The following is a 56,664-nucleotide window of genomic DNA, read 5'->3' on the forward strand; positions in this document are numbered from 1 at the left end:
GCAGGATGCAAAAGGTAAAGGGATGACCGGGCCTTCGGGCATCAGGAAAAGTTGTCACGGATGAGCAGGGAGCACGTATTGTAGCTGGAATGCTGCGAAACGAACCGGGAGCACTGTTTTTACAGTGCTCCCTTTTTTTATTTCTGTCTTCCGCAATGCTATGCTTCGCGCCATTCCGTTTTTCAGTTGAGGTATATATGTCGCATCACGATAGCGTTCGTGCGCAGTTGCACGCCATCGAAGCCCTTATGCGCCAGCATCAGCTGTGGCAGGATAACGCGCCGCAGCCAGAAGCGTTCGCCAGCACCCAACCGTTTTGTCTGGATACGCTGGCCCCGTTCGAGTGGCTCCAGTGGGTCTTAATTCCGCGTATGCACGCGCTGCTGGAAGGTGGCCACGCGTTGCCCGCGTCTTTTGCCGTCTCTCCCTATTACGAAATGGCGCTGGAAGCGACCCATCCGGCGCGCGCGATGATGCTGGTGGAGCTGGAAAAGCTGGATGCGCTTTTCGCCGGTGACGATGCATGACGCTTGAGATCCTTTATCAGGATGAGTGGTTAGTGGCGGTGAATAAACCGTCCGGCTGGCTGGTGCACCGAAGCTGGCTCGATCGCGATGAGAAAGTGGTGGTCATGCAGACCGTGCGCGATCAAATCGGTCAGCACGTCTTTACCGCCCACCGTCTGGATCGGCCCACCTCCGGCGTTCTGCTGATGGGGCTTTCCAGTGAGGCCGGGCGCCTGCTGGCGCAGCAGTTTGAACAGCACCAGATCCAGAAACGCTATCACGCCATTGTGCGTGGATGGCTGACAGACGCCGCCACGCTTGATTATCCCCTGGTGGAGGAGCTGGATAAAATTGCCGATAAATTTGCCCGCGAAGATAAAGGCCCGCAGCCTGCGGTAACCGACTATCGCGGTATGGCGACCACAGAACTGCCGGTGGCGACCAGCAAATTCCCGACCACGCGATACAGTCTGGTTGAGCTTTTGCCCAAAACCGGACGCAAGCACCAGCTTCGCCGTCACCTTGCGCACCTGCGCCACCCGATTATCGGCGACAGTAAGCATGGCGATTTGCGCCAGAACCGCAGCGCGGCAGCGCATTTTGGCTGCAACCGGCTGATGCTGCACGCCAGCGAGCTGACCCTGACGCACCCGTTTACCGGCGAACCGCTGATGATCCGCGCGGGGCTGGATGAGGTCTGGATGCAGGCGCTGTCACAGTTTGGCTGGCTGGGACAACTCCCCGAAAATGAAAGGGTTGAGTTTGCCGCAGGCAACGTTCAGGATGAACAGCAAACGCAATAATGACGGGAGCAAAGCATGGCTGAAGTAGGCATTTTTGTCGGCACGATGTACGGCAACTCGCTGCTGGTGGCGGAGGAGGCGGAAGCAATCCTCGTAAATCAGGGCCATAAAGCAACGGTGTATGAAGACCCGGAGCTGGCAGACTGGGAAAAATATAAAGATAAATACATTCTGGTGGTGACCTCCACCACCGGGCAGGGCGATCTTCCGGACAGCATTGCCCCGCTTTTCCAGGGCATTAAAGACCAGCTTGGCTATCAGCCAGATGTTCACTACGGCATCATTGCCCTCGGTGATAGCTCTTACGCTAACTTCTGCGGCGGCGGTAAGCAGTTCGACGCGCTGTTGCAGGAGCAGAGCGCCCAGCGCGTCGGGGAGATGTTGCTGATTGATGCGGGCGAGCACCCGGAGCCAGAAAGCGAGTCGAACCCGTGGGTGGAGAACTGGGCCACACTTCTCAAATAACATTCTGCCCGGCGGCGCTTCGCTTGCGCGGGCCTACGGGTCTTTCAGGCCGGGTAAGGCGAAGCCGCCACCCGGCATCGAAACCGCACTAAATCCTCAATTCCGTGAAGTATCTTCCACCACTTTGGGCTTATGCCCCAAACCACGTTCCCCACACCCTTCAATGTTGTGTTCCTGCACGGTGAGAGAACCTGTCACTCCTTCATATACTTTTCCCGTCACTATAAAACGGCTTCTGGCCGTACCAAAACCAAACACAAATCTCTCATTCTGATTACCCTACAGGTGCTGTACAGAATGAACCAGGCGAAAGCTATGTTTCAGGAGTGCCACAATGAGTACATTAAGCCACGCGGCGAGCAGCGCTGAGAAGCGCACCAACGCTCGCTACTGGATAGTGGTGATGCTGTTTATCGTCACCTCTTTCAACTACGGCGACCGCGCCACGTTGTCCATTGCCGGCTCTGAGATGGCAAAGGACATCGGACTTGACCCGGTGGGTATGGGTTATGTTTTCTCCGCATTTTCATGGGCCTACGTAATCGGCCAAATCCCTGGCGGCTGGCTGCTGGACCGCTTTGGTTCAAAACGGGTCTATTTCTGGTCCATTTTTATCTGGTCGATGTTTACCCTCTTACAGGGCTTCGTGGATATCTTCAGCGGCTTCGGCATCATCATTGCTCTCTTTACCCTCCGCTTCCTGGTGGGCTTAGCGGAAGCGCCATCCTTCCCTGGCAACAGCCGCATTGTGGCCGCCTGGTTCCCGGCGCAGGAGAGGGGAACGGCGGTCGCGATCTTTAACTCGGCGCAGTACTTTGCGACGGTGATTTTCGCACCCATCATGGGCTGGCTGACGCACGAAGTGGGCTGGTCACACGTCTTCTTCTTCATGGGTGGGCTGGGGATCGTCATCAGCTTCATCTGGCTGAAAGTGATCCACGAACCAAACCAGCATCCGGGCGTGAACAAGAAAGAGCTGGACTACATTGCTGAAGGTGGGGCGCTGATCAACATGGATCAGAAAACCCAGAAAGTAAAAGTCCCGTTCAGCCAGAAATGGGCGCAGATCAAACAGCTCGTTGGCACACGGATGATGATCGGTATCTATCTCGGCCAGTACTGCATCAACGCCTTAACCTACTTCTTCATCACCTGGTTCCCGGTTTACCTAGTGCAGGCGCGTGGGATGTCGATTCTGAAGGCGGGGTTTGTCGCCTCCGTGCCGGCCATCTGCGGCTTCGTGGGCGGGGTGCTTGGCGGGGTCATCTCCGACTGGCTGATGCGTCGTACCGGTTCGCTGAATATCGCGCGTAAAACGCCAATCGTGCTCGGCATGCTGCTCTCCATGACCATGGTGTTCTGTAACTACGTCAACGCGGAGTGGATGATTATCGGTTTCATGGCGATGGCCTTCTTCGGTAAAGGCATTGGCGCGCTGGGCTGGGCAGTCATGGCGGATACCGCGCCGAAAGAGATCAGCGGTCTGAGCGGCGGTCTGTTCAACATGTTTGGCAACATTTCCGGCATTGTCACGCCAATCGCTATCGGTTACATCGTCGGCACCACCGGCTCCTTCAATGGTGCGCTGATTTATGTAGGCGTCCATGCGCTGGTGGCGGTACTCAGTTACCTGGTGCTGGTGGGTGACATCAAACGTATCGAACTGAAACCTGTTGTGGAGCGCGGATGATGACGACGCAATCAAGCCCGATCGTGACGGAGATGAAGGTCATCCCGGTTGCGGGGCAGGATAGCATGCTGCTCAACATTGGTGGCGCGCATAATGCCTGGTTTACCCGCAACATCGTGGTACTGACCGACAGCGCAGGGAATACAGGCGTCGGGGAAGCGCCTGGCGGAGAGGTGATTTACCAGACGCTGGTCGACGCCATCCCGCAGGTGGTTGGGCAGGAAGTGGCCCGCCTGAACAAAGTGGTTCAGCGAGTACATAAGGGCAACCAGTCGGCGGATTTTGATACCTTCGGAAAAGGCGCCTGGACCTTTGAACTGCGCGTTAACGCGGTGGCAGCGCTGGAGGCGGCTCTCCTCGATTTACTCGGCAAGGCGCTGAACGTGCCGGTCTGCGAACTGCTGGGGCCGGGCAAACAGCGTGATGCGGTAACGGTGCTGGGCTATCTGTTCTATGTTGGCGACCGGACTAAAACCGATCTGCCGTATCTGGAACGTTCACCGGGCAGCCATGAGTGGTATCACCTGCGTCATCAGGAGGCGCTCTCTGGCGAGGCGGTGGTGCGTCTGGCAGAGGCGGCGCAGGATCGCTACGGCTTTAAAGACTTCAAGCTGAAAGGCGGCGTTCTGCCAGGCGAGCAGGAGATTGACAGCGTGCGCGCGTTGAAAAAACGCTTCCCGGAGGCGCGCATCACCGTCGATCCGAACGGCGCATGGCTGCTGGATGAAGCTATCACGCTGTGCAAAGGGCTGGGCGATGTGCTGACCTACGCGGAAGATCCGTGCGGCGCAGAGCAGGGCTTCTCGGGCCGGGAGGTGATGGCGGAGTTCCGCCGCGCCACCGGGCTGCCGGTCGCAACCAACATGATCGCCACCAACTGGCGTGAAATGGGCCATGCGGTAATGCTGAATGCGGTGGACATTCCGCTGGCGGACCCGCACTTCTGGACCCTTTCCGGCGCGGTGCGCGTGGCGCAGCTGTGCGATGAGTTTGGCCTGACCTGGGGCTGCCACTCCAATAACCATTTTGACATTTCGCTGGCGATGTTTACCCACGTTGGCGCAGCGGCGCCGGGCAACCCGACCGCCATCGATACGCACTGGATCTGGCAGGAAGGCGAAGCGCGCCTGACCAAAAATCCACTTGAAATCAAAAACGGCAAAATTGCCGTACCGGATGCGCCGGGGCTGGGCGTGGAGCTTGACTGGGATCAGATCCACAAGGCGCATGAAGCGTATAAAAAACTGCCGGGCGGCGCGCGCAACGACGCAGGCCCGATGCAGTACCTTATCCCCGGCTGGACATTTGACCGTAAGCGCCCTGTATTTGGACGTCACTGATAAAAGGATCGAACGATGAGCACATTTTCTACCCCTGTAGTCACCTCCATGCAGATCATTCCTGTCGCGGGGCATGACAGCATGCTGATGAACCTGAGCGGCGCCCATGCGCCGTTCTTCACCCGTAATATCGTGGTGATCAAGGACAACTCAGGGCATACCGGTGTCGGTGAAATCCCGGGTGGGGAGAAGATCCGTAAAACGCTGGAGGACGCCATTCCGCTGGTGGTGGGTAAAACGCTGGGCGAGTACAAAAATGTGCTGACAAGCGTGCGTACTACCTTTGCCGATCGTGATGCGGGCGGTCGTGGCCTGCAAACGTTTGATCTGCGCACCACTATCCACGTGGTCACGGGCATTGAAGCCGCGATGCTGGATCTGTTAGGCCAGCATCTGGGCGTCAATGTCGCCTCCCTGCTGGGAGACGGTCAACAGCGCAGCGAAGTGGAAATGCTCGGCTACCTGTTCTTTATCGGCAACCGCAAACTCACCCCGCTGCCGTACCAGAGCCAGCCGGACGAAAAATGCGACTGGTATCGTGTGCGTCACGATGAAGCGATGACCCCGGACGCGGTGGTGCGCCTGGCGGAAGCCGCGTATGAAAAATATGGCTTTAATGACTTCAAGCTGAAAGGCGGTGTGCTGGCGGGTGAAGAAGAGGCAGAGGCGATCGCCGCGCTGGCGAAGCGCTTCCCGCAGGCGCGCGTCACGCTGGATCCGAACGGTGCCTGGTCGCTTGATGAGGCGATCAAAATCGGTAAGCAGCTTAAAGGCGTGCTGGCCTACGCGGAAGATCCGTGCGGTGCAGAGCAGGGCTTCTCCGGCCGGGAAGTGATGGCGGAGTTCCGTCGCGCCACCGGTCTGCCGACCGCCACGAACATGATCGCGACCGACTGGCGTCAGATGGGGCATACGCTCTCGCTGCAATCGGTGGATATCCCGCTGGCAGACCCGCACTTCTGGACGATGCAAGGCTCGGTTCGCGTGGCGCAGATGTGTCATGAGTTTGGCCTGACCTGGGGCTCGCACTCCAATAACCACTTCGATATCTCGCTGGCGATGTTCACCCATGTGGCGGCTGCTGCGCCGGGCAACATTACCGCCATCGACACCCACTGGATCTGGCAGGAGGGCAACCAGCGCCTGACCAAACAGCCGTTTGAAATCAAAGGCGGCATGGTGCAGGTGCCTGCCACGCCGGGTCTGGGTGTTGAGCTGGATATGGATCAGGTCATGAAAGCGCACGAGCTGTATCAGAAACACGGTCTGGGTGCGCGTGATGACGCCCTGGCGATGCAATACCTGATCCCAGAGTGGACATTCGACAATAAACGTCCGTGCATGGTACGATAAGCGCATTGGGACCGCTCCCACGAGTGGTCCCTTACGTGGTGTATGCTTAACGTAACTAACATGCGTAAGGATGGCTTATGAAAATTGTTATCGCTCCGGACTCGTATAAGGAAAGCTTGAGCGCGCTGGAGGTAGCGACAGCGATAGAGGTCGGTTTTCGCGACATTTTCCCGTCAGCGGACTATGTTAAATTACCGGTTGCCGATGGTGGCGAAGGGACGGTGGAAGCAATGGTAGCCGCCACGCATGGGCGTCTTGTCCATGTTCCCGTTACCGGGCCTTTGGGTGAACGCGTGGAAGGGTTTTTCGGGTTATCCGGAGACGGGAAAAGCGCCTTTATCGAGATGGCGGCAGCGAGCGGTCTGGAGCTTGTTGCTCCCGCAAAGCGTAATCCGTTAATCACCACCTCGTGGGGGACCGGAGAACTCATCCGTCATGCGCTGGATGCAGGCGTTAAGCATATCATTATTGGTATTGGAGGCAGCGCGACCAATGACGGTGGCGCAGGCATGGTGCAGGCGCTGGGCGTAAAACTGCTTGATGCGAAAGCGCAGCCCGTTGGGCCGGGCGGCGGCGAACTAGCAGGTCTTGCGCATATCGATCTTAGCGGGCTGGATAAGCGACTGGCAGACTGTCGAATTGAAGTGGCCTGCGATGTGACCAATCCCCTGATCGGTGAGACTGGCGCTTCTGCGGTATTCGGTCCGCAGAAAGGGGCGACGCCGGAGATGGTCAGAACGCTGGACGACGCGCTTGCGCATTATGCAAAAATTATCGCCCGGGATCTGGATATTAACGTCTTAAACCTGGCGGGCGGCGGTGCGGCTGGCGGCATGGGGGCGGCGCTGTATGCATTTTGCGGCGCACAGCTCCGTCAGGGAATTGAAATTGTCACCGATGCCCTGCATCTCGATGAACAGGTCGCAGACGCCGATCTGGTGATCACGGGCGAAGGGCGTATTGACAGCCAGACGATCCACGGCAAGGTGCCCGTTGGCGTAGCGAGAGTCGCGAAACGCTATAACAAACCGGTTATCGGCATTGCCGGCAGCCTGACGGCGGATGTTGGCGTGGTGCATGAGCACGGACTGGATGCCGTATTCAGTGTGATTTACACCATCTGCTCGCTGGAAGATGCGCTGGAAAATGCGCAACAGAATGTGCAGATGGCTGCAAGGAATATTGCGGCGGTGATAAAGATGGGGCAGGGGATGTCCCGTTAACGTTCGTGCTCCTGTAGGCCCGGTAAGCGAAGCGCCACCGGGCTTTGTCTTAGCTCCCCAGCACCTTCATTGCTTCCCGCGTCACGTTGTCCATCTCGTCCAGTAGCTCCAGGAACTCCGGTTCGAGATCGGATTCTGGCGTACCCGCACGGAGCTGCTGTTCAAGCAGCTGGCAGAGGTTTTTCAGCCGCGGTACGCCGCTGTAGCCGCAGCTGCCGTGCAGTTTATGAATGGCTTCCAGCAGTCCTTCAGGGTTTTCACCCACCAGCTGTTCTTCAACCTTGTTACGAATCTCAGGCAGGAAGTCCACCAGCATTTGCAGCATATCGCGGGCCAGATCGGGTTTGCCCGCCGCCTGCCGCAGCGCCAGTTGCCAGTCAAACGTGGCATTCTGGTTTACGCTAATTTCCGGCGCTTCAGCTGTAATGGTGTATGTCCCGCCAATGTGACCCGGCTTGTAGCGCAGCAGCAGGCTGTGCAGCTTCTCTTCGTCGATCGGTTTCGCCAGATAATCGTTCATGCCCGCACCCAGCAGTTTCTCTTTTTGTCCCGCCATCGCGTGCGCCGTCACGGCAATCACCGGCGTCTGCTGCTGGTGCGGAAGCTGACGAATCAATTCACAGGCGCGGATGCCATCCATCCCCGGCATCTGAATATCCATCAGGATCAGGTCGAACTGCATCTGTTTGGCTTGCTCGACGGCTTCGGCACCGCTGGTACACAGCTCCACGTGTTGAACCTGATCCTCAAGCAGCACGCCAATCAGCTTCAGGTTCGCCGGGTTATCGTCCACGGCCATCACCGTCATCGGCAGCTTATGTTCGTCGTTCTCCAGCGGCAGGGACTGATGCGTCAGACGGCAATATTCGGTCAACGCAGGTAACAGCCGTGTGGCGGTGAGCGGTTTCAGCAGACACGCCGCCGCCCCGTCGTTTTTCAGCTCTTCGGCGTTGATTTGGGCGTGGCACGGCAGCGCCAGCAGCAGGTAGTCCGTCATTGAGGCCGCTTTTGCCAGGCGTTCCTGCTGCATGGTCAGTTCTCCGGTAAACGTCACCGGAATACCCAACAACAGGATATCGTAATGGTCGTTCGCCAGCGCGGAGAAGGTCGGGCTGTAGACGACCTCCAGCGGCGTACTGCTTAATACATCCAGCGTACACTGTGCCGCAGCAGCGTTCGGTTCCACATAGGCCAGACGCATCCCTTTCAGGCAGCCGGTGACCGGACCGTCGGTCTGCACGTTCGGGTTAAGATCAAGATTGATATGGAACCAGAAGGTTGAGCCTCGGTTAGGCTGGCTGTGGAAGGAGATATCGCCGCCCATCTCTTTCACCAGCTTTTGGGTGATCACCAGCCCCAGGCCCGTTCCGCCGTGACGACGGGAAATGCTCGCATCGGCCTGGCGGAAAGCCTGGAACAGACGCGTCTGATCGCGCTCCGGAATACCAATGCCGGTATCCCGGATCTGCACTTCAATCTGGACTTTGTTATTACTTAGCGACCTTTTTTCGACCAGAATGTCAATGTTGCCGCTTTCGGTGAACTTAATGGCGTTACCCACCAGATTGGTAATGACCTGTTGCAGGCGTAGCGGGTCGCCAATGACGTTATCCGGCACATCATTTTTAATATTGAGCGTCAGTTCCAGACCCTTATCATGCGATGAGTGGGCAAGAAGCGTGACCACGTCATCCAGCGTGCTGCGCAGCGGGAAGGGGATACTCTCCAGAATCAGCTTGCCCGCTTCCAGCTTCGAGAAGTCCAGTACGTCGTTAATAATGGTCAACAGGTTGTTGGCCGATCGTTCAATGGTATGCAGGTGGTCACGCTGGGTCGGGTTCAGCTCGCTTTTAAGCGTCAGGCGGGTAAAGCCAATCACGCCGTTCAGCGGCGTTCGCAGCTCGTGAGACATGTTCGCCAGGAACTCAGACTTAATACGTGCCGCCTCCTGCGCACGTTTTTTCGCCAGATCCAGCTCCACGTTCTGGATCTCCATCTGTTCCAGCGTTTCGCGCAGGTCAGAGGTGGCCTGATCAACGTTGTGCTGCATCTCTTCGTGATAAGCCGCCAGCGACATCGCCATTGAGTTGATGCCGTTTTTCAGCATATCCAGCTCGCCGAGCATAAAGCCTTCCACACGGCTGTCGAGCTGACCCCGGCGGATCCGGTCAACGGTATTCACCATGTTGCGGATAGGCCCCGTGACGTCGCGCATCAGACGCCAGCCGAAGATCAGCGCGATGCCGATACAGAACAGCATCATCACGCCGGAGATGAAAATTTCTTTGTACTGCTGGAGCCGCACCGACTTGAGATCCAGCTCCAGTGCCACATATCCCAGCATATTATTGCTGGACTTCGCATCAGACTGGGCGGATTCATCGGGTGAATAGCTTTCGGAGATAATCGGCGTGCGCAGGATCATGATATCGCCGCGCCGCAGCACCGTCAGATGGCGCGGGAAGGGGGTACCTTCCGGAATTTTCAGCGACGTGGGATCCAGATGGAAATTGGAGGTAACGAACAGGCGGTTATGCTCATCGTAAACGGAAATGGCGCGCACGATCTCAGAATGACGGCGGTGCAGCACGCTGATTAACTGACCAATGGATTCACGGTTTTGCAGGTTCATGCCGTACTCGCTGGAGACGGCCAGCGGTTCGATTATGCTGGCCCCGGCATCTTCAAGCTGTCTCTGCAAATCGTTATAGCGATGCACCACAAAGAAAATGCTCAGCAGCAAACCGATGAGAACGGTAGGAGCGAGGATCAAAATCATCATGCGCGCGCGCAGGCTGTAGTTGGTCATGGAGTTCCGTTATGGGACAATCAGGCTAATTATGTTTATTTGAGAACAATCTCGGCGATGGCGCAATTCTACTCTGCAAAACGACGCGTGACGACGCGTCAGATCATAACTGTTGAAGCCACTGACCTCGATCCCTTTGGACAGGGGGTGGCGCGTCACAAGGGTAAGACACTGTTTATCACAGGTTTGCTGCCAGGAGAACGTGCAGATATTACGCTGACGGAAGACAAACGTCAGTATGCGCGCGGCCAGGTCAAGCGCCGTCTTAATGATAGCCCGGAGCGCGTGACGCCTCGCTGTCCCCATTTTGGCGTCTGTGGGGGCTGTCAGCAACAGCATGCCAGCACAGAATTACAGCAAAAAAGTAAAAGCAGCGCGCTGGCCCGCCTGGTCGGTCACGACGTTAATGACATTATTGCCGATCGGCCCTGGGGCTACCGTCGCCGCGCTCGCCTGAGCCTCAGCTACCAGCCAAAAACCGAGCGGCTGGAGATGGGTTTTCGCAAAGCTGGCGCCAGCGATATCGTCTCCATTACGCAGTGCCCTGTTTTGGTGCCCCATCTTGAGGCGTTACTCCCGGACGTGCACCACTGTCTTGCATCGCTGGATGGGGTGCGTTCGCTGGGCCATGTCGAACTGGTGCAGGCCAACAGTGGCCCGCTGATGGTGCTGCGCCACACCGCGCCGCTGTCAAAGGCAGATCGCGAAAAACTGGAACGCTTTTCGCATTCTCATGAGCTGGCGCTTTTCCTCGCGCCGCAAAGCGAGATACTTGAGCAGGTCACCGGAGAAGCGCCCTGGTATGCGTCAGACGGGCTACGCTTAACGTTCAGCCCGCGGGATTTTATCCAGGTTAACGACGGCGTGAACCAGCAAATGGTGGCGAACGCGCTGGCGTGGCTGGACGTACAGCCTGTCGATCGGGTGCTCGATCTGTTCTGCGGTATGGGGAACTTTACCCTGCCGCTGGCCCGTAAAGCAGCAAGCGTGGTCGGGGTGGAAGGCGTTGAGGCGCTGGTGGCGAAAGGCCAGGAGAACGCCCGGCAGAACGGCTTGCAAAATGTGACATTCTTTCATCAGAATCTTGAGGATGATGTTACGCAGCAACCGTGGGCTAAGCAGGGCTTTGATAAGATCCTGCTCGATCCGGCGCGCGCAGGTGCGCCGGGCGTGATGCAGCATATAATTAAACTCGCGCCTGAACGCGTGGTCTATGTTTCCTGTAACCCGGCGACGCTCGCCCGTGACAGCGAAGCATTATTGAGCGGGGGTTACCAGATTCGGCGTCTGGCAATGCTGGACATGTTCCCGCACACTGGACATCTGGAATCGATGGTGTTGTTCGAGCACATCTAATGAGTTTGGCTTGTCGACTTCGACAGGCCCTTGTCCCTAAAGGAGAGGACGATGGTTGCGGTAAGAAGTGCACATTTAAATAAAGCTGGTGAGTTTGACCCTCAAAAATGGATCGCAAGTCTGGGGATTTCCAGCCAGCAGTCGTGTGAACGCTTAACCGAAACCTGGGCCTATTGTTTACGCACAACGCAGGGGCATCCGGATGCGGAACTGCTGTTGTGGCGCGGCGTGGAGATGGTTGAAATTCTCTCCATGCTGAACATGGACATCGAAACGCTACAGGCCGCACTGTTGTTCCCGCTGGCGGACGCCGACGTGGTGACGGAAGACGTGCTGCGTGAAAGCGTCGGCCAGTCCGTTGTGGCGCTCATCCACGGCGTGCGTGACATGGCCGCCATCCGACAGCTCAAAGCCGCGCAAACGGATTCTGTCTCTTCCGAGCAGGTGGATAACGTCCGTCGTATGCTGCTGGCGATGGTGGATGATTTCCGCTGCGTGGTTATCAAGCTGGCCGAACGGGTTGCCCATCTGCGCGAAGTGAAGGATGCGCCGGAAGACGAGCGCGTCCTGGCCGCCAAAGAGTGTACGAATATCTATGCGCCGCTGGCGAACCGTCTCGGTATCGGGCAACTGAAGTGGGAGCTGGAAGATTACTGCTTCCGCTACCTGCATCCGGCGGAATACAAACGCATCGCAAAACTGCTGCACGAACGCCGCATTGACCGTGAGCACTATATCGAGGAATTCGTCAGCGGGCTGCGCCAGTCGATGAAAGAGGAGAATGTGCGCGCTGAGGTTTACGGGCGTCCGAAGCACATCTACAGCATCTGGCGCAAAATGCAGAAGAAACATCTCGCCTTTGACGAGCTGTTTGACGTGCGCGCCGTGCGTATCGTGGCGGAGCGTCTCCAGGACTGCTACGCCGCGCTGGGGATAGTACATACTCACTTCCGCCATCTGCCGGATGAGTTCGATGACTACGTCGCGAACCCGAAGCCGAATGGCTATCAGTCTATTCATACCGTGGTGCTCGGCCCTGGCGGCAAAACGGTGGAAATTCAGATCCGTACCAAACAGATGCACGAAGACGCCGAGCTGGGCGTGGCGGCGCACTGGAAATATAAAGAGGGGACCTCCGGCGGCGGTCGCTCGGGTCACGAGGATCGTATCGCCTGGCTGCGTAAGCTGATTGCGTGGCAGGAAGAGATGGCTGACTCTGGCGAAATGCTCGACGAAGTGCGCAGTCAGGTCTTTGACGATCGCGTCTACGTCTTTACCCCGAAAGGGGATGTGGTTGATCTGCCGGCAGGCTCCACGCCGCTCGATTTCGCTTACCACATCCACAGCGATGTGGGACACCGTTGCATCGGGGCGAAGATTGGCGGACGTATCGTACCGTTTACCTACCAGCTACAGATGGGCGACCAGATTGAAATCATCACCCAGAAGCAGCCAAACCCAAGCCGCGACTGGCTGAATCCGAACCTCGGTTACGTCACCACCAGCCGTGGGCGCTCAAAAATTCACGCCTGGTTCCGTAAGCAGGATCGTGACAAGAATATCCTTGCCGGTCGCCAGATCCTTGACGACGAGCTGGAGCATATCGGGATTAGCCTGAAAGAGGCGGAGAAATTCCTGCTGCCGCGCTACAACTTCAACGAGCTGGACGAACTGCTGGCGGCGATTGGCGGTGGCGATATCCGTCTGAATCAGATGGTGAATTTCCTGCAAGCGCAGTTTAATAAGCCAAGCGCGGCAGAGCAGGATGCGGCAGCGCTGAAGCAGCTACAGCAGAAAACCTACGCTCCGCAGCAGCGCAGCAAGGACAATGGCCGCGTGGTGGTCGAAGGGGTGGGTAACCTCATGCACCATATTGCCCGCTGCTGCCAGCCGATCCCGGGGGACGATATTGTCGGCTTTATTACCCAGGGGCGCGGGATCTCGATTCACCGCTCCGACTGTGATCAGCTTGCAGAGCTGCAATCGCATGCGCCGGAACGTATCGTGGAAGCCGTCTGGGGGGAGAGCTACTCGGCGGGTTACTCGCTGGTGGTGCGCGTCACTGCCAACGACCGCAGCGGCCTGCTGCGCGACATCACCACGATTCTCGCTAACGAGAAGGTCAACGTGCTGGGCGTTGCCAGCCGCAGCGATACCCGGGAGCAGCTTGCCACCATCGATATGACTATCGAAATCTATAACCTTCAGGTGCTGGGCCGCGTACTCGGCAAACTGAACCAGGTGCCGGATGTGATTGACGCGCGTCGTCTGCACGGCGGCTAAACATCCTCTTCTTTAGGCCGGGTAAGGCAATGCCGCCACCCGGCATTTTGACATCAGGACAGAACTATGACTCAAATCGAGCGCCTGCTCGGCATCATGAAACGCCTGCGCGACCCGGAAAACGGCTGCCCGTGGGACAAAGAGCAGACTTTCGCCACCATCGCGCCTTACACCCTTGAAGAGACCTACGAAGTGCTGGACGCGATTTCGCGCGAAGATTTCGACGACCTGCGCGGTGAATTGGGCGACCTGCTGTTCCAGGTGGTGTTCTACGCCCAGATGGCGCAGGAAGAGGGGCGCTTTAATTTTGACGATATCTGCGCCGCTATCAGCGACAAGCTGGAGCGTCGTCATCCGCATATCTTTGGCGATGCCAGCGCAGGCAACAGTGCGGAAGTGCTGGCACGCTGGGAGCAGATCAAAAGCGCCGAGCGCGCTGAAAAATCCCAGCACTCGGCGCTGGACGATATCCCCCTTAACCTTCCCGCGCTGATGCGTGCCCACAAAATTCAAAAGCGCTGCTCGGCGGTAGGGTTTGACTGGACCTCTCTCGGTCCGGTGCTGGAAAAAGTGCACGAAGAGATCGACGAAGTGATGCATGAAGCGCAGCAGGCCGTTGTGGATGAAGCAAAACTGGAAGAGGAGATGGGCGATCTGCTCTTTGCGACCGTCAACCTTTCGCGCCACCTCGGTGTAAAAGCGGAAACCGCTCTGCAAAAAGCGAACATCAAATTCGAACGTCGCTTCCGTGAAGTGGAGCGGATTGTGGCCTCGCGCGGCCTGGAAATGAGCGGGATTGACCTCGACGCGATGGAAGAAGTCTGGCAGGAAGTAAAACGCCAGGAACATGATCTCTAACGAAATTTTGCGATCAAGCGCAATTTGTGTGATTTTTTAAATGACAAGCGCTTGATTTGCGTCAAAAACATTTACCCAAAAGGGGCTATTTTCTCACTCCTTATGTTTGTCATGGCCTGGGAAGGAGACGGAGAATGAAAGTTTGTGGCGCTCGTCGTGTTCGGGTATACTACTTTCCCGTCCTGGTTATTCCATCGTTTCACCCTAACTTCTCAGGTTCAGCATGACAACGAACTATATTTTTGTGACCGGCGGGGTCGTATCCTCTCTGGGTAAAGGCATTGCCGCAGCCTCCCTCGCAGCCATTCTTGAAGCCCGTGGCCTCAATGTGACCATGATGAAACTGGATCCGTACATCAACGTCGATCCTGGCACCATGAGCCCAACCCAACACGGGGAAGTGTTCGTTACTGAAGACGGCGCTGAAACCGATCTGGATCTTGGCCACTACGAGCGTTTCATTCGTACCAAAATGACCCGTCGTAACAACTTTACGACTGGCCGCATCTACTCTGACGTTCTGCGTAAAGAGCGCCGCGGTGACTATCTGGGCGCGACCGTGCAGGTTATCCCACACATCACTAACGCTATCAAAGAGCGTGTCCTTGCCGGTGGCGAAGGGCATGACGTTGTGCTGGTTGAAATCGGCGGTACCGTAGGGGATATCGAATCCCTGCCGTTCCTCGAAGCGATTCGTCAGCTGGCGGTAGATATTGGTCGTGAGCACGCGCTGTTCATGCACCTGACGCTGGTGCCTTACATGGCAGCCGCGGGTGAAGTGAAAACCAAACCGACTCAGCACTCTGTTAAAGAGCTGCTCTCTATCGGTATTCAGCCAGACATCCTGGTTTGCCGTTCCGATCGCGCCATTCCGGCGAACGAACGTGCGAAAATTGCATTGTTCTGTAACGTGCCTGAAAAAGCCGTTATTTCAATGAAAGATGTCGATTCCATTTATAAAATCCCGGGCCTGTTGAAATCACAGGGTCTGGACGATTATATTTGTAAACGATTCAGCTTGAACTGTCCGGAAGCTAACCTGTCTGAATGGGAACAGGTGATCTACGAAGAAGCCAATCCGGGCGGCGAGGTGACTATCGGTATGGTCGGCAAGTACATCGAACTGCCGGATGCCTATAAGTCAGTTATCGAAGCGCTGAAACACGGTGGTCTGAAGAATCGCGTCTCCGTCAACATCAAGCTGATTGATTCGCAGGATGTTGAAACGCGCGGCGTCGAAATTCTCAAAGATCTGGATGCGATTCTCATTCCTGGCGGCTTCGGCTACCGTGGTGTTGAAGGCAAGATCGCCACTGCACGCTATGCGCGTGAAAACAATATTCCATACCTCGGCATCTGCCTGGGTATGCAGGTTGCGCTGATTGAATTTGCGCGCAACGTAGCGGGAATGGAAAACGCGAACTCTACGGAATTTGTGCCAGACTGTAAGTACCCTGTCGTGGCGCTGATTACGGAATGGCGCGACGAAGACGGTAACGTCGAAGTCCGTACCGAGAAGAGCGATCTGGGTGGCACCATGCGTCTTGGCGCACAGGCCTGCCAGCTGTCCGACGATAGCGTGGTTCGCAAGCTGTACGGCGAGCCGGTCATTACCGAGCGCCATCGTCACCGCTATGAAGTCAACAACATGTTGTTGAAACAAATTGAAGCTGCGGGTCTGCGTGTTGCGGGCCGTTCTGGGGATGATCAGTTAGTCGAGATCATCGAAGTGCCTAACCATCCGTGGTTCGTGGCCTGCCAATTCCACCCGGAATTTACTTCAACGCCGCGTGACGGACATCCGCTGTTTGCAGGCTTCGTGAAAGCCGCCAGCGAGTACCAGAAGCGTCAGGCGAAGTAAAAAAAGTTAGAACGGCAACGCGTACCTTTGGTACGCGTTGTTTGTCTGGAGTTTTAGTTTAACTTGTACTGAGGAAAATCTAATGTCCAAAATCGTTAAAGTCATCGGTCGTGAAATCATCGACTCCCGTGGTAACCCGACCGTTGAAGCTGAAGTTCATCTGGAAGGTGGTTTCGTCGGTATGGCAGCGGCTCCATCAGGTGCTTCTACGGGTTCCCGCGAAGCGCTGGAACTGCGTGATGGCGACAAATCCCGTTTCATGGGCAAAGGCGTACTGAAAGCGGTTGGCGCTGTGAACGGTCCTATTGCTCAGGCTATCGTTGGCAAAGATGCTAAAGATCAGGCTGGCATCGACAAGATCATGATCGATCTGGACGGTACTGAAAACAAATCTAACTTCGGTGCGAACGCAATCCTGGCGGTTTCCCTGGCGAACGCCAAAGCAGCAGCGGCTGCTAAAGGTATGCCACTGTTCGAGCACATCGCTGAACTGAACGGCACCCCAGGCAAATACTCCATGCCTGTACCAATGATGAACATCATCAACGGTGGTGAGCACGCAGACAACAACGTTGATATTCAGGAATTCATGATTCAGCCAGTTGGCGCGAAAACCCTGAAAGAAGCGGTTCGTATGGGTTCTGAAGTGTTCCACAACCTGGCTAAAGTTCTGAAAGCTAAAGGTATGAACACCGCTGTTGGTGACGAAGGTGGCTACGCGCCAAACCTGGGTTCTAACGCAGAAGCACTGGCTGTTATCGCTGAAGCGGTTAAAGCAGCAGGCTACGAGCTGGGCAAAGACATCACCCTGGCGATGGACTGTGCAGCATCTGAATTCTACAAAGACGGTAAATACGTTCTGGCTGGCGAAGGCAACAAAGCGTTCACCTCTGAAGAGTTCACCCACTTCCTGGAAGACCTGACCAAACAGTACCCAATCGTTTCTATCGAAGACGGTCTGGACGAGTCTGACTGGGATGGTTTCGCATACCAGACCAAAGTACTGGGCGACAAAATCCAGCTGGTTGGTGACGATCTGTTCGTAACCAACACCAAGATCCTGAAAGAAGGCATCGAGAAAGGCATCGTTAACTCCATCCTGATCAAATTCAACCAGATCGGTTCTCTGACCGAAACGCTGGCTGCGATCAAAATGGCGAAAGACGCTGGCTACACCGCTGTTATCTCTCACCGTTCTGGCGAAACTGAAGACGCTACCATCGCTGACCTGGCGGTGGGTACTGCTGCTGGCCAGATCAAAACCGGTTCTATGAGCCGTTCTGACCGTGTTGCTAAATACAACCAGCTGATTCGTATCGAAGAAGCGCTGGGTGAAAAAGCACCATACAATGGTCGTAAAGAGATCAAAGGCCAGGCATAAGCCTGAACCTTCGTTCTGATGAAAAAACCCGCTTCGGCGGGTTTTTTATTTTCTAAAGCAGAAGCGGCAGCGTGGCGCTTGCCGTTTGCTGGCTGACGTCACCGTAATGGCTGTCTATTGCAATAAGGGAAGTGGTTAGCAGTTCAACCAGCAGCATCACGCCAACCTTGGCATTGAGCGCACCCGCGCTCAGCGGTCCCTCGGGCTTGGCTGCAACCAGCTGTAAATCGCTCAGGGAGGCCAGCGGGCTGCGTGGCGTATTGCTGAGCGCCAGTACCTTAACGCCGCGCTTGCGGGCGAGTTTCACCACGTGAAGCAGATCCCGTGTCGAGCCAGAGCTTGAGATAGCCACGACCAGCGTCTCTTTCGAGAGCGTCGTCGCATTCATGGCGGCACGATGCATATCGCTAAATAGCTGTGCAGGTTTGCCGAGTCGCAGCAGCTTGTAATGCAAATACTCCCCCAGAATCGCGCTGGCCGCCACCCCGTAAATTTGCACTGACTGCGCCTGATGCAGGGCCAGTGTCGCCTGTTCAAGCTGGGCGCGGTCGAGGAGTTTAGCGGTATCTTGCAGCGCCTGGACAGACTCATCCACCACGTTATCTATCGCATCTCCTGCCTGACGCTCTGGCAAACCCTGCTGAATATCCAGCGCAAGCGCCATTTTAAATTCGTTATATCCCTTACAGCCCAGCGTGCGGCAAAGGCGTGTGACGCTGGCCTCGCTGGTGTGGCTTTCACGCGCCAGCTCGGTGATCGTCAGGTAGAGCACCCTGCCAGGATCGTTGAGGACAAACTCCCCCAGTTTTTGTTGCGTTGGGCTGTACCCGGAAGCCTCCTGGCGTAGCTTCAGCAGCAGGTTTTCATGGTCCGACATGCTAGATCCTTAATGCGTTTCTCTGCCAGCTAGTGTGGCGGAAAGCGGGGGAGAGATGCCAGTCATTTCGAAAAAGTATGATCGGCGTCCTGGTTATTGGTGATAATTTTCACAAATAAAATTATTTGTGATAAAAATTTTCATCAACAACCAGGGGGATAAAAAAATGATGCAAATGTTCAGCGGAGCGTCTTCCGGCGGATGGTTTGAAAAAGCCCAGCGCTTTGGCAAATCCTTTATGTTACCCATCGCCATACTGCCCGCAGCAGGTCTGTTGCTGGGGATCGGCGGGGCACTATCGAATCCGAATACGCTTACCGCGTATCCATTTTTAAATGTTGGCTGGTTACAGGCCATCTTTACCATCATGAGCAGTGCAGGCTCGATTGTGTTTGCAAACCTGTCGGTACTGTTTGCCGTTGGGGTCGCCGTTGGGCTGGCAAAAAATGATAAAGGCACGGCAGGGCTGGCGGCGTTACTCGCTTATCTGGTGATGAATGCCACTATCAATGCGCTACTGATCCTGACCGGAAAGCTGGCGCATGAGAACCCGGGCGCTGTCGGGCAGGGCATGACGCTGGGTATTCAGACGCTTGAAACGGGCGTGTTTGGTGGAGTCGTTATTGGGCTGGTGACCTGCGCACTGCATCATCGGTTTAATAAAATTGCGCTGCCACAATTCCTGGGCTTCTTTGGCGGTTCACGCTTTGTTCCCATTATCAGCTCGCTGGCGGCGATACTTGTCGGCGCGCTGATGACCGTAGTCTGGCCGCATTTTCAGAAGCTGATTTTTGGCCTGGGCGGGCTGGTGGATGCCACAGGCTATCTGGGTACGTTGCTGTACGGCTTCATCCTGCGCATGCTTGGCCCGTTTGGTCTGCACCACATCTTCTATCTTCCGTTCTGGACCACCGCGCTTGGCGGCAGTGAAATTGTCAACGGTCACCTGGTTGAGGGCACGCAGCGGATCTTCTTCGCCCAGCTCGCCGACCCGAACACGCAGCATTTCTATGAGGGCACGTCACGCTTCATGTCCGGGCGCTTTATTACGATGATGTTTGGCCTGCTGGGCGCCTGCCTTGCGATGTACCACACGGCCAGGCCGGAGAACAAGAAGCGCGTCGCCGGGCTGCTGCTTTCTGCGGCGTTAACCTCTTTCCTGACCGGCATTACTGAGCCTGTCGAGTTCTCATTCCTGTTTATTGCCCCGGTGCTGTACGTCATTCATGCGCTGTTTGACGGGCTGGCGTTCATGCTCGCGCACATTCTGAACATCACCATCGGACAAACCTTCTCCGGCGGGTTTATTGATTTCGTGCTGTTCGGCATTTTGCAGGGGGAGGCGAAAACTCACTGGATGTTCGTCCCGCTGGTGGGCGTACCGTGGTTCTTCCTTTACTACTGTACTTTCCGCTATCTGATTAAACGTTTTGATTTTGCCACGCCGGGCCGTGAAAAGGAGGCGGTGGCTGACGAGGCTACCCTGGCGCAAAGCGAGCGCGCCGCGGCGGTGATCGCCGGGCTGGGAGGAAAAGACAATCTGGATGACGTTGACTGCTGCGCCACGCGCCTTCGCGTCACGGTGAAAGACGGTAGCAAAGTCAATGAATCTGCACTGAAAGCGACCGGTGCGCGCGGCGTTATCGTCCGCGGCAACGGTGTCCAGGTCATCTATGGCCCGCACGTCACCATTATCAAAAACGAAGTGGAAGAGATCTTATCGTAATGAAAACTGTACTGGATAACCTGAAAGGAAAACTGGTTGTCTCCTGCCAGGCGCTGGAAAACGAACCGCTGCACAGCCCGTTTATTATGTCGCGAATGGCGCTGGCGGCGGCCCAGGGCGGTGCCGCCGCGATCCGCGCCAATAGCGTGGTGGATATCGAGGCCATCAAAGGGCAGGTCTCACTGCCGGTAATCGGCATCATCAAACGGGACTACCCGGATAGCGAGGTGTTTATCACCGCGACGCTTAAAGAAGTGGATGAGCTGATGGCGGTCGCCCCGGACATCGTTGCGCTGGATGCGACCGCCCGAAAACGTCCCGGCGGCGGATCGCTGGCAACACTGATCGCGCAGATCCGCGCCCGTTACCCTTCGCTACTGCTGATGGCGGATATTGCCACCGTGCAGGAGGCCGTGACCGCACAGGCGCTGGGGTTTGATTGCGTCGGAACCACGCTTTACGGTTATACAGCGGAGACCGCGGGCCATTCGTTACCGGAAAATGACTGCGCGTTTTTGAAAGAGGTGCTGTCCGCCGTCACGATCCCCGTGATTGCCGAAGGCAACGTGGATACGCCTGAACGCGCGGCAAGGTGTCTGGCGCTGGGGGCGCATACGGTTGTTGTCGGCGGGGCGATCACCCGACCGCAGCAAATTACGCAACGGTTTATGGCGGCAATTGGCGCGCAAAGCACCGATGGAGCATGATCATCTGACGGGGATCTGCGATACTTATCGTTTATCCCCTTAACAGAGTTGACTATGCAGTACCCGATTAACGAGATGTTCCAGACCCTGCAAGGCGAGGGTTACTTTACCGGCGTTCCCGCTATCTTTATTCGTCTACAGGGATGCCCGGTTGGCTGCGCCTGGTGTGATACAAAACATACGTGGGATAAGCTCGCAGATCGGGAAGTGTCGCTGTTCAGCATTCTGGCGAAAACCAAAGAGAGCGATAAATGGGGCGCGGGCAGCGCGGAAGATCTGCTTGCCATTATTGGTCGTCAGGGCTGGACGGCGCGGCACGTGGTGATCACCGGCGGGGAACCCTGCATTCACGATCTGATGCCGCTCACCGAACTGCTTGAAAAGAACGGCTATAGCTGTCAGATCGAAACCAGCGGTACTCATGAAGTGCGCTGCTCACATTCAACATGGGTAACGGTTTCACCAAAAGTGAATATGCGCGGCGGTTATGACGTGCTGTCGCAGGCGCTTGAGCGTGCTGATGAGATCAAACATCCGGTGGGGCGCGTGCGTGACATCGAAGCGCTGGACGAACTGCTGGCGACGCTGACGGACGAAAAGCAGCGCGTGATCGCCCTACAGCCTATCAGCCAGAAAGACGATGCGACCCGTCTGTGCATTGAAACCTGTATCGCCCGCAACTGGCGCCTGTCGATGCAGACGCACAAATATCTGAACATTGCCTGATGCTTTCGTGGCCCCGCTTATCGCGGGGCTTTTGTTTTTGGCAGTAAAGCCCAGGTCACGACTGCCGACCCAAGGCAAATCGCACTGTTGAAAAGTAAGGCATACTGCGCGGCACTGGCCGTTCCCATCGGCAGCCATAGCGCGTACAGCGATGCGGTGACCGCGATACCCATGGCGCCGCCCAGGGAACTGCCCATCTTATAGATCCCTGAAGCCACTCCCACTTTGTTTTCAGGTGCGTTCATTACCGCCGTGTCCGTTGACGGGGTAGCGTAGCATCCGAGTCCCAGCCCGAATAAAATATTGCTGAGAAAAACGGTAACGATGTAGACCTCTTTGCTTAAAAAGGTACATGAAATCAGCGTGATTCCTGTTGCGGTCAGCAGCGGGCCGGTCATCATCGGCAGCCTTGCGCCATAGCGCTGAAGCAGTTTTTCACCCACCCGGATCATCGCCAGTACGGTAACCAGATACCCCAGGGTCATCATGCCGGTCTGTAGCGGTGACAGATGATGGCCTTGCTGCAACCAGATGCTGGCGATCATCATGGTGCCAATGCAGCCGTTGAGCAGGAAATTTGAGAATACCGAGGCGCTGTAGGCCCGGTTTTTAAACAGGGCAAAATCAATCAACGCCGCATCGCCTTTCCGTCGCCCGGTCATGACAAAGCACATCAGTGCAATCACGGCTCCACACAGTACCAGAAGCGATAAGCTACTGCTCCAGCCCCAGCTGTGTCCTTTGCTGATAAACAGATTGAACAGCACCAGCATAAGAACAAAACTCACCAGGCCGCTGATATCCAGTTTGTGCCGACACGCATCAGGGCTGCGGCTTTCTGGCGTGGCGCGGATAAGCAATAGCGCGGCCAGAGCCACCACCATCGACAAAACAAAAATCCAGCGCCAGCCCAGCGTGGTGGCAATGGCGCCTCCTACAAACGAGCTAAGGCCACTTCCACCCCATGAACCGATAACCCAGAAACTGATTGCGCGTTGGCGTGCTTTACCTTCATACCAGGTCTTAATCAGCGCCAGCGTAGCGGGCATGATGCAGGCCGCCGATAGCCCCTGTATCGCTCTTCCCAACAGAAACAGGACGGGCTCCCATGAAATGAACAGCAGACCGCTCCCAATAATGCTCAGGATCAGACCAATCATGGTCAGGCGCATACGCCCAAACTTATCGGCAAACCCACCGCAGGCAACGACAAAGCAGCCGCTGAATAACGCGCTCAGGCTGACGGCCAGCGTAAGGGTTTCGAGGGCAATATCGAGGCTATTCTGCATGGCCGGAACCACGTTGATAACCGACTGGGCAAACAGCCAGAATGTCAGAACGCTCATGACGATACCCGCCAGCAGCCGATCGTTACCGGCGTAGGCGGATGCGCCTGTCAGGGAAACGGTACTCATAGTGCAGCCCTCCCGGGAAGGTGCGAATCAGCGCAGATAGTGTTCGGTCAGTGCGGCCCACAGCGCCGCGCCGTTGAGGAGAAGAGTGTCGTTAAAGTCGTAACCCGGGTTATGTACCATGCAGCGGTCAGGCTCATCGCCGGCGCCAAGGGTGAAATAGCATCCATTTGGGTTTTTCTCGAGCATGAAAGCAAAGTCTTCGCTGCCCATAAACGCATTCACCTCCGCCACGGCATCCTGACCGAACAGATCGATGGCGACGTTGCGCACCATCTCATTGGCTTGCGGATTGTTTTTCAGCACCGGGCTGCCGTTAATGTGACGGATGGTGGCCGTCGCATTGAAGCTTTCCGCCTGTGCAACGGCGATATCATGGATGCGCTGTAGCACGGTTTGCCGCACGTTTTCATCCAGCGTGCGCACGGTAAGTTTCATCAATACTTTGTCGTTGATAATGTTGGGGGCATGTCCAGCCTGAATGCTGCCTACGGTAACGACGGCAGGCTGAAAAGGGGTGATATTGCGCGAAACAATGGACTGCAAAGCGAGAGTGATATGGCAGGCAACCAGGGTGGCGTCAACGGTATGTTCTGGCACCGCACCGTGCCCCCCCACGCCGTTAACCTCGATATGAAGAGTGTCGGAAGAGGCCATCATGGCGCCATCGCGCAGACCAATTTTTCCGACGGGTTGTGACGGCATATTGTGCAGGCCAAAAATGTGGTCGCAGGGGAACAGGTCAAACAAACCGTCCTCGAGCATCACGCGTCCGCCATACAGAAGTTCTTCCGCGGGCTGAAAAATCAGGTGTAGCGTGCCGTTAAAATTGCGGGTGCGTGCCAGGTATTCCGCAGCGTACAGGAGCATGGTGGTATGACCGTCATGACCGCAGCCGTGGAATTTACCCTCGACGGTACTGCTCCACGCCTTGCCGTTGTTTTCCTGCATTGGCAGCGCATCCATATCGGCGCGCAGGCCCAGGCGCTTATCCCCGTTACCCACCTTCAGCGTGCCGACCACACCGGTTTTCGCCAGCCCGCGATGGACCTCATATCCCCATTCCTGGAGCAGCGCCGCAACGCGATCGCTGGTGTTGTGCTCCTCAAAACCAATTTCTGGATGCTGATGAAAATAGCGACGTAATTCAGTGAACTGTGCTTCGTTGCCACGCAGGGCTTCGAGAACTGGATGTGTCATTTTTGTTATCCTTTTCATGCCAAACAGTGATAATTTCGAGTCTATGACGATCGTACCGCCTGAAAATGCACTTTTTTGTTGTAAATCGACGGCTTTGTTTTGATTGTTTTTCATACAATTCCGTTATGACAAAAAAGAGCAGGTCATTATTTGTCTTTGGTGAGGGGTAAGATGGCGCAACGGGGAGATGAATTTTGGATAGAGATTCAGGACATTCGCCACTGCGTGGAGGATGAAGGCGATACGCTAACGTTGCTCTGGGTGCTGGAAGGGCGGGGAGAGCTGAACACCGATGTGGGACGTGACATCCTGGAGGCCAATTCCCTTGCCATCATAAACCGTCATCGGCGCTGGCAGTTCACGAGCGAAACGGCAAATGTCACCCTGCGCGTCACCCTTTCCGGGCGCTGGGTCGTCCAGCTCTGCAATGATTTTTTTGCCCATGATTATGCTGTACCGGCAGAAGCCGGAGGCGTCTGGCCCCAATGCGATGCGCTTCGCGATCTGCTGCGCCAGCTTCTTGTGGTCACCCTCATCAACGACCCGCACCGCTACCGGCTGGAGGCGTACCGCGGGTTGAGCGAGATTTTGCTGTTGCTCACCAGCCGCTTTCAACAGCCCGCCCGTATGCTGTCCCGGGAGCTTTCCTCCGCGCACAGCAAACGCATCGCCCGGGTGATAGAGCGGATCAATGCCAGTTATTCCCGCCGTATTACGCTTGCGGAAATTGCCGCGAGTGAATATGTCTCTGAAGCCTGGCTCTCACGTCTCTTTCGAAAGGAGGTGGGGATCAGTTTCATGCAGTACATCACTCACCTGCGGCTGGAAAAGGCGGCCGACGCTCTACGGCTGACGAATCGACCGCTGCACCAGATTGCGCTTGAGCAGGGTTTCGCCAGCACCCGCATGATGAGCGACCAGTTCAGGCGTGTTCACAATATGTCTCCGGGTGAGTTTCGTAAGACCCGACGCCAGCACCCGGAGGCCGCACGTGTTCGGACGGACAGGCGTGAGCAGCGCTTCCCGGTCGCCGTGGATAAGCTGTTTAGCCTGCTCAATGAACCGGTGGCGCGCGGCTGGGGCGCCTCGCCGCTCATCGTTCACCCGCAGCAGGAGCAGAAACTGGATCTTGAGCAGCTTAATCCTCTCTCTTCCTCGCTGCGCCGTATGCGGGTGGTCATTACCCTGCGTGAGCTAGACGATTTGCTGCGCGAGGACGTTCGTCATCATCTGGAGGCGATAAACGAGGCCATTCCCATTGAGGGAATTGATATCGCCGAGCCTTTTCTCAGCAGTCGACTGTTTGCCGCCGGGTGGGATGATCCGCAGATGGCAGGCTACGCCTGCTGGTACAATCTGCATCAGCTTTTCACCTGGCTGGCAAAAAAGCAGTGGACGGTGCTACTGCACACCGGCGTAACGACCCGCCGCGATCTTCTTACCCGCTTTTTACAACAGTCAGTTAATCATTTTTCGCCAGAGATCACCGCTGGCTGGCACTTCGTCATGCACTGGTCAACACAGGCGAGTGAGGAGACCCGGGAGCAGGTCTGGCTGGCGCAGCAAAAGGCAATACGAACTTATCTTCCGCAGGCAAAGTTTGGTTTATGGCACCGATTCGCCCCCGTCAGCGCCAGCGTAAGCGAGGATACCCTGTTCAGTTCAGCCATCCTGATGCAGGCCGATTTTCTTGCCTGTTCTGCCGATGCCAATGAACTTCTCGATCCCGCGCAGATGGAGGCAACTCCTCTCTCCTCAACGGAAAATTATCCGATAATGAAGGTCCGCCAGATCCTCGCTGCCCTTCGCCTGCGTAAATGTTCGCTTCCCGTCTGGCTTCTCTCCTGGAATACCCTCACCGGGAACACACGGGCGACAAACGGCTGGTTTTTTCGTGGGGCGCTACTGATGCAGAATCTGCTCGGGCTTTCGGAGCAGGTCTGGCTGGCGGGGTTCTGGCTCAATTCGGGCCTTCAGGGAGAAGCCCGTGCGAACAACACCATCGATACCTCAAGCCTTGCGCTACAGTATAACCATGGTCTTCCGCGTCCGGTTTATTGGGTGCTCTGGCTCTGGCAACGTCTGCGGGGCGAGGTGCTGGTCAATGATAAGCGTGTCCTGCTTACGCGCCATCTCAATGGCTACCAGTTGTTGCTGCGCAATGTGGTGGTTTTTAATCCGCTCCTTTCCAGTGAAGAAGCATTCATCCAGCGTTTTCGCCAGCAGTATCATTTACACCTGAAGGGAATGCGCGGTAAATGGCGCATTAAATGCCATCTGTTTGATCAGCACAACGGCGCGCTCTATCCGTTGCTTGAAGGGGTCGGCAGCGAAAGCGGCCCTGATGAAGAGATGTGGCGCTGGATTGCGCATAAAGCGCGTCCAACGCTTTCCGTACGCGATGAACGCCTTTATGACGGCTGGCAACTGACTGAATCACTGGAGAGTAATGCGCTGGTGCTTTATGAGTTTACGCCGCTCGTGCCTCGTGAGGCCGAAACGGAGGAGATTCACTCCCCGCGGTAGACGCAGCCTGCCGTACAGGTCTCTTTGATCATCACCGCGCTCAGCAGCGGCACAAGCGGTTTCATCTGATCCCAAATCCATTTCGCCAGCACTTCGCTGGTCGGGTTTTCAAGGCCCGGAATATCATTCAGATAGTAGTGATCGAGACGATCGTAGGTCGGCTTAAACGCGGCCTTCAGTTCGGCAAAGTCCATGATCCAGCCCGTATGGGGATCGACTTCACCGGTGATTTCAAGACGCACCATAAACGAGTGTCCATGCAGGCGGCCACATTTGTGCCCGGCAGGAACGTGTGGAAGGTGGTGTGCGGCTTCGAAGGTGAAATCTTTAAACAGTGTGGTGGACATCATAGCTCTCAGGAATGCGGAAAAAACCGCCGCATAGTACCGGAAAGCACAATTTTTATCATTAACTAAAACGGCTCTGAACGGTCACCGCCCCGTATTCATAGTGTTTATCGGCTTTTGTTGTTTTATTTCAAAAGCTTATTTAATCGTTTTTATCGTTAAGAACGATAACTAAAACAGGTTAGTCCATTTGGTTATTTATTATTTCCATCCCTTCTTTAATTGTTATTATCCCCGCCGTTAACCTTATCTTCAGTTTGGATTTATTCGCTTAAAGTCCGCTTTGCTACTGGAACATAACGACGCATGACAACACAGGCCCCACCTTCAAATTTGCTTCCCCTGAACCCGGAGCAACTGGCGCGCCTACAGGCCGCGACTTCCGATTTTTCACCCACCCAGCTTGCCTGGGTCTCCGGCTATTTCTGGGGAATGCTGAACCAGCAGCCGGGTGCTGTGGCTGGCGCATCGCCAACGGCCGTTGAGATTCCTGCCATTACGCTTATCTCCGCTTCGCAAACGGGTAATGCCCGGCGTGTGGCCGAAGCGCTGCGTGATGACCTGCTCGCCGCGAAGCTGAACGTTAACCTGGTCAACGCCGGGGATTATAAATTCAAACAGATCGCGTCAGAAAAACTGCTGGTGGTGGTGGCGTCCACGCAGGGGGAAGGTGAGCCTGCGGAAGAAGCCGTCGCGCTGCATAAATTCCTGTTCTCGAAAAAAGCGCCAAAGCTGGAGGGCACCGCCTTTGCCGTGTTCGGCCTCGGTGATACGTCCTATGAATTTTTCTGCCAGTCCGGTAAAGACTTCGACAGCAAGCTGGCGGAGCTGGGCGCGGAGCGTCTGCTGGATCGCGTGGACGCTGACGTGGAATACCAGGCTGCCGCCGCCGAATGGCGGGCACGTATCGTTGAGGTGCTGAAAGCCCGCGTCCCGAAAGAGACGCCAGCGCAGGCCGCCGTTACCGCAGCGGGCACCGTCAATGAAATCCACACCAGCCCTTACACGAAAGAGGCGCCGCTGACGGCGAGCCTGTCGGTAAACCAGAAAATCACGGGCCGTGATTCGGAAAAAGACGTACGCCATATCGAAATCGATCTCGGTGACTCCGGCCTGCGTTACCAGCCTGGCGATGCGCTCGGCGTCTGGTATCAGAACGATCCGGCGCTGGTGAAAGAGCTGGTCGAGCTGCTGTGGCTGAAAGGCACCGAGCCGGTCCAGGTGGAAGGCAAAACGCTGCCGCTTTCTGAAGCGCTCCAGTGGCATTTCGAACTGACGGTGAACACCGCCAACATCGTTGAAAACTACGCCACCTTAACGCGCAGCGAATCCCTCCTGCCGCTGGTGGGGGATAAGGCAAAGTTACAGCATTACGCCGCGACGACGCCGATTGTCGATATGGTGCGTTTCTCTCCGGCACAGCTGGATGCCGATGCGCTGATCGGCCTGCTGCGTCCGCTGACGCCGCGCCTGTACTCCATCGCCTCCTCACAGGCGGAAGTGGAAAGCGAAGTCCACATTACCGTGGGCGTGGTGCGTTACGACATCGAAGGCCGCGCCCGCGCGGGTGGGGCGTCGAGCTTCCTGGCGGATCGCGTGGAGGAAGAAGGCGAAGTGCGCGTCTTTATCGAGCACAACGACAACTTCCGCCTGCCGGCGAACCCGGAAACACCGGTGATCATGATTGGTCCGGGCACCGGCATTGCGCCGTTCCGCGCCTTTATGCAGCAGCGCGCGGCAGACGATGCGCCGGGTAAAAACTGGCTGTTCTTCGGCAACCCGCACTTTACCGAGGATTTCCTCTACCAGGTGGAGTGGCAGCGCTACGTCAAAGAGGGCGTGCTGACCCGCATCGATCTGGCCTGGTCCCGCGATCAGAAAGAAAAAGTGTACGTACAAGACAAACTGCGCGAACAGGGCGCAGAGCTGTGGCGCTGGATCAATGACGGTGCCCACATTTATGTCTGCGGCGACGCCAATCGCATGGCGAAAGACGTTGAGCAGGCACTGCTGGAAGTGATTGCCGAGTTCGGCGGTATGGATGCCGAAACGGCGGATGAATTTTTAAGTGAGCTGCGCGTTGAGCGCCGTTATCAGCGAGATGTCTACTAATGAGCGAAAAACATCCTGGCCCACTGGTGGTCGAAGGTAAACTGACAGACGCCGAGCGCATGAAGCTGGAAAGCAACTATTTGCGTGGCACCATTGCTGAAGATCTGAATGACGGTCTCACCGGCGGTTTCAAAGGCGACAACTTCCTGCTGATCCGTTTCCACGGTATGTACCAGCAGGACGACCGCGATATTCGCGCCGAGCGAGCCGAACAGAAGCTGGAGCCGCGTCATGCGATGCTGCTGCGCTGCCGTCTGCCGGGTGGCATCATCACCACGACGCAGTGGCAGGCGATCGACAAGTTTGCCCATGACAACACGATTTACGGCAGCATTCGTCTGACTAACCGTCAGACCTTCCAGTTCCACGGCATTCTGAAGAAGAACGTCAAGCCAGTGCACCAGATGCTGCACTCGGTGGGTCTGGACGCGCTGGCAACCGCCAACGACATGAACCGTAACGTGCTCTGCACCTCGAACCCGTATGAGTCCGAGCTGCACGCGGAAGCGTATGAGTGGGCGAAGAAGATCTCCGAGCACCTGCTGCCGCGCACCCGCGCCTATGCGGAGATCTGGCTCGATCAGGAGAAAGTCGCCACTACCGACGAAGAGCCGATCCTCGGCCAGACCTACCTGCCGCGTAAGTTCAAAACCACGGTGGTGATCCCGCCGCAGAACGATATCGACCTGCACGCTAACGACATGAACTTCGTGGCGATTGCCGAAAATGGCAAGCTGGTCGGCTTTAACCTGCTGGTGGGCGGCGGTTTGTCCATCGAGCACGGTAACAAGAAAACCTACGCCCGCACCGCGAGCGAGTTCGGCTTCCTGCCTCTGGAGCACACGCTGGCCGTGGCTGAGGCGGTGGTTACTACCCAGCGCGACTGGGGCAACCGTACCGACCGTAAAAACGCGAAAACCAAATACACCCTGGAGCGCGTGGGCGTTGAGACGTTTAAAGAAGAAGTGGAGCGTCGCGCGGGGATCAAGTTTGAGCCGATCCGCCCTTACGAGTTCACCGGTCGCGGCGATCGCATTGGCTGGGTGAAAGGCATCGACAATAACTGGCACCTGACGCTGTTTATTGAAAACGGTCGTATTCTGGATTATCCGGGCCGCCCGCTGAAAACCGGTCTGCTGGAAATTGCGAAGATCCACAAAGGTGAGTTCCGTATAACCGCCAACCAGAACCTGATCGTCGCCAGCGTGCCGGAAAGCGATAAGGCAAGAATTGAAGAGCTGGCGCGCGAACACGGGTTGATGGATGCGGTCAAACCGCAGCGTGAAAACTCGATGGCCTGCGTGTCGTTCCCGACCTGCCCGCTGGCGATGGCCGAAGCCGAGCGTTTCCTGCCTTCATTTACGGACAAAGTGGAAGCGATTCTGGAAAAACACGGTATTCCGGACGAGCATATTGTTATGCGCGTGACGGGCTGCCCGAACGGCTGTGGCCGCGCGATGCTGGCCGAACTCGGTCTGGTTGGGAAAGCGCCGGGGCGCTACAACCTGCACCTGGGGGGGAACCGTATCGGGACGCGCATTCCGCGTATGTTCCGCGAGAACATCACCGAGCCGGAAATTCTCGATTCCCTCGACGTGCTTATCGGGCGTTGGGCGAAAGAGCGCGAAGTGGGTGAAGGTTTCGGCGACTTTACGGTACGTGCGGGCATCATTCGCCCGGTGCTCGATCCCGCAAGGGATTTCTGGGAATAACCACGAGAGGTAATTATGTCCGTACTCGATCTTAATGCCCTGAATGACCTGCCAAAAGTCGAACGCATTCTGGCCCTGGCAGAAACCAATGCCCAACTGGAAAAGCTCGACGCCGAAGGGCGCGTGGCGTGGGCGCTGGAAAACCTGCCGGGAGACTATGTGCTCTCGTCCAGCTTTGGTATTCAGGCGGCGGTCAGCCTGCATCTGGTGAATCAGATCCGTCCGGACATTCCGGTGATCCTCACCGATACCGGCTACCTGTTCCCGGAAACCTACCAGTTTATTGACGAGCTGACGGACAAGCTCGGGCTGAACCTGAAAGTCTACCGGGCAACGGAGAGCGCGGCCTGGCAGGAGGCACGTTACGGCAAGCTGTGGGAGCAGGGCGTTGAGGGCATTGAGAAATACAATGCGATCAACAAGGTCGAGCCGATGAACCGGGCGCTGAAAGAGCTGAACGCCCAGACCTGGTTTGCCGGTCTGCGCCGCGAGCAGTCGGGCAGCCGCGCCAAGCTACCGGTGCTGGCGGTGCAGCGCGGTGTGTTCAAAGTGCTGCCGATCATCGACTGGGATAACCGGACGGTGTACCAGTACCTGCAAAAACACGGCCTGAAGTACCATCCGCTGTGGGATCAGGGCTATCTGTCAGTGGGGGATACCCACACCACGCGCAAATGGGAACCGGGAATGGCGGAAGAAGAGACGCGATTCTTTGGGCTGAAGCGCGAGTGCGGATTGCACGAAGGGTAATGTTTTTTCGCCCGGTGGCGCTGCGCTTACCGGGCCTACAACGGCACGAAACGTAGGCCCGGTAAGGCGTAGCCGCCACCGGGCTTAACGACCTCAGGCTTTCCCCGCTTTCGCCAGCTCCTTCACCAGCGGCAGCATCACTTTCACGACATCCCGGCTGCGGTGCTCAATCCGCTGCGGCAGCGCTTTATCAATGTGCTGCTGATTATCCAGCCGCACATTATGCCAGCTGGTTCCGTCCGGGAACGCTTTCGATTTGCTGCGCTGTTGATAGCCATCTTTTTTGCCCAGCGTCCAGTTCGTCGCCTCGACGTACAGCACCGGAATGCCCGCCTTATCAAACACTTCACCGTCATTACAGCAGCCTGTGCCTTTTGGATAATCCGGGTTACCGCCCGGATTTGTCGCGGCATAGACGCCATGCGTACGGGCAAGCGCCAGCGCGCGGTCGCGGGTGAGTTTACGTACGCTGCTCGGTGTGCTCTGTCCGCTATTAAAATAGAGCTTATCTCCCACGATCAGATTATCGAGGTTGATCACCAGCAACGTATTTTTCTTCTCCTCAGCGCTCATGCGTTTAAGGAGATTCTCAGCGCCGAGTTTTCCTTCTTCTTCGCCGCTGGTCGCGACAAAGCGAATGCTGTATTTCGTGGGAATATTTTTCAGGCGTTCGGCCAGCTCAAGCATCACGCCCAGCCCCGCCGCATTGTCATCCAGCCCCTGAAGCGTCAGCCCGCCGAGGTTATTATCGACATCGGCGTCGCTCATCGGCGTGTAGGTATCAAGGTGCGCCATAATAATAATTTGCTCGGCCGCCTTTCCTTCGTGCGCCGCAATAACCGTGCTGCCGGTTATGTTATGCCAGTTCTGCGTTTTATTGCGTGAGGTATAGATGTAGCGGCTATGGAAAGCGCGAATGTCACTCTTATAGCCCATATCCGCAAACTGCTGACGAATATAGTCTGCCGAGAGCATCTCGGCTGGGGTTCCGGTCATGCGGCCCGGAAAGACCGTAGCAATATGCCGCGCCTGCATACTGGCTATTTCGCCGTAAGTTTGATTTTTTGCCTGAGCCGGAAGGATAAAGCAAACGCCGAGCGCCAGGGCAACGAATCGGTGGCGCATTGCGGAAAACATAGGGAGTCCTTAAAAACAGAGCAAAATTTTAACCCGCATAGTATGAAACTGTGATCGGGTAGACACAATTTGAATTGCTCTTAAATGCCCGAAATTTCGCGTGTTAAGCACTTTTTGATATTTGCTTTTCCACGGCGTTATTCCATTGAGTAACTACTCATTCCAATTCGTAATTTCATTCGATCTAAGCCGCCCCCTATAGTCCCTTTATTCCTTGTTGTTAGCGAGTTGTTGCCTGTGGACTATCTCCCCCTTTTTGCCGCCTTAAAAGACCGACCGGTACTGGTTGTCGGGACGGGTGAAATTGCCGATCGCAAAATCGCGTTCCTGCAACGCGCCGGGGCGCAGGTGCAGGCTGTTCCAGAGGCGGATTTTGAAGAGTCACAGATCGACAACGTGGTGCTGGTGATTGCGGCAACTGAAGATCGGGCGCTCAACCGCCGCATCTCCGGGGCAGCCCAGGCCCGTCACCGTCTGGTGAACGTGGTAGACGACCAGCCGCTGTGTTCATTTATCTTCCCGTCGATTGTCGACCGCTCGCCGCTGCTGGTGGCGATCTCCTCCGGCGGCACCGCCCCGGTGCTGGCGCGCGTGCTGAGAGAAAAAATCGAAGCGCTGCTGCCGACCAGCCTCGGACGCATGGCGGAGAAGGCCAGCTACTGGCGCAACCATCTGAAAACGCGTCTGACCAGCGTGACGGAACGTCGTCGCTTCTGGGAGCGTGTGTTTCGGGGCCGCTTTGCCAGCCTGATGCAGGCCGGTAACGAGACGGCGGCGCAAAAAATTCTCGAAGACGAACTGGATAACCCCGGCAGTACGAGCGGGGAGATCATTCTCGTTGGCGCCGGGCCGGGCGACGCCGGGCTGCTGACGCTGCGTGGCCTACAGGTGCTTCAGGATGCGGACGTGGTGTTCTACGACCACCTGGTGACCGACGGTATCCGCGAGCTGATCCGCCGTGACGCGGAGCAGATCTGCGTCGGCAAACGTGCCGGTGAGCACTCCGTGCCGCAGCACGATACCAACCAGATGCTGATTGCCGCCGCGAAAGCGGGCAAGACCGTGGTGCGCCTGAAAGGGGGCGACCCGTTTATTTTCGGTCGCGGTGGCGAAGAGTTGCAGGCGGCAGCCGAAGCGGGCGTCCCGTTCCAGGTGGTTCCTGGCATTACGGCGGCGTCTGCCGTCACGGCCTACGCCGGTATTCCGCTGACCCATCGCGATTTTGCCCAGAGCGTGACCTTTGTGACCGGCCACTATAAAGCCGACAGCACGCCGTTTGACTGGTCGCATCTCGCCCAGAGCCGACAAACGCTGGCGATTTATATGGGCACGATGAAAGCGGCGGATATCAGCGAACAGCTTATTCAGCACGGTCGCGATGCAACGACGCCGGTCGCGGTGATCTCCCGCGGGACACGCGTCGATCAGCATGTCGCCATCGGCACCTTACAAGACCTTGCAACCCTGGCGAAAGACGCCCCGATGCCCGCCCTGATCGTGGTGGGAGAAGTGGTGCAGCTGCACAGCACGCTCGCCTGGTTCCAACACACAACCGACACAGAAGGCTTCGGCGCCTCTGTTATAAATTTGGCTTAAGGAACGGTTATGGACCAAAAACGACTTACTCACCTGCGGCAGCTCGAAGCGGAAAGTATCCACATTATCCGCGAAGTGGCCGCCGAGTTTTCTAACCCGGTGATGATGTACTCCATCGGTAAAGATTCCAGCGTCATGCTGCACCTGGCGCGTAAAGCGTTTTATCCGGGTACGCTGCCGTTCCCGCTGCTGCATGTGGATACCGGCTGGAAATTCCGCGAGATGTACGAATTCCGCGACCGTACCGCCAAAGCCTACGGCTGCGAGCTGCTGGTGCATAAAAACCCGGAAGGGGTGGCGATGGGCATCAACCCGTTCGTGCACGGCAGCGCCAAACACACCGACATCATGAAAACCGAAGGGCTGAAGCAGGCGCTGAATAAATACGGTTTTGATGCGGCCTTCGGTGGCGCGCGCCGTGACGAGGAGAAATCCCGTGCGAAAGAGCGTATCTACTCCTTCCGCGACCGCTTCCACCGCTGGGACCCGAAAAACCAGCGTCCGGAGCTGTGGCACAACTACAACGGCCAGATTAACAAGGGCGAAAGCATTCGCGTCTTCCCGCTCTCTAACTGGACCGAGCTGGATATCTGGCAGTACATCTATCTGGAAAATATTGAGATCGTTCCGCTGTATCTGGCGGCAGAGCGCCCGGTGCTGGAGCGCGACGGCATGCTGATGATGATCGACGACGATCGCATTGATTTACAGCCGGGCGAAGTGATCAAAAAACAGATGGTCCGTTTCCGTACTCTCGGCTGCTGGCCGTTGACCGGCGCGGTGGAATCCAGTGCGCAGACGCTGCCGGAGATCATCGAGGAGATGCTGGTGTCGACCACCAGTGAGCGACAGGGCCGCGTGATTGACCGCGACCAGGCAGGCTCCATGGAGCTGAAGAAACGTCAGGGTTATTTCTAAGGAGCCGCCATGAATACGACTATTGCCCAACAAATTGCCGATGAAGGCGGCGTAGAAGCTTATCTGCACGCCCAACAGTACAAAAGTCTGCTGCGTTTCCTGACCTGCGGCAGCGTGGATGACGGGAAAAGCACCCTGATTGGTCGTCTGCTGCACGACACGCGCCAGATTTATGAAGATCAGCTCTCTTCCCTCCACAACGACAGTAAACGCCACGGCACCCAGGGCGAAAAACTCGACCTGGCGCTGCTGGTGGACGGCTTGCAGGCGGAGCGTGAGCAGGGCATCACCATTGATGTCGCCTATCGCTACTTCTCCACCGAGAAGCGCAAGTTTATTATCGCCGACACCCCGGGGCACGAGCAGTACACCCGTAACATGGCGACCGGCGCGTCCACCTGTGACCTGGCCATCCTGCTGATCGACGCCCGTAAAGGTGTGCTGGATCAGACTCGACGTCACAGCTTTATCTCTACGCTACTGGGGATCAAACACCTGGTGGTGGCGGTGAACAAAATGGATCTGGTGGACTACAGCGAAGCGCGATTCGACGAGATCCGCCAGAGCTACCTGACCTTTGCTGAACAGCTGCCGGGCAACCTCGATATTCGCTTCGTGCCGCTGTCGGCGCTGGAAGGGGATAACGTCGCCTCTCAGAGCGCGAACATGCCGTGGTACAGCGGTCCAACGCTGCTGGAAGTGCTGGAAACCGTTGAAATTCAGCGCGTGGTCGATACTCAACCGATGCGCTTCCCGGTGCAGTACGTGAACCGTCCGAACCTCGATTTCCGCGGCTTCTCAGGCACCCTTGCCTCCGGCGCGGTGAAGGTGGGCCAGCGCGTGAAGGTGCTGCCGTCCGGTGTGGAATCGGCCATTGCCCGTATCGTCACCTTTGATGGCGATCTGGACGAAGCCGGGGCGGGTGAAGCGGTAACCCTGGTACTGAAAGACGAAATTGATATCAGCCGCGGCGACCTGCTGGTCGACGCGCAGGAGACGCTGGCGGCGGTGCAGGGCGCGTCCGTGGACGTGGTATGGATGGCGGAACAGCCGCTCACCGCAGGCCAGAGCTACGACATCAAAATTGCGGGCAAGAAAACCCGCGCCCGCGTGGACGGCATTCAGTTCCAGGTGGACATTAACAACCTGACCCACCGTGACGTGAGCGAGCTGCCGCTGAACGGTATTGGCCTGGTGGATCTGACCTTCGACGAGCCGCTGGTGCTGGATCCGTATCAGCAGAACCCGGTAACCGGCGGGCTGATCTTTATCGACCGCCTGACCAACGTCACCGTCGGTGCTGGCATGGTGCGCGAGCCTAACGCACAGGCGAGCGTGACGTCTGAGTTCAGCGCCTTCGAGCTGGAGCTGAACGCGCTGGTGCGTAAGCACTTCCCGCACTGGGGCGCTCGCGATCTGCTGGGAGGCAAGTGATGGCCGCCCATGATGAGAACGTCGTCTGGCATCCTCATCCGGTCACCGTCGCCCAGCGCGAACAGCTCCACGGTCACCGTGGGGTTGTACTGTGGTTTACCGGGCTGTCTGGCTCCGGTAAATCCACGGTGGCAGGCGCACTGGAAGAGGCGCTGCATCAGCAGGGGGTGAGCACCTACCTGTTGGACGGCGACAACGTGCGTCACGGTCTGTGCAGCGATTTGGGGTTCAGCGACGACGACCGCAAAGAGAACATTCGTCGGGTGGGCGAAGTCGCCAGCCTGATGGCGGATGCCGGGCTGGTGGTGCTGACGGCGTTTATCTCCCCGCACCGCGCCGAGCGTCAGATGGTGCGCGAGCGCGTGGGCCAGGATCGCTTTATTGAAGTGTTTGTGGATACGCCGCTGGCAATCTGCGAAGCGCGCGATCCGAAAGGGCTGTACAAAAAAGCCCGCGCGGGAGAGCTGCGAAACTTCACCGGCATCGACTCGGTTTACGAAGCGCCTGAATCCCCTGAGATTCATCTGGAGGGTCAACAATTGGTAACAAATTTAGTAAGCCAATTATTAGACCTGCTGAGACGGGACGATATTATCAGATCCTGAGACGGTATCGTTCGGGACCTGTCTTCCCGAGCGATGAGTCACGGTCACAGGATTAGCTATGCGCAACAGTGAAAACTACATGATTACCACCGGGTCGGAACCGTTAACGACCGACGACGAGACGACCTGGTCCTTCCCTGGGGCGATTGTCGGCTTCGTGTCGTGGTTACTGGCGCTGGGTATCCCGTTTTTGATCTACGGGGGTAACACCCTCTTTTTCTTCCTCTACACCTGGCCTTTCTTCCTGGCGCTGATGCCCGTTGCGGTGGTTGTGGGCGTGGCGCTGCACTCCCTTTTCAACGGCAAGCTCCTGTATAGTACGCTCATCACTATTGCCACCGTGGTGGTCATCTTTGGCCTGCTGTTTTTATGGTTGATGGGCTAACTTGCGGCATAATTAAAACCCCGCAGTAGAGTCCAGCGGAAAGTTATGGGATGATGATGCCGTTTTTTCAGGGGGCAGGATGGGTAAACTAACGCTGCTGTTGCTGGCTTTGCTGGTCTGGCTGCAATATTCGCTGTGGTTCGGCAAAAACGGACTACACGACTACAGCCGGGTGAGCGATGACGTCGCGGCACAGCAGGCGACAAACGCCAAACTTAAAGCGCGTAACGATCAACTTTTTGCTGAAATTGATGACCTCAATGGCGGCCAGGAGGCGATTGAGGAGCGCGCACGCAATGAACTCAGTATGACTAAGCCGGGCGAAACGTTTTATCGTCTGGTACCGGATGCGTCTAAACGCAATCAGGGCTCCGCACAAAACAATCGATAATCAGGCCCAGGATTACGACATGGCAGCAACTTTTTCGGACGTCTGTGCCGTGGTGCCGGCCGCAGGTTTTGGCCGGCGCATGCAGACAGAATGTCCCAAGCAGTACCTCTCAATTGGTGATAAAACGATCCTCGAGCACGCCGTGGCAGCGCTGCTGGCACATGCCCGGGTGAAACGCGTTGTCATTGCCATCAGCCCCGGCGATGCGCGTTTTGCGCAGCTTCCGCTGGCAAATCATCCTCAGATTACCGTTGTTGACGGCGGCGCCGAGCGGGCCGACTCTGTCCTGGCGGGCATTCAGGCTGCCGGGAACGCGCAGTGGGTGCTGGTACATGATGCCGCGCGTCCCTGTCTGCATCACGACGATTTGTCGCGTCTGCTGGCCCTGAGTGAAACCAGTAAAGTGGGCGGCATTCTGGCCGCCCCGGTGCGTGACACCATGAAGCGTGCCGAACCGGGTAAACCGGCGATTGCGCACACCGTTGAGCGCGTGGATTTATGGCACGCGCTGACGCCACAATTTTTCCCCCGCGAACTGCTCCACGACTGCTTAACGCGAGCGCTTAAAGAAGGTGCCACCATTACGGACGAAGCCTCGGCGCTGGAGTATTGCGGTTTCCACCCAACGCTTGTTGAAGGGCGCGCTGATAATATAAAAGTGACGCGCCCGGAAGACTTACAGCTCGCGGAATTTTATCTTACCCGTACGACCCCTCAGGAGAAGGCATAATGCGTATTGGACACGGTTTTGATGTACACGCCTTTGGCGGCGAAGGCCCAATTATCATTGGCGGCGTGCGTATTCCTTACGAAAAAGGTCTGCTGGCGCATTCTGATGGCGACGTGGCGCTGCATGCGCTGACCGACGCGCTGCTGGGTGCCGCCGCGCTGGGCGACATCGGCAAACTGTTCCCGGACACCGATCCTGCTTTTAAGGGCGCGGACAGCCGCGAACTGCTGCGCGAAGCCTGGCGTCGTATTCAGGCCAAAGGTTACACCCTCGGCAACGTTGATGTGACGATCATTGCTCAGGCACCGAAGATGCTGCCGCACATTCCACAGATGCGCGTGTTTATCGCTGAAGATCTGGGCTGCCACATGGACGACGTCAACGTCAAAGCCACCACCACGGAGAAGCTGGGCTTTACGGGCCGTGGCGAAGGCATTGCCTGTGAGGCCGTGGCGCTGCTGGTGAAGGCGGCCAAATGACGGACTTTGACAACCTGACATACCTGCACGGAAAGCCGCAGGGCAATGGCCTGCTGAAGGCCAACCCTGAAGATTTTGTGGTGGTAGAAGATCTCGGGTTTGAGCCGGACGGCGAAGGCGAGCACATCCTGGTGCGCATTCTGAAAAACGGCTGCAACACCCGCTTCGTGGCGGACGCGCTGGCAAAATTCCTCAAAATTCACGCCCGCGAAGTGAGCTTTGCCGGGCAGAAAGATAAACATGCCGTGACCGAACAGTGGCTTTGCGCCCGCGTTCCCGGCAATGCGATGCCTGATTTAAGCAAATTTGAGCTTGAGGGCTGTAAGGTACTGGAGTACGCCCGCCACAAGCGCAAATTGCGACTGGGCGCCTTAAAAGGCAACCATTTCACGCTGGTGCTGCGTGAAGTAACCAACCGTGAAGACGTTGAAAAACGCCTGAACGCTGTCTGTGAACGCGGCGTACCGAACTACTTTGGCGCACAGCGCTTTGGCATTGGTGGCAGCAACCTGCTGGGCGCGCTGCGCTGGGCGCAAAGCGATGCACCGGTGCGCGACAGGAATAAACGCAGTTTTTGGTTGTCGGCGGCCCGCAGTGCGTTGTTTAATCAGATGGTGAGCGAACGGCTGAAAAAACCGGACGCGAATCAAGTTGTTGTCGGCGATGCGCTACAATTAGCGGGACGCGGAAGCTGGTTTGTGGCAACGGCCGAAGAGATGGCCGATGCCCAGTCGCGCGTGGACGCTAAAGCGCTGATGATTACCGCCGCCTTGCCTGGCTCAGGCGACTGGGGAACCCAGGGCGAGGCGCTGGCCGCTGAGCAGTCGGCGGTGGCGGATGCGCCAGAATTACAATCCTTGCTGGTGCGGGAAAAGGTCGAGGCGGCACGCCGGGCGATGCTCCTCTACCCGCAACAGTTGAGCTGGAACTGGTGGGATGACGTAACCGTCGAGTTACGCTTCTGGCTGCCGGCAGGTAGCTTTGCCACCAGTGTTGTCAGGGAACTTATCAACACGTCGGGTGATTATGCGAATATTGCTGAGTAACGATGACGGGATCCATGCGCCAGGTATTCAGACGCTGGCGAAACACCTCCGTGAGTTTGCGGATGTGCAGGTCGTGGCTCCCGATCGTAACCGCAGTGGCGCGTCTAACTCATTGACGCTGGAGTCTTCACTTCGCACCTTTACCTTTGAAAATGGCGATATTGCCGTACAGATGGGGACGCCGACCGACTGCGTGTTTCTGGGCGTGAATGCGCTGATGCGCCCGCGGCCAGATGTTGTGGTCTCTGGCATCAATGCCGGACCCAATCTTGGCGATGATGTGATTTACTCCGGGACCGTGGCCGCGGCAATGGAAGGGCGTCACCTGGGGTTCCCGGCGCTGGCGGTCTCGTTAAACGGCCACACGCACTATGACACTGCCGCCGCGGTGACCTGCTCCCTTCTCCGTGCGCTTGGCCGAGAGCCGCTGCGTACCGGACGTATTCTCAACATCAACGTGCCGGATCTCCCGCTGGACGAGATCAAAGGGATCCGCGTGACGCGCTGCGGCAGTCGCCATCCAGCCGATCAGGTTATTCCCCAGCAGGATCCGCGCGGCAATACCCTGTACTGGATCGGTCCGCCGGGCGATAAATGCGATGCCGGGCCAGATACCGACTTCGCGGCGGTGGATGAAGGATACGTTTCCGTTACGCCGTTGCACGTAGATTTAACCGCTTATAGCGCGCATGATGTGGTGTCGGACTGGTTAGATCGGGTCGGAGTGAACGCGCAATGGTAAGCAAACGTGTACAAACTCTTCTGGAACAACTTCGCGCACAGGGGATCCGCGACGAGCACGTGCTTGAGGCGCTTGCTCAGGTCCCGCGTGAGAAATTTGTAGACGAGGCGTTTGAACACAAAGCGTGGGAAAACGTGGCGCTGCCCATCGGGCAAGGCCAGACGATTTCGCAGCCCTACATGGTGGCGCGTATGACGGAGCTTCTGGAGTTAACGCCAGACTCCCGCGTACTGGAAATTGGCACCGGTTCAGGGTATCAAACCGCGATCCTGGCCCACCTTGTGCACCATGTCTGTTCCGTGGAACGGATTAAAGGCTTGCAGTGGCAGGCGCGCCGTCGCCTGAAACAGCTTGATTTACATAATGTATCGACACGCCACGGCGATGGATGGCAGGGTTGGCAGGCTCGCGCCCCGTTTGACGCCATCATTGTCACGGCAGCGCCTCCTGAAATCCCCGCTGCACTTCTCTCGCAGCTGGATGAGGGGGGTATTCTTGTTTTGCCCGTCGGGGATGAGCAGCAGCTTTTAAAGCGCGTTCGTCGGCGCGGCGGCGAGTTTATTATCGATACCGTGGAAGCCGTACGTTTTGTGCCCCTGGTTAAGGGCGAGCTGGCCTGAGACTCGGATTTTTCCAGGGTTATTAAGGCAAATTCAGCGTATGGTGTGGCGCGATAGGTTCGTGCCATCACGGTTATTTTTAAGTCACTGGTAGTTAACACATTCCTGGGGGATAAATGAGCGCGGGAAGCCCAAAATTCACCATCAGCCGTGTTGCGGCATTATCACTGGTTTCGCTCTGGCTGGCAGGCTGTACAAATTCGAATAACGCGCCAGCGCCTGTCAGTTCCGTCAATGGAACCAGCGGCTCGGGTAACACGTCCAGCGGAATGTTGATCACCCCTCCGCCTAAAATGGGCACCTCAACGGCGCAGCAAACTCCGCAGATCCAGCCGGTCCAGCGTCCAGTTACGCAGCCTTCGCAGATTCAGCCAGTGGATCAGCCTGTTCAGACCGAAAATGGCCGCATAGTGTATAACCGTAAGTATGGGAACATTCCGAAAGGTAGCTATACCGGCGGCAGCACCTATACCGTGAAGCGCGGCGATACGCTGTTCTACATTGCCTGGATCACCGGGAACGATTTCCGCGATCTGGCACAGCGAAACAACGTCCAGGCCCCGTATGCTCTGGAAGTTGGACAAACGCTTCAGGTTGGCAACGCGACGGGGACACCGCTTACGCCAGGCAACACCGTTTCGGCTGCCGACGTAACTGCGCAAAATAACAGCGTTACCCCTGCACAAAAAACCACCACGGTGGTTGCTTCACAACCTGTAATTACGTATTCTGAGGATTCAGGTGATCAGAGTGCTAACAAAATGTTGCCGAATAATAAAGGTACTGCGACTGTTGTCACAGCACCGACTACGGCACCTGTGGTTAGCTCTACTGTACCGACTGCAAGCAGTCAGAATGCCAGCTCGTCAATCACCACCTGGCGCTGGCCAACTGACGGCAAGATTATCGAGAACTTCGCCACCTCTGAGGGGGGTAACAAAGGGATCGATATCGCAGGCAGTAAAGGACAGGCAATCATCGCGACCGCAGACGGACGCGTTGTCTATGCCGGTAACGCACTGCGCGGTTACGGTAATCTTATTATCATCAAACATAATGATGATTACCTGAGTGCCTACGCCCATAACGACACTATGCTGGTCCGGGAACAACAAGAAGTTAAGGCGGGGCAAAAAATCGCTACCATGGGTAGCACCGGAACCAGTTCTACACGCTTGCATTTTGAAATTCGTTACAAGGGGAAATCCGTAAACCCGCTGCAATATTTACCGCAGCGATAAATTGACGGGGCATGCCAGCCAGGGTGTCTCGTCCAGGGATCACGGGTAGGAGCCACCTTATGAGTCAGAATACGCTGAAAGTTCATGATTTAAATGAAGACGCGGAATTTGATGAGAACGGAGCAGAGGCTTTTGACGAAAAAGCCTTAGTAGAAGAGGAACCCAGTGATAACGATTTGGCTGAAGAAGAGCTGTTATCGCAGGGTGCCACACAGCGTGTGCTGGACGCGACTCAGCTTTACCTTGGGGAGATTGGTTACTCCCCACTGCTAACGGCCGAAGAAGAAGTCTATTTCGCACGTCGTGCTTTGCGTGGTGATGTTGCCTCGCGTCGTCGCATGATCGAAAGTAACCTGCGACTGGTCGTGAAAATTGCCCGCCGTTACGGCAATCGTGGTCTGGCTCTGCTGGATCTGATTGAAGAGGGCAACTTAGGTCTCATCCGCGCAGTTGAGAAGTTTGACCCGGAACGCGGGTTCCGTTTCTCAACCTACGCGACCTGGTGGATTCGTCAGACCATCGAACGGGCTATTATGAACCAGACCCGTACGATTCGACTGCCGATTCACATCGTCAAAGAGTTGAATGTTTATCTGCGTACTGCGCGCGAGTTGTCCCATAAGCTGGACCACGAGCCAAGTGCGGAAGAGATTGCAGAGCAACTCGACAAACCGGTTGATGACGTAAGCCGTATGCTGCGTCTCAACGAGCGCATTACCTCGGTTGACACCCCGCTGGGTGGCGACTCCGAAAAAGCGCTGCTGGACATCCTGGCCGATGAAAAAGACAACGGCCCGGAAGACACCACGCAGGACGATGACATGAAACAGAGCATCGTCAAATGGCTGTTCGAACCGAACGCCAAACAGCGTGAAGTGCTGGCACGTCGTTTCGGTTTACTGGGGTATGAAGCTGCGACACTGGAAGATGTCGGCCGTGAGATTGGCCTGACCCGTGAACGTGTTCGTCAGATTCAGGTTGAAGGGCTGCGCCGCCTGCGTGAAATCCTGCAAGGGCAAGGTCTGAATATCGAAGCGCTGTTCCGCGAGTAAGCAACCATTCGTCAGAAAAGGCCCGTCGTGAGACGGGCCTTTTTTATGCCTTACGGCTGCGCTGTTTCGTGCAGCAAACGCCAGGTGATGTTATCCCCTTCCTGATTAAGCACCGCGGTTGACCAGCGCACGTTTACGGGCTGGCCTGGCCGGGTTTGCGTCTCCCGGTAATGGAGCACCGCGCCGTTGTCCCATGTCTGAAGCGTTGTTAACGCATCAATACCGATCCTGAGCCCGGGTCGGGTTCCCCGCTGCGCATATAAAAAGTGGGCAAGCGCGTGATGATCTAAAGGGTTGCCACTCGGTGGAATCATCAGAAAATCCGGACGGAAACGGGCGAGCAGGGCGTCCTGATCGCCTTCGCCTGCACCTAACCAGTTTTCAAGGGCGACGTGAATGTCGAGGATCTCTTGTTCGAAATGGGTCATGCTTGCTCCTGTTGCAGTTGCGCAAGTAACTGCGTGTTGTTAAGACGGTAGACGTACAGTACGGGCAGTAGGGTGATGACGGCGGCAAAAACAAACATCCAGTGCCAGGCGGCCAGCGGCGCGAGATAATCCTGCATGAAGCTCAGCGCCTGCGCCAGCAGCAGAGCGCCCGCAAAAAAGCTCAACTGACGATTCAGATTCCATAGCGCGCTGGCATCAGGCATATCTTCCGGTCGCATCGTCAAAAACGCGCTGCTCTGAGCCGTACTGCTGCAAAGGCTTCCCCCCGCGCCCATCAACGCAAACGCAACGGCAGGTAACAGCATTGCCGGGCCGACGTTAATTAAAAGCAAAATGCCCGTCGCCTGCAAAAGGCAACCGATAACCACCAGCGGCCGGGGGCCGATACGGTTGAAATAGCGTCCTGTTGCGGTGATAGCCAAAAACGAAGCCACAGACCATGGCAGCATAAGCATGCCCGTTGCGGCGGGCGTCATATTGGCCTCGCTCTGGAGGTAATACATGCCCGTTACGTTCACGCCGATAAAGATGCCGGGTACGCACACATAGATAAGCATGGATAAGCGCAACAGCGGATCCGTCAGCAAAGACAGGTTTACTGTCCTGGTGGTGTTTATCGGTGACGGTTCTGTTTTAAGCCACGCGCAGGCCAAAGCAAAGGTGACAATGGCGACGGGCAGGGTGGCAAAAAATATCCAGCGCCAGCTGAATGCCTGAACCAGCATACCGCCCACCGCCGGTGAGCAGGCGGGGGCAAGCAGTGCGACCAGCATCACCGCCGAGGAGAGTCTGGCCCGCTCATGAGGCTTAAACTGTTGCCAGGTCAGCGCCTGACCAACCGGGATCAATAAACCCCCTCCAGCACCCTGCACGACTCGCCAGGCAATCAGACTTTCCAGCGAAGATGAGAGACCCGCCGCAACGGAGGCCGCGCTAAAGAGAAGCAGTGACAGCAGGATAACGCGCTTCGGCCCGATGCGGCGCGTCAGGATACTGCTGAAAGGGATGACTAACGTCAGTCCGGCAATGTATCCGTTACTTACCCAGGCAAGCGCGGAAGGTGTGGTATTGAAAGCGCGAGCCATCGCCGGAAAGGCGACGCTGGCAATAAACATGTTTATCAAATCAAGGAAAAAGCCGAGCAGAAAGACGACGGCGATTTTGCTGCGATACGTCATGGAAGTTCCTCCGGTGAGGTGGCGTATCGTATCGGCCCGCGCGTTACGGATAAACGCGACAAACCACGATATACTGTCAACATTATTTTGACAGTTAACCAGGCAAGCGATGCTTAGTTTACAGCGTACGGAGATGTTTATCGCCGTAGCGGACACCGGCAGTTTCACCGCCGCGGCGGAGGCGATGGGGCTGACAAAAGCGGTGGTCAGCTTTCATATTCGTCAGCTTGAAGAGGAGCTGGGCGTCACCCTGTTGCTGCGAACCACCCGACGCCTGACGCTGACCGAGGCGGGGAAGCTCTTTCATCAACGAAGCGTGGTGCTGTTACGGGATGCAGAGCGATTGCAGGATGATGTTCGCGCCAACCATGCCGGGCTGACGGGAGAACTGCGGATCACCACCACGCCCGAATATGGCTCGCAGGTGGTGGTGCCTTTGCTGGCTGAATTTAGCCAGCTGCACCCGGACCTCCGCGTGCGGCATGTCTCGTCCTCTTTGCATGCCGATCTTATCGCCGAGCGCTTCGATGTCGCTATCCGGCTCGGCACGCTTGCCGATTCGCGCTACCACGCCGCGTTGATGACCTCCTTCACCATCCTGCCCGTGGCAACACCAGGCTGGCTGGCAAACCATCCGGTTGACTCGCTGGATCAGCTGGCAGAAGCGGACTGGATCATTCATGAGCGTTTAACGTCGCCGCTGCGCTGGCAGGTGAGAGGTGTTGATCGGCATCCGGTTTCCTTTGAGATCAAGAAAGCGCCGCGCCTGTATGCAGACAGCGCCCAGGCGCTGATGGCTTTTGCCCTCGCGGGATGTGGGGTGGCGCTGCTGCCGGAGTGGCTGGTACGTAACGCACTGGATGCGGGGGAACTGGTCTCGCTGTTACCGGCGTACACGTTTGCTCAGCAGGGCATCTATGCCGTTTATCCCGATGCCCGGCATGTGCCCGCGAAAGTGCGAACATTTATTGATTTTATGCGCGTCAGGGTGACTTAATCCTGCATCATCTTTTTGATGAGCGCTGAAAATTGCTCTCGTTCCGCGCCGTTAAGACGCCCTAAAAACGCCTCATCCACCTCATTTCCAATCGGTTTACTGCGCTCAAGCAGGGCCTCACCTTCGGCCGTCAGAAAGACAAAACGACGGCGCTTGTCTGCCGGATCGTGCTCGCGCCTGACCAGGCCGCGTGCTTCCATACGGCTCAGCATTTCTGCCAGCGTCGCTTTGGTGCTCACTGCGACTTCAGTCAGTGCAACCTGCTCAATGCCAGGATTTTCAGCAATTGACCGCATCACCGCATATTGTGGCTTGGTCAGTTCGGGCAGTGCGTGCTGCCACTGGGCGGTATGCTGTTGAAAAAGCTGACGTAGCAGATGGAAAGCTTCTTGTCTTAACTCCATGGACACTCCGACGGATAAATACTCCCTCTATGATAGCCGCTCTCGGGCTGAATTTTAACGCGAGAGTTTTTTAGCGAATAGTGTGATCGCATGCGAATGATCTTGTCAGCAGCAGGATCCAGGCGTAGTTTAATTAATATGTTCGTATACGAACAAACTAATTGAGGTGCTGAATGAGATTGATTGTGGGAATGACGGGCGCGACGGGTGCGCCATTAGGCGTGGCGTTGTTGCAGGCGCTGCGGGAAATGCCGGAGGTGGAAACGCACCTGGTGATGACGAAGTGGGCAAAAACCACGATTGAGCTGGAAACGCCCTTCACTGCGCATGACGTTGCTGCACTGGCGGATGTCGTCCACAGTCCGGCCGATCAGGCTGCCACCATCTCCTCCGGCTCGTTTCGCACCGACGGCATGATCGTCATCCCGTGCAGCATGAAAACGCTGGCGGGGATCCGCGCGGGCTACGCCGAAGGGCTGGTAGGGCGTGCGGCAGACGTGGTGCTGAAAGAGGGACGCAAGCTGGTGCTGGTTCCCCGCGAGACGCCGCTCAGCACCATTCATCTTGAGAACATGCTTGCCCTTTCCCGCATGGGCGTGGCGATGGTGCCGCCTATGCCTGCGTACTACAACCACCCGCAAACCGCCGATGACATTACCCAGCATATCGTGACCCGCGTTCTCGACCAGTTTGGTCTGGAGCATAAAAAAGCCCGACGCTGGGAAGGTTTGCAGGCAGCGAAACATTTTTCACAGGAGAATAAAGATGGCATTTGATGATTTGAGAAGCTTCTTGCAGGCGCTCGATGAGCAAGGGCAGCTGCTGAAAATTGAGGAAGAGGTAAACGCGGAGCCGGATTTAGCGGCGGCCGCCAACGCTACCGGGCGCATTGGCGATGGCGCGCCTGCGCTGTGGTTCGATAATATTCGCGGCTTCACCGATGCCCGAGTGGTGATGAACACCATCGGCTCGTGGCAAAACCACGCCATTTCGATGGGGCTGCCAGCGAATACTTCGGTGAAAAAACAGATCGACGAGTTTATTCGTCGCTGGGACAAATTCCCCGTCACGCCAGAGCGTCGTGCCAATCCTGCCTGGGCGCAGAACACGGTGGACGGAGAAGATATCAACCTGTTCGACATTTTGCCGCTGTTCCGCCTGAACGACGGTGACGGGGGCTTTTATCTCGATAAAGCGTGCGTTGTCTCCCGCGATCCGCTCGACCCCGACCACTTCGGCAAGCAGAACGTCGGCATTTACCGTATGGAAGTGAAGGGCAAGCGTAAGCTCGGCCTGCAACCGGTGCCGATGCATGATATTGCGCTGCATCTGCATAAGGCAGAAGAGCGTGGCGAAGACCTGCCCATTGCCATTACGCTGGGTAACGATCCGATCATCACCCTGATGGGCGCCACGCCGCTGAAATACGATCAATCCGAGTATGAGATGGCTGGCGCGCTACGCGAAAGCCCGTATCCGATTGCGACGGCTCCGCTGACCGGTTTTGATGTGCCGTGGGGGTCGGAAGTGATCCTGGAAGGGGTGATTGAAGGCCGGAAACGTGAAATTGAAGGACCATTCGGTGAGTTTACCGGACACTACTCTGGCGGGCGCAACATGACCGTTGTGCGCATTGATAAAGTCTCTTACCGCACCAAACCCATTTTCGAATCTCTCTACCTGGGGATGCCTTGGACCGAGATTGATTATCTGATGGGACCCGCCACCTGCGTGCCGCTCTATCAGCAACTGAAGGCGGAATTCCCGGAAGTGCAGGCGGTAAACGCCATGTACACCCACGGTCTGCTGGCAATTATCTCCACTAAAAAGCGTTACGGCGGTTTTGCCCGTGCGGTCGGGCTACGCGCCATGACCACACCGCACGGTCTGGGTTACGTGAAGATGGTGATTATGGTGGATGAAGATGTCGATCCGTTTAACCTGCCGCAGGTCATGTGGGCGCTTTCATCGAAGGTTAATCCGGCGGGCGATCTGGTGCAGCTTCCGAATATGTCTGTGCTGGAACTTGACCCTGGCTCCAGCCCGGCGGGGATCACCGACAAGCTGATCATTGATGCCACCACCCCTGTTGCCCCGGACAACCGTGGTCACTACAGCCAGCCGGTACAGGACCTCCCTGAAACCAAAGCCTGGGCCGAAAAACTGACCGCGATGCTGGCAGCACGTCAATAAGGAGGAAAAAATGATTTGTCCACGTTGTGCCGATGAACATATTGAAGTAATGGCAACATCACCGGTGAAAGGTGTCTGGACGGTATATCAGTGCCAGCACTGTCTGTATACCTGGCGCGATACCGAACCGCTACGCCGTACCAGCCGCGAGCATTACCCGGAAGCCTTCCGCATGACGCAGAAGGATATTGATGAGGCGCCGCAGGTGCCAACAATCCCGCCGCTGCTGTAAAAAAAGCCCGGTGGCGGCTGCGCTTACCGGGCCTACGGGTTTTGTAGGCCGGGTAAGGCGAAGCCGCCACCCGGCAAAAAAGACCGCAGAGAACTAAACCAGACTCTTCAACCGGTAAATCCACTCCAGCGCCTGACGCGGCGTTAGTGAATCCGGGTCGAGATTTTCCAGCGCTTCCACGGCTGGAGAGGTCTCCTCCGGGGCCGCCAGCAGTGACATCTGCGTACCATCTATCTGCGTAGCAGCCGCATTCGGTGACAAGCTTTCCAGCTCACGCAATTTCTGACGCGCGCGTTTGATCACCTCTTTCGGCACGCCCGCCAGCGCGGCGACGGCCAGGCCATAACTCTTGCTTGCCGCGCCGTCCTGCACCGTGTGCATAAAGGCGATGGTGTCGCCGTGCTCAAGCGCATCAAGGTGGACGTTAGCCACACCTTCCATTTTTTCTGGCAGCTGTGTCAGTTCGAAATAGTGCGTCGCGAACAGCGTCAGCGCCTTGATTTTATTCGCCAGGCTTTCCGCACACGCCCAGGCCAGAGACAGGCCGTCATAGGTGGAGGTGCCGCGTCCTACTTCGTCCATCAACACCAGGCTGTTTTCTGTCGCGTTATGCAGAATGTTGGCGGTTTCGGTCATCTCGACCATAAAGGTAGAGCGACCGCTCGCAAGATCGTCTGCCGCACCCACACGGGTAAAAATACGATCGACAGGGCCAATCTCAACCTTCTGCGCCGGAACATAGCTGCCAATGTAGGCGAGCAGCGCGATAAGGGCTGTCTGGCGCATATAGGTACTTTTACCGCCCATATTGGGGCCGGTAATGATCAGCATTCTTCGCTGTGGTGACAGGTTCAGCGGGTTGGCAATAAACGGCTCGTTCAGCACCTGCTCAACCACCGGGTGGCGGCCTTCGGTAATGCGAATGCCGGGTTTGTCAGTAAAGGCTGGACAGGTGTAGTTCAGCGTATCGGCGCGCTCGGCCAGGTTAACCAGGACATCCAGCTCGGCCAGCGCAGCGGCGCTCAGTTGCAGGTCAGCCAGGTGCGGCATCAGGATGTCGAACAGCTCGTCATACAGCTGCTTCTCCAGCGCCAGCGCTTTACCCTTCGACGTGAGCACTTTGTCCTCGTACTCTTTCAGTTCGGGAATAATGTAGCGCTCGGCATTTTTCAGCGTCTGGCGGCGAACGTAGTGAATCGGGGCCAGGTGGCTCTGCCCACGGCTGATCTGAATATAGTAACCGTGTACCGCGTTGTAGCCGACTTTCAGGGTGTCTAGCCCCAGACGTTCACGCTCGCGGATTTCCAGCTTATCAAGATAATCCGTCGCGCCATCGGCCAGCGCACGCCATTCGTCCAGCTCTTCGTTGTAACCCGGAGCAATAACCCCGCCATCCCGCACCAGAACAGGCGGCGCATCAATGATGGCGCGTTCCAGCAGTTCGCGAAGCTCGGTAAACTCGCCCATGGTTTCGCGCAGCTTTTGCACCGGCGCGCTGTCGATCTCTCCCAGCTGTGCGCGCAGTTCCGGCAACTGCTGGAAAGCGTGACGCATACGGGCGAGATCGCGTGGACGCGCGGTGCGCAATGCCAGGCGCGCAAGAATACGCTCAAGATCGCCCACCTGACGCAGCACCGGCTGCAATTCGGTGTAACGATCCTGCAATGCGGCAATGGTTTGCTGGCGGCCGATCAGCGTGTCGGTGTTGCGGATCGGCATATGCAGCCAGCGTTTGAGCATACGGCTGCCCATAGGGGTAACCGTGCTGTCGAGAACCGACGCCAGCGTGTTTTCAATGCCGCCCGCGAGGTTCTGAGTGATCTCCAGGTTGCGGCGCGTGGCGGCATCCATGATGATGCTGTCCTGCTGACGCTCCATGGTAATGGAACGGATATGGGGCAGGGCGGTGCGCTGCGTATCCTTAACGTACTGCAACAGGCAGCCAGCGGCACACAGCCCGCGCGGGGCATTTTCCACACCAAAGCCAATCAAATCGCGCGTGCCAAATTGCAGGTTGAGCTGCTGGCGCGCGGTATCAATTTCGAACTCCCACAGTGGGCGACGACGCAGGCCGCGGCGACCTTCGATCAGCGCCATCTCGGCGAAATCCTCTGCATAAAGCAGTTCTGCCGGATTGGTGCGCTGTAGTTCAGCCGCCATGGTTTCACGGTCAGCCGGTTCGCTCAGGCGAAAACGACCGGAGCTGATATCCAGCGTGGCGTAGCCAAACCCTTTACCGTCCTGCCAGATCGCCGCCAGCAGGTTATCCTGACGCTCCTGAAGCAGGGCTTCATCGCTGATGGTGCCCGGCGTGACGATACGCACGACCTTGCGCTCAACGGGGCCTTTGGACGTTGCCGGGTCACCAATTTGTTCGCAGATGGCGACAGACTCGCCCTGGTTCACCAGCTTCGCCAGATAGTTTTCAACCGCGTGATGCGGGATGCCCGCCATCGGGATTGGCTCACCTGCCGACGCGCCACGTTTCGTCAGGGAAATGTCGAGCAGCTGAGATGCACGTTTCGCATCGTCATAAAAAAGCTCGTAAAAATCGCCCATACGGTAAAACAGCAGAATTTCCGGATGCTGTGCCTTCAGCTTCAGATACTGCTGCATCATCGGCGTATGTGCGTCGAAATTGTCGATTGTGCTCATGGAGTTATGATATCCATTTCTTTGAAAATATTACGCTTTGAGCGGCTCAATGGCCGATTGTTCCTTCTATTGTCGCATGAAAAAAAGGTGCGGCGCAGAAAAAAGTCACGACTTTACGAGGCATCTTCCGCCATTAATTCAATGATGATTTTCCCGTGCTCGACGCCCACCCGAACCTGCGAGTTGGTGGTAAATCCCGCTTTTTCAAGCCAGTCGCCTTTCAGGCTCAGCGCAGCGTGTACGCTGTACCGTTTTGGGATCTTCGTTTTACGGTCTTCATGACGTTTTCTGAAGTAACCCACTTTCAAGTGACGGTAGGGTTTGGCGATTGCGATCTCTTGCATAAGCGCTCCGGTGAATGCGGTCAAAGGTGGTTATTTATGCCTGTATAAAATACCAGTAAAACGCAGGGGAAGGAGGGGTAATTCTGGAAGGACGCTTCAGAAAACGGAATGCAATGACTGAAAATGTGCAGATAAAAAGGTATTATAAATGCACTTTATTGTTGGGGACGACGTTATGTCCGGTAAACGTATTTTACGAGAAAAAAAGACGATCGCCAGAATGATCGCCCTGTACGAAAACAGGTGTCCGCAAGCCATAAAAGAAGAGGGGCACTATCCGGCGCTTAATGCGTATGCCGATAAGCGGCTGGATAAATGCGTGTTTGGTGAGGAAAAACCCGCCTGCAAACAGTGCCCGGTGCACTGCTATCAGCCCGCCAGACGGGAAGAGATGAAGCAGGTGATGCGCTGGGCAGGGCCACGTATGTTATGGCGTCATCCGATTCTGACCATCCGTCATCTGATCGACGATCGCCGTCCGGTTCCGGAATTACCGGAAAAGTATCGGCCCAAAAAATAATCGACTCAGCGCCGCAGTGGGCGACAAATCACGCTCAGGGCGATGGCGCTGCACAGCGGAAATACCGCCAGCAACAGCCAGGGGTAAATGGCTTGCGTTGAGGGCACCAGCGCCTTGTCCAGCAGGCCCCCTAACGCTAAATTCCCCGCCAGTACCGCGACGCCGCCAGCGGTTGAGAGCGCGCCATAGTGCGCCCCAAGCGTTGACTCCTCGGCAAAAAGTGGGATCAAATCTTTTGCCGACGGCACCAGCAGCATCTGTCCGAGCGTTAAAAGCGTAACAAGGCTTGCAGAGGGCAGCAGGCGCAGCCAGCCCTCCGGCGGCGCTGTCGCGGCAAAGAGCGCCACGGTGGCAAACGCGGCGGAGAGCAGCAAAAAGCCCACCGGTAAGATCCTCACCGCGCCAACCTTTCGGGCGAAGCGGGCGAGAGGCAATTGCAGAACAATAATCAGCACCGAGGCCAGCATAAACAGCGGCCCCAGGTCTTTTTCGTTACCCCCGGCGCGCTGGATCTCCACCGGCAGCGCCAGATAAAGCTGGTTATAGCTTAACAGCCATGAACTGTAGGCAATGATAAAGGCGACGAAACGCGGCTGACGAAACGTCGTCCACCAGGGCAGAATTTTCAGCGGCTTCGTGCTGTGATGCGCCGCAGGCAGGCAGAAAAAGAGCACGATGAGCGCAACGATAAATATCCCGGCACCAGCGAGCGCAACCTGACGAAAACCCAGCCCCGTCAGCAGGGCGCCCATCACCGGGCCGAGTACGGCGCCGAGTTCACCGCACACCGCGAACAGCGCAAACCACTCCGCGCGGCTGCGTTTACCTTTCGCCTCGCTTTGCGTTCCCGCTTTGGCCAGCAGGGCTTCTATCGACGGTGAGAACAGCGCACCTCCGACGCCCGTCAGACAGGCCCCCAGAATAATGGGCCACAGAGATTGCCCGAAGGCCAGCAGCAGATAACCCGCCACACGGACAATGCAGCCGCTGAGGATCACGCTCTTCGCGCCAAACCGGTCTGAAAGCGCACCGCCGACAATAAACATCCCCTGCTGGGAAAAAGTGCGCAGCCCCAGCACCAGCCCAATCAGCCCGCCGGAGAGCAGCATATCGTCACGTAAGAAGATCGCCAGGAAGGGGACGACTGCGTAAAAGCCGATATTAAACACAAACTGGCTGCCCAGCAGAACGGGCGGCCAGAGGGTGGCGGCAGGGCGAAGAGGCATAGTTTTAACTCACCCTTACACGATGAAATGGATGTGCTTTTTGCCGTGGTACGGCGAGATCTCGATTCTGGTTTTCACTCTGAACACATCCCAGAGTAACGCCTCGGATAAGATTTCCTGCGGCGTTCCGGTCGCCACAATCTGCCCTTGCTGCATCACAATCAGCGAGTCACAGAACATGGACGCGTGGTTAAGATCGTGGATGGCGACGATGCTGGTCACTGGCAGCTCACTGATAAGCTGCATCAGCTGCATTTGATGATGAATGTCCAGATGGTTGGTTGGTTCATCCAGCAGGATCTCGGTGGGCGTTTGCGCCAGCGCGCGGGCGATATGTACCCGCTGACGTTCGCCGCCGGATAAGCTCTGCCAGCCTTGTTCGCTGCGATCCAGCATATCCACACGTTGCAGGGCGGCGGTGACGGTTTCGTCATCCTGCGCGCTCCAGTTCGAGAAGGGAGAATGGTGCGGAATACGCCCCAGTTTCACGACGTCGCGCACCCGCATATTGGCGTCGGTCATCCCGTGCTGTTCCACAAACGCCACGCGGCGCGCCAGCTGCTTTTTGGCAATACGGGCAATGTCCTGTCCGTCCAGCGTTACGCACCCGGCATCCGGGCGGCGCAGACCCGCCAGAATGCGCAACAGCGAAGATTTACCGCAGCCGTTAGGGCCGAGCAGACCCACCGTTTCACCCCGCGCCACCTTGAGCGACACGTTATTGACGATGACTTTTTTGCCTACCTTCCAGGTGATATTGTCGGCGCAGATGCTCATCACTTATTCCTTGAGCGGTAGATAATCACGGCGAAGAACGGCACGCCCACCAGTGCGGTAACGACGCCAACCGGCAGGCTTTGCGGGGCAATCAGCATCCGCGAGGCGATGTCGGCCAGCACCATCAGGATCGCCCCCGCCAGCGCGCTGGCTATCAGCAGCGTACGGTGCAGCGGCCCGAACAGGAAACGCATGAGGTGCGGCACCACCAGTCCGACAAAACCAATAGACCCCGCCATACTGACGATGGTCGCGGTGATCAGCGCGGTGGTGGTGAACAAGGCCAGGCGCACCCAGGGTACGGCAATGCCCAACGAGGCGGCGGCGTCATCACCAAAGGTAAAGGCGTCCAGCGCCCGGGAATAGTAAAGACAGACGGCAAGGCCCGCCAGCACGACAACCAGCGCCAGCTGGAATTCTGGCCAGCGCACGCCGCTAAAGCTGCCCAGCAGCCAGAACATCACGTCACGCGCCTGTTGTGCGCTGGCAGAAGTGCTGATGGTGTAGGCGGTAATGGCGTTAAACAGCTGAGAGGCCGCCACGCCCGCCAGGATCGTGCGTTCATTGCCGCCACGTGCGCCGTTGGTCAGGAAGGCGACGAAGGCAAACGCCGCAAAAGCGCCAGCAAACGCGCCCGCAGAGAGCGACACCGCGCCGGTGCCGATGCCCAGAACGACGACCGACACTGCACCCGTGGACGCGCCAGCAGACACGCCGAGCACGTAAGGTTCCGCCAGCGCGTTCTTCAAAAGGCTTTGCAGCACGGCGCCGCAGATGGCTAACCCGGCCCCGCAGCAGGCCGCCACCAGCGCGCGGCTGAGACGAAAGTCCCAGATAACGCTTTCATAGATACGGTTGAGCGGAACGTCGGTCAGCCCCAGCTTATTACCAATGGCGTAAAAGACGTTGGAGAGCGGAATCGACAGCTCACCGACGCTCACGCCGAGGGCTATCACAAGAAACAGCAGGACGACGGCAAGCAGAGCAGAGGTGGTCAGAAACAGGCCCTGTCGGGCCTGAAGTACGGCTGCCGTCATCAGTTCAGTCCCAGTTTTCTGAGCTGTTCACCGACCTGCTCAGCACCGTAAAGCGTACGGATGGTCGGGTTCATGGCCTGGCCGTCCATCACGACGATATGGCCTTTTTTGACAGCATCAAGCTGGCTGACGGCAGGGTCGCTTTTGAGAAATTTGATTTTTTCTTCCGCGTTATCCAGCGCCCAGCGGTTACGATCCAGGCTGGAGACCACAATCACGTCCGGATTTGCGGCAATAATGCTTTCCCAGCCCA

53 protein-coding genes (1 of these 53 running past the window's edge) are annotated in these 56,664 nt (G+C 56.8%); 37 read left to right on the forward strand and 16 right to left on the reverse strand.

Features of this window, described 5'->3' with window-relative positions:
* The first annotated feature begins 197 nt into the window (after window positions 1–197).
* From BH712_RS22385 to BH712_RS22420, 7 genes are all read left to right on the forward strand, one after another.
* The gene (locus BH712_RS22385) at window positions 198–527 is read left to right on the forward strand and encodes a YqcC family protein (RefSeq protein WP_006811794.1); all 330 of its coding nucleotides are present in this window, start codon (window positions 198–200) and stop codon (window positions 525–527) included.
* On the forward strand, window positions 524–1,309 hold the full coding sequence (gene truC / locus BH712_RS22390; RefSeq protein ID WP_006811793.1) for a tRNA pseudouridine(65) synthase TruC: 786 nt from the start codon (window positions 524–526) through the stop codon (window positions 1,307–1,309). Before BH712_RS22385 ends, truC begins: the two co-directional genes overlap by 4 nt.
* 15 nt (window positions 1,310–1,324) lie before the next feature.
* Window positions 1,325–1,774, forward strand: a complete 450-nt coding sequence (locus tag BH712_RS22395; protein ID WP_006811792.1) for a flavodoxin — start codon at window positions 1,325–1,327, stop codon at window positions 1,772–1,774.
* Window positions 1,775–2,108: 334 nt separating this feature from the next.
* Window positions 2,109–3,464, forward strand: coding sequence for a galactarate/glucarate/glycerate transporter GudP (gene gudP / locus BH712_RS22405; protein ID WP_006811790.1), 1,356 nt, complete (start codon window positions 2,109–2,111; stop codon window positions 3,462–3,464).
* Window positions 3,464–4,804 carry an enolase C-terminal domain-like protein gene (locus tag BH712_RS22410; protein WP_032674141.1) on the forward strand — a complete coding sequence of 447 codons (1,341 nt, stop codon included), beginning with the start codon at window positions 3,464–3,466 and terminating at the stop codon, window positions 4,802–4,804. The genes gudP and BH712_RS22410 overlap by 1 nt, the downstream gene beginning before the upstream one ends.
* Window positions 4,805–4,819: 15 nt before the next feature.
* Window positions 4,820–6,157: a glucarate dehydratase gene (gene gudD / locus BH712_RS22415; protein WP_006811788.1), complete on the forward strand. Its 1,338-nt coding sequence runs from the start codon at window positions 4,820–4,822 to the stop codon at window positions 6,155–6,157.
* Between the two features lie 77 nt (window positions 6,158–6,234).
* Entirely contained in the window at window positions 6,235–7,380 is a 1,146-nt protein-coding gene (locus BH712_RS22420; protein WP_000706496.1) for a glycerate kinase, read from the forward strand.
* A gap of 49 nt (window positions 7,381–7,429) precedes the next feature.
* Here the strand turns inward: BH712_RS22420 and barA are convergent, their stop codons facing one another.
* A complete protein-coding gene (gene barA / locus BH712_RS22425; RefSeq protein ID WP_006811787.1) occupies window positions 7,430–10,189 on the reverse strand; it encodes a two-component sensor histidine kinase BarA in 2,760 nt (919 codons plus the stop codon).
* 57 nt (window positions 10,190–10,246) lie between these two features.
* Between barA and rlmD the strand changes: the two genes are divergently transcribed.
* The 5 genes from rlmD (at window position 10,247) to eno (ending at window position 17,928) form a co-directional block, all read left to right on the forward strand.
* Window positions 10,247–11,545, forward strand: a complete 1,299-nt coding sequence (gene rlmD / locus BH712_RS22430) for a 23S rRNA (uracil(1939)-C(5))-methyltransferase RlmD (protein ID WP_006811786.1) — start codon at window positions 10,247–10,249, stop codon at window positions 11,543–11,545.
* Between the two features lie 51 nt (window positions 11,546–11,596).
* Window positions 11,597–13,828: a GTP diphosphokinase gene (gene relA / locus BH712_RS22435; protein WP_003862722.1), complete on the forward strand. Its 2,232-nt coding sequence runs from the start codon at window positions 11,597–11,599 to the stop codon at window positions 13,826–13,828.
* 66 nt (window positions 13,829–13,894) lie between these two features.
* Window positions 13,895–14,686 (forward strand): nucleoside triphosphate pyrophosphohydrolase, encoded by a 792-nt coding sequence (gene mazG, locus BH712_RS22440; RefSeq protein WP_006811785.1) that lies wholly within the window; start codon window positions 13,895–13,897, stop codon window positions 14,684–14,686.
* Between the two features lie 223 nt (window positions 14,687–14,909).
* A complete protein-coding gene (gene pyrG / locus BH712_RS22445; protein ID WP_003862718.1) occupies window positions 14,910–16,547 on the forward strand; it encodes a glutamine hydrolyzing CTP synthase in 1,638 nt (545 codons plus the stop codon).
* Window positions 16,548–16,629: 82 nt separating this feature from the next.
* Complete coding sequence (eno, locus tag BH712_RS22450; RefSeq protein WP_006811784.1) at window positions 16,630–17,928, forward strand: phosphopyruvate hydratase; 1,299 nt, start codon at window positions 16,630–16,632, stop codon at window positions 17,926–17,928.
* A 52-nt stretch (window positions 17,929–17,980) separates the two neighbouring features.
* On the opposite strand, the gene BH712_RS22455 is transcribed toward eno, so the two are convergent.
* Window positions 17,981–18,805 (reverse strand): MurR/RpiR family transcriptional regulator, encoded by an 825-nt coding sequence (locus tag BH712_RS22455; RefSeq protein WP_006811783.1) that lies wholly within the window; start codon window positions 18,803–18,805, stop codon window positions 17,981–17,983.
* Window positions 18,806–18,971: 166 nt separating this feature from the next.
* Between BH712_RS22455 and BH712_RS22460 the strand changes: the two genes are divergently transcribed.
* Genes BH712_RS22460 through queE form a run of 3 tightly spaced genes read left to right on the forward strand, consistent with a single transcriptional unit; the run spans window position 18,972 to window position 21,964 of the window.
* Complete coding sequence (locus BH712_RS22460; RefSeq protein ID WP_032674140.1) at window positions 18,972–20,531, forward strand: maltose/glucose-specific PTS transporter subunit IIC; 1,560 nt, start codon at window positions 18,972–18,974, stop codon at window positions 20,529–20,531.
* Complete coding sequence (locus tag BH712_RS22465) at window positions 20,531–21,238, forward strand: N-acetylmannosamine-6-phosphate 2-epimerase (RefSeq protein ID WP_006811781.1); 708 nt, start codon at window positions 20,531–20,533, stop codon at window positions 21,236–21,238. Before BH712_RS22460 ends, BH712_RS22465 begins: the two co-directional genes overlap by 1 nt.
* A gap of 54 nt (window positions 21,239–21,292) precedes the next feature.
* Entirely contained in the window at window positions 21,293–21,964 is a 672-nt protein-coding gene (queE, locus tag BH712_RS22470) for a 7-carboxy-7-deazaguanine synthase QueE (RefSeq protein WP_006811780.1), read from the forward strand.
* Between the two features lie 17 nt (window positions 21,965–21,981).
* Here queE and BH712_RS22475 read toward each other — a convergent pair whose 3' ends face one another.
* Window positions 21,982–23,379 (reverse strand): MFS transporter, encoded by a 1,398-nt coding sequence (locus BH712_RS22475; protein WP_006811779.1) that lies wholly within the window; start codon window positions 23,377–23,379, stop codon window positions 21,982–21,984.
* Window positions 23,380–23,406: 27 nt separating this feature from the next.
* The gene (locus BH712_RS22480) at window positions 23,407–24,576 is read right to left on the reverse strand and encodes a M20 aminoacylase family protein (protein ID WP_032674026.1); all 1,170 of its coding nucleotides are present in this window, start codon (window positions 24,574–24,576) and stop codon (window positions 23,407–23,409) included.
* Between the two features lie 171 nt (window positions 24,577–24,747).
* Here BH712_RS22480 and BH712_RS22485 point away from each other — a divergent pair, with 171 nt between their 5' ends.
* Window positions 24,748–27,102 (forward strand): helix-turn-helix domain-containing protein, encoded by a 2,355-nt coding sequence (locus BH712_RS22485; protein WP_006811777.1) that lies wholly within the window; start codon window positions 24,748–24,750, stop codon window positions 27,100–27,102.
* Here BH712_RS22485 and queD read toward each other — a convergent pair.
* Window positions 27,087–27,452, reverse strand: a complete 366-nt coding sequence (gene queD / locus BH712_RS22490; RefSeq protein WP_006811776.1) for a 6-carboxytetrahydropterin synthase QueD — start codon at window positions 27,450–27,452, stop codon at window positions 27,087–27,089. The two genes, BH712_RS22485 and queD, sit on opposite strands and share 16 nt — an antisense overlap.
* A 303-nt stretch (window positions 27,453–27,755) precedes the next feature.
* On the opposite strand from queD, the gene cysJ reads away from it, so the two are divergent.
* Genes cysJ through cysH form a run of 3 tightly spaced genes read left to right on the forward strand, consistent with a single transcriptional unit; the run spans window position 27,756 to window position 32,023 of the window.
* Complete coding sequence (gene cysJ / locus BH712_RS22495) at window positions 27,756–29,561, forward strand: NADPH-dependent assimilatory sulfite reductase flavoprotein subunit (protein WP_006811775.1); 1,806 nt, start codon at window positions 27,756–27,758, stop codon at window positions 29,559–29,561.
* Window positions 29,561–31,273 carry an assimilatory sulfite reductase (NADPH) hemoprotein subunit gene (gene cysI, locus BH712_RS22500; protein ID WP_006811774.1) on the forward strand — a complete coding sequence of 571 codons (1,713 nt, stop codon included), beginning with the start codon at window positions 29,561–29,563 and terminating at the stop codon, window positions 31,271–31,273. The genes cysJ and cysI overlap by 1 nt, the downstream gene beginning before the upstream one ends.
* 15 nt (window positions 31,274–31,288) lie before the next feature.
* Entirely contained in the window at window positions 31,289–32,023 is a 735-nt protein-coding gene (gene cysH / locus BH712_RS22505; RefSeq protein WP_006811773.1) for a phosphoadenosine phosphosulfate reductase, read from the forward strand.
* Window positions 32,024–32,116: 93 nt separating this feature from the next.
* Here the strand turns inward: cysH and BH712_RS22510 are convergent, their stop codons facing one another.
* Window positions 32,117–33,160 carry an aminopeptidase gene (locus tag BH712_RS22510; protein WP_006811772.1) on the reverse strand — a complete coding sequence of 348 codons (1,044 nt, stop codon included), beginning with the start codon at window positions 33,158–33,160 and terminating at the stop codon, window positions 32,117–32,119.
* 237 nt (window positions 33,161–33,397) lie between these two features.
* Here BH712_RS22510 and cysG point away from each other — a divergent pair, with 237 nt between their 5' ends.
* From cysG to BH712_RS22565, 11 genes are all read left to right on the forward strand, one after another.
* Window positions 33,398–34,756, forward strand: a complete 1,359-nt coding sequence (gene cysG, locus BH712_RS22515) for a siroheme synthase CysG (RefSeq protein WP_006811771.1) — start codon at window positions 33,398–33,400, stop codon at window positions 34,754–34,756.
* Window positions 34,757–34,765: 9 nt separating this feature from the next.
* Window positions 34,766–35,674, forward strand: coding sequence for a sulfate adenylyltransferase subunit CysD (cysD, locus tag BH712_RS22520; protein ID WP_006811770.1), 909 nt, complete (start codon window positions 34,766–34,768; stop codon window positions 35,672–35,674).
* Window positions 35,675–35,683: 9 nt separating this feature from the next.
* On the forward strand, window positions 35,684–37,108 hold the full coding sequence (gene cysN / locus BH712_RS22525) for a sulfate adenylyltransferase subunit CysN (protein ID WP_006811769.1): 1,425 nt from the start codon (window positions 35,684–35,686) through the stop codon (window positions 37,106–37,108).
* Entirely contained in the window at window positions 37,108–37,713 is a 606-nt protein-coding gene (gene cysC / locus BH712_RS22530; RefSeq protein ID WP_006811768.1) for an adenylyl-sulfate kinase, read from the forward strand. The genes cysN and cysC overlap by 1 nt, the downstream gene beginning before the upstream one ends.
* A 58-nt stretch (window positions 37,714–37,771) precedes the next feature.
* Window positions 37,772–38,098, forward strand: coding sequence for a DUF3561 family protein (locus tag BH712_RS22535; RefSeq protein ID WP_006811767.1), 327 nt, complete (start codon window positions 37,772–37,774; stop codon window positions 38,096–38,098).
* 79 nt (window positions 38,099–38,177) lie between these two features.
* Window positions 38,178–38,489: a cell division protein FtsB gene (gene ftsB / locus BH712_RS22540; RefSeq protein ID WP_003862095.1), complete on the forward strand. Its 312-nt coding sequence runs from the start codon at window positions 38,178–38,180 to the stop codon at window positions 38,487–38,489.
* A 19-nt stretch (window positions 38,490–38,508) separates the two neighbouring features.
* A complete protein-coding gene (gene ispD, locus BH712_RS22545; RefSeq protein WP_000741569.1) occupies window positions 38,509–39,219 on the forward strand; it encodes a 2-C-methyl-D-erythritol 4-phosphate cytidylyltransferase in 711 nt (236 codons plus the stop codon).
* Window positions 39,219–39,698 carry a 2-C-methyl-D-erythritol 2,4-cyclodiphosphate synthase gene (gene ispF / locus BH712_RS22550; protein ID WP_006811766.1) on the forward strand — a complete coding sequence of 160 codons (480 nt, stop codon included), beginning with the start codon at window positions 39,219–39,221 and terminating at the stop codon, window positions 39,696–39,698. Before ispD ends, ispF begins: the two co-directional genes overlap by 1 nt.
* The gene (truD, locus tag BH712_RS22555; protein ID WP_006811765.1) at window positions 39,695–40,744 is read left to right on the forward strand and encodes a tRNA pseudouridine(13) synthase TruD; all 1,050 of its coding nucleotides are present in this window, start codon (window positions 39,695–39,697) and stop codon (window positions 40,742–40,744) included. The genes ispF and truD overlap by 4 nt, the downstream gene beginning before the upstream one ends.
* Window positions 40,725–41,486: a 5'/3'-nucleotidase SurE gene (surE, locus tag BH712_RS22560; protein ID WP_006811764.1), complete on the forward strand. Its 762-nt coding sequence runs from the start codon at window positions 40,725–40,727 to the stop codon at window positions 41,484–41,486. The genes truD and surE overlap by 20 nt, the downstream gene beginning before the upstream one ends.
* Window positions 41,480–42,106, forward strand: a complete 627-nt coding sequence (locus BH712_RS22565) for a protein-L-isoaspartate(D-aspartate) O-methyltransferase (protein WP_000253882.1) — start codon at window positions 41,480–41,482, stop codon at window positions 42,104–42,106. Before surE ends, BH712_RS22565 begins: the two co-directional genes overlap by 7 nt.
* A gap of 94 nt (window positions 42,107–42,200) precedes the next feature.
* Here BH712_RS22565 and BH712_RS25230 read toward each other — a convergent pair whose 3' ends face one another.
* Window positions 42,201–42,341, reverse strand: coding sequence for a peptidase (locus tag BH712_RS25230; RefSeq protein ID WP_226865043.1), 141 nt, complete (start codon window positions 42,339–42,341; stop codon window positions 42,201–42,203).
* On the opposite strand from BH712_RS25230, the gene nlpD reads away from it, so the two are divergent.
* Together nlpD and rpoS are read left to right on the forward strand one after the other, a co-directional pair.
* Entirely contained in the window at window positions 42,274–43,347 is a 1,074-nt protein-coding gene (gene nlpD / locus BH712_RS22570) for a murein hydrolase activator NlpD (RefSeq protein WP_226865359.1), read from the forward strand. The two genes, BH712_RS25230 and nlpD, sit on opposite strands and share 68 nt — an antisense overlap.
* 59 nt (window positions 43,348–43,406) lie before the next feature.
* A complete protein-coding gene (gene rpoS, locus BH712_RS22575; protein WP_006811761.1) occupies window positions 43,407–44,399 on the forward strand; it encodes an RNA polymerase sigma factor RpoS in 993 nt (330 codons plus the stop codon).
* A 50-nt stretch (window positions 44,400–44,449) separates the two neighbouring features.
* Here the strand turns inward: rpoS and BH712_RS22580 are convergent, their stop codons facing one another.
* Both BH712_RS22580 and BH712_RS22585 read right to left on the reverse strand, forming a co-directional pair.
* Complete coding sequence (locus BH712_RS22580) at window positions 44,450–44,827, reverse strand: DUF4440 domain-containing protein (protein ID WP_006811760.1); 378 nt, start codon at window positions 44,825–44,827, stop codon at window positions 44,450–44,452.
* Window positions 44,824–46,026 carry an MFS transporter gene (locus BH712_RS22585; protein ID WP_006811759.1) on the reverse strand — a complete coding sequence of 401 codons (1,203 nt, stop codon included), beginning with the start codon at window positions 46,024–46,026 and terminating at the stop codon, window positions 44,824–44,826. The genes BH712_RS22580 and BH712_RS22585 overlap by 4 nt, the downstream gene beginning before the upstream one ends.
* Before the next feature lie 109 nt (window positions 46,027–46,135).
* Between BH712_RS22585 and BH712_RS22590 the strand changes: the two genes are divergently transcribed.
* Entirely contained in the window at window positions 46,136–47,023 is an 888-nt protein-coding gene (locus BH712_RS22590) for a LysR family transcriptional regulator (protein ID WP_006811758.1), read from the forward strand.
* On the opposite strand, the gene BH712_RS22595 is transcribed toward BH712_RS22590, so the two are convergent.
* Entirely contained in the window at window positions 47,020–47,427 is a 408-nt protein-coding gene (locus tag BH712_RS22595; protein WP_006811757.1) for a MarR family winged helix-turn-helix transcriptional regulator, read from the reverse strand. The genes BH712_RS22590 and BH712_RS22595 overlap by 4 nt on opposite strands.
* A 173-nt stretch (window positions 47,428–47,600) precedes the next feature.
* Between BH712_RS22595 and BH712_RS22600 the strand changes: the two genes are divergently transcribed.
* From BH712_RS22600 to BH712_RS22610, 3 genes are read left to right on the forward strand one after another with little or no spacing between them, the layout of a single operon-like run.
* Window positions 47,601–48,203 (forward strand): non-oxidative hydroxyarylic acid decarboxylases subunit B, encoded by a 603-nt coding sequence (locus BH712_RS22600; protein WP_006811756.1) that lies wholly within the window; start codon window positions 47,601–47,603, stop codon window positions 48,201–48,203.
* The gene (locus tag BH712_RS22605; RefSeq protein WP_006811755.1) at window positions 48,193–49,620 is read left to right on the forward strand and encodes a non-oxidative hydroxyarylic acid decarboxylases subunit C; all 1,428 of its coding nucleotides are present in this window, start codon (window positions 48,193–48,195) and stop codon (window positions 49,618–49,620) included. Before BH712_RS22600 ends, BH712_RS22605 begins: the two co-directional genes overlap by 11 nt.
* Window positions 49,621–49,630: 10 nt before the next feature.
* Window positions 49,631–49,852, forward strand: a complete 222-nt coding sequence (locus tag BH712_RS22610) for a non-oxidative hydroxyarylic acid decarboxylases subunit D (RefSeq protein WP_003862116.1) — start codon at window positions 49,631–49,633, stop codon at window positions 49,850–49,852.
* A 93-nt stretch (window positions 49,853–49,945) separates the two neighbouring features.
* Here BH712_RS22610 and mutS read toward each other — a convergent pair whose 3' ends face one another.
* Both mutS and BH712_RS22620 read right to left on the reverse strand, forming a co-directional pair.
* On the reverse strand, window positions 49,946–52,507 hold the full coding sequence (mutS, locus tag BH712_RS22615) for a DNA mismatch repair protein MutS (protein WP_006811754.1): 2,562 nt from the start codon (window positions 52,505–52,507) through the stop codon (window positions 49,946–49,948).
* A gap of 113 nt (window positions 52,508–52,620) precedes the next feature.
* Complete coding sequence (locus BH712_RS22620; RefSeq protein WP_006811753.1) at window positions 52,621–52,851, reverse strand: SymE family type I addiction module toxin; 231 nt, start codon at window positions 52,849–52,851, stop codon at window positions 52,621–52,623.
* 175 nt (window positions 52,852–53,026) lie between these two features.
* Here BH712_RS22620 and BH712_RS22625 point away from each other — a divergent pair, with 175 nt between their 5' ends.
* Window positions 53,027–53,371, forward strand: coding sequence for a nitrous oxide-stimulated promoter family protein (locus tag BH712_RS22625; RefSeq protein ID WP_169313208.1), 345 nt, complete (start codon window positions 53,027–53,029; stop codon window positions 53,369–53,371).
* Window positions 53,372–53,376: 5 nt separating this feature from the next.
* On the opposite strand, the gene BH712_RS22630 is transcribed toward BH712_RS22625, so the two are convergent.
* The 4 genes in view from BH712_RS22630 to eitA are tightly spaced (at most 15 nt apart) and all read right to left on the reverse strand, a layout consistent with a single transcriptional unit that may run on beyond the window.
* The gene (locus BH712_RS22630; RefSeq protein ID WP_006811751.1) at window positions 53,377–54,597 is read right to left on the reverse strand and encodes an MDR family MFS transporter; all 1,221 of its coding nucleotides are present in this window, start codon (window positions 54,595–54,597) and stop codon (window positions 53,377–53,379) included.
* Between the two features lie 15 nt (window positions 54,598–54,612).
* A complete protein-coding gene (gene eitC / locus BH712_RS22635) occupies window positions 54,613–55,374 on the reverse strand; it encodes a siderophore ABC transporter ATP-binding protein EitC (protein WP_006811750.1) in 762 nt (253 codons plus the stop codon).
* Window positions 55,374–56,411 carry a FecCD family ABC transporter permease gene (locus tag BH712_RS22640; RefSeq protein ID WP_006811749.1) on the reverse strand — a complete coding sequence of 346 codons (1,038 nt, stop codon included), beginning with the start codon at window positions 56,409–56,411 and terminating at the stop codon, window positions 55,374–55,376. The genes eitC and BH712_RS22640 overlap by 1 nt, the downstream gene beginning before the upstream one ends.
* Window positions 56,411–56,664, reverse strand: partial view of a siderophore ABC transporter substrate-binding protein EitA gene (gene eitA, locus BH712_RS22645; protein WP_006811748.1) — the 3' end only. The gene runs 745 nt beyond the window's last position; 254 of the gene's 999 nt are visible here — the last part of the coding sequence; its start codon lies beyond the right edge, outside the window — the gene reads right to left on this strand; the stop codon is at window positions 56,411–56,413. The genes BH712_RS22640 and eitA overlap by 1 nt, the downstream gene beginning before the upstream one ends.

The sequence above is a fragment of the Enterobacter hormaechei ATCC 49162 genome, assembly GCF_001875655.1.
GTDB lineage: Bacteria > Pseudomonadota > Gammaproteobacteria > Enterobacterales > Enterobacteriaceae > Enterobacter > Enterobacter hormaechei.

What these genes read in the sequence shown, in the direction of transcription:
- BH712_RS22385 (WP_006811794.1), top strand. Translation starts at nt 198, where the DNA reads ATGTCGCATCACGATAGCGTTCGTGCGCAGTTGCACGCCATCGAAGCC.
- truC (WP_006811793.1), top strand. Translation starts at nt 524, where the DNA reads ATGACGCTTGAGATCCTTTATCAGGATGAGTGGTTAGTGGCGGTGAAT.
- BH712_RS22395 (WP_006811792.1), top strand. Translation starts at nt 1,325, where the DNA reads ATGGCTGAAGTAGGCATTTTTGTCGGCACGATGTACGGCAACTCGCTG.
- gudP (WP_006811790.1), top strand. Translation starts at nt 2,109, where the DNA reads ATGAGTACATTAAGCCACGCGGCGAGCAGCGCTGAGAAGCGCACCAAC.
- BH712_RS22410 (WP_032674141.1), top strand. Translation starts at nt 3,464, where the DNA reads ATGACGACGCAATCAAGCCCGATCGTGACGGAGATGAAGGTCATCCCG.
- gudD (WP_006811788.1), top strand. Translation starts at nt 4,820, where the DNA reads ATGAGCACATTTTCTACCCCTGTAGTCACCTCCATGCAGATCATTCCT.
- BH712_RS22420 (WP_000706496.1), top strand. Translation starts at nt 6,235, where the DNA reads ATGAAAATTGTTATCGCTCCGGACTCGTATAAGGAAAGCTTGAGCGCG.
- barA (WP_006811787.1), bottom strand. Translation starts at nt 10,189, where the DNA reads ATGACCAACTACAGCCTGCGCGCGCGCATGATGATTTTGATCCTCGCT.
- rlmD (WP_006811786.1), top strand. Translation starts at nt 10,247, where the DNA reads ATGGCGCAATTCTACTCTGCAAAACGACGCGTGACGACGCGTCAGATC.
- relA (WP_003862722.1), top strand. Translation starts at nt 11,597, where the DNA reads ATGGTTGCGGTAAGAAGTGCACATTTAAATAAAGCTGGTGAGTTTGAC.
- mazG (WP_006811785.1), top strand. Translation starts at nt 13,895, where the DNA reads ATGACTCAAATCGAGCGCCTGCTCGGCATCATGAAACGCCTGCGCGAC.
- pyrG (WP_003862718.1), top strand. Translation starts at nt 14,910, where the DNA reads ATGACAACGAACTATATTTTTGTGACCGGCGGGGTCGTATCCTCTCTG.
- eno (WP_006811784.1), top strand. Translation starts at nt 16,630, where the DNA reads ATGTCCAAAATCGTTAAAGTCATCGGTCGTGAAATCATCGACTCCCGT.
- BH712_RS22455 (WP_006811783.1), bottom strand. Translation starts at nt 18,805, where the DNA reads ATGTCGGACCATGAAAACCTGCTGCTGAAGCTACGCCAGGAGGCTTCC.
- BH712_RS22460 (WP_032674140.1), top strand. Translation starts at nt 18,972, where the DNA reads ATGATGCAAATGTTCAGCGGAGCGTCTTCCGGCGGATGGTTTGAAAAA.
- BH712_RS22465 (WP_006811781.1), top strand. Translation starts at nt 20,531, where the DNA reads ATGAAAACTGTACTGGATAACCTGAAAGGAAAACTGGTTGTCTCCTGC.
- queE (WP_006811780.1), top strand. Translation starts at nt 21,293, where the DNA reads ATGCAGTACCCGATTAACGAGATGTTCCAGACCCTGCAAGGCGAGGGT.
- BH712_RS22475 (WP_006811779.1), bottom strand. Translation starts at nt 23,379, where the DNA reads ATGAGTACCGTTTCCCTGACAGGCGCATCCGCCTACGCCGGTAACGAT.
- BH712_RS22480 (WP_032674026.1), bottom strand. Translation starts at nt 24,576, where the DNA reads ATGACACATCCAGTTCTCGAAGCCCTGCGTGGCAACGAAGCACAGTTC.
- BH712_RS22485 (WP_006811777.1), top strand. Translation starts at nt 24,748, where the DNA reads ATGGCGCAACGGGGAGATGAATTTTGGATAGAGATTCAGGACATTCGC.
- queD (WP_006811776.1), bottom strand. Translation starts at nt 27,452, where the DNA reads ATGATGTCCACCACACTGTTTAAAGATTTCACCTTCGAAGCCGCACAC.
- cysJ (WP_006811775.1), top strand. Translation starts at nt 27,756, where the DNA reads ATGACAACACAGGCCCCACCTTCAAATTTGCTTCCCCTGAACCCGGAG.
- cysI (WP_006811774.1), top strand. Translation starts at nt 29,561, where the DNA reads ATGAGCGAAAAACATCCTGGCCCACTGGTGGTCGAAGGTAAACTGACA.
- cysH (WP_006811773.1), top strand. Translation starts at nt 31,289, where the DNA reads ATGTCCGTACTCGATCTTAATGCCCTGAATGACCTGCCAAAAGTCGAA.
- BH712_RS22510 (WP_006811772.1), bottom strand. Translation starts at nt 33,160, where the DNA reads ATGTTTTCCGCAATGCGCCACCGATTCGTTGCCCTGGCGCTCGGCGTT.
- cysD (WP_006811770.1), top strand. Translation starts at nt 34,766, where the DNA reads ATGGACCAAAAACGACTTACTCACCTGCGGCAGCTCGAAGCGGAAAGT.
- cysN (WP_006811769.1), top strand. Translation starts at nt 35,684, where the DNA reads ATGAATACGACTATTGCCCAACAAATTGCCGATGAAGGCGGCGTAGAA.
- cysC (WP_006811768.1), top strand. Translation starts at nt 37,108, where the DNA reads ATGGCCGCCCATGATGAGAACGTCGTCTGGCATCCTCATCCGGTCACC.
- BH712_RS22535 (WP_006811767.1), top strand. Translation starts at nt 37,772, where the DNA reads ATGCGCAACAGTGAAAACTACATGATTACCACCGGGTCGGAACCGTTA.
- ftsB (WP_003862095.1), top strand. Translation starts at nt 38,178, where the DNA reads ATGGGTAAACTAACGCTGCTGTTGCTGGCTTTGCTGGTCTGGCTGCAA.
- ispD (WP_000741569.1), top strand. Translation starts at nt 38,509, where the DNA reads ATGGCAGCAACTTTTTCGGACGTCTGTGCCGTGGTGCCGGCCGCAGGT.
- ispF (WP_006811766.1), top strand. Translation starts at nt 39,219, where the DNA reads ATGCGTATTGGACACGGTTTTGATGTACACGCCTTTGGCGGCGAAGGC.
- truD (WP_006811765.1), top strand. Translation starts at nt 39,695, where the DNA reads ATGACGGACTTTGACAACCTGACATACCTGCACGGAAAGCCGCAGGGC.
- surE (WP_006811764.1), top strand. Translation starts at nt 40,725, where the DNA reads ATGCGAATATTGCTGAGTAACGATGACGGGATCCATGCGCCAGGTATT.
- BH712_RS22565 (WP_000253882.1), top strand. Translation starts at nt 41,480, where the DNA reads ATGGTAAGCAAACGTGTACAAACTCTTCTGGAACAACTTCGCGCACAG.
- rpoS (WP_006811761.1), top strand. Translation starts at nt 43,407, where the DNA reads ATGAGTCAGAATACGCTGAAAGTTCATGATTTAAATGAAGACGCGGAA.
- BH712_RS22580 (WP_006811760.1), bottom strand. Translation starts at nt 44,827, where the DNA reads ATGACCCATTTCGAACAAGAGATCCTCGACATTCACGTCGCCCTTGAA.
- BH712_RS22585 (WP_006811759.1), bottom strand. Translation starts at nt 46,026, where the DNA reads ATGACGTATCGCAGCAAAATCGCCGTCGTCTTTCTGCTCGGCTTTTTC.
- BH712_RS22590 (WP_006811758.1), top strand. Translation starts at nt 46,136, where the DNA reads ATGCTTAGTTTACAGCGTACGGAGATGTTTATCGCCGTAGCGGACACC.
- BH712_RS22595 (WP_006811757.1), bottom strand. Translation starts at nt 47,427, where the DNA reads ATGGAGTTAAGACAAGAAGCTTTCCATCTGCTACGTCAGCTTTTTCAA.
- BH712_RS22600 (WP_006811756.1), top strand. Translation starts at nt 47,601, where the DNA reads ATGAGATTGATTGTGGGAATGACGGGCGCGACGGGTGCGCCATTAGGC.
- BH712_RS22605 (WP_006811755.1), top strand. Translation starts at nt 48,193, where the DNA reads ATGGCATTTGATGATTTGAGAAGCTTCTTGCAGGCGCTCGATGAGCAA.
- BH712_RS22610 (WP_003862116.1), top strand. Translation starts at nt 49,631, where the DNA reads ATGATTTGTCCACGTTGTGCCGATGAACATATTGAAGTAATGGCAACA.
- mutS (WP_006811754.1), bottom strand. Translation starts at nt 52,507, where the DNA reads ATGAGCACAATCGACAATTTCGACGCACATACGCCGATGATGCAGCAG.
- BH712_RS22620 (WP_006811753.1), bottom strand. Translation starts at nt 52,851, where the DNA reads ATGCAAGAGATCGCAATCGCCAAACCCTACCGTCACTTGAAAGTGGGT.
- BH712_RS22625 (WP_169313208.1), top strand. Translation starts at nt 53,027, where the DNA reads ATGTCCGGTAAACGTATTTTACGAGAAAAAAAGACGATCGCCAGAATG.
- BH712_RS22630 (WP_006811751.1), bottom strand. Translation starts at nt 54,597, where the DNA reads ATGCCTCTTCGCCCTGCCGCCACCCTCTGGCCGCCCGTTCTGCTGGGC.
- eitC (WP_006811750.1), bottom strand. Translation starts at nt 55,374, where the DNA reads ATGAGCATCTGCGCCGACAATATCACCTGGAAGGTAGGCAAAAAAGTC.
- BH712_RS22640 (WP_006811749.1), bottom strand. Translation starts at nt 56,411, where the DNA reads ATGACGGCAGCCGTACTTCAGGCCCGACAGGGCCTGTTTCTGACCACC.